This is a genomic window from Micromonospora palomenae, assembly GCF_007829925.1.
GTDB lineage: Bacteria > Actinomycetota > Actinomycetes > Mycobacteriales > Micromonosporaceae > Micromonospora > Micromonospora purpureochromogenes.
This window is the reverse complement of record NZ_VIXA01000002.1, coordinates 230,687-287,435: the sequence shown is the minus strand read 5'-3', so window position 1 is coordinate 287,435 and position 56,749 is coordinate 230,687. Positions and strand designations below refer to the sequence as shown.

Genomic DNA, 56,749 nt, shown 5'->3' with positions numbered 1-56,749 from the left:
CCCGGGCGCACGACCTGGTCCGTACCTCGGACGAGTTCCTCCAGGCCAGTTGGGCCGCGGCCGCCGTCGGCGGCCAGGCCCCGGTCGACCTCGGCGCCGCCGCCTTCCGGACCCTGGCCGAGGTACGCGCGGCGGCCCGCACGCTGCGCCAGCCCTGGTGGACCCTCGCCCCGTTCGGCCTGGTCGAGGCGGACGCCGCCGCACCGGTCCGGCAGCCCTGGGAGGACGAGCCCACCGAGGTCGACGTCACGCCCGACGACGCGATCGCGGTGAGCCTGGCGGCGCAGCCCGCCCCGCTCTACCACGGCGAGACCTCGCGGGTGGTCGACGACCTGAAGCGCTGGGCCGGCGAGGGCTGGTCGATCGCGCTGGTCTTCGAGGGGCACGGCCCCGCCCAGCGGGCCGTCGAGGTGCTCCGCGACGCCGGTCTGGGCGCCCGGCTGGTCGAGGAGGTGCCGGCCGCGCCCGCCCCCGGCGAGGTGCTGGTCAGCTGTGGCTGCCTGACCGCCGGCTTCGTCGACGAGGCGTCCCGGTTCGTGCTGCTCACCGGCAACGACGTCACCGGCGGCCGGGGCACCTCGACGCGCGACATGCGCAAGATGCCGAGCCGCCGCCGCAACACCATCGACCCGCTGGAGCTCAAGGCCGGCGACCACGTGGTGCACGAGCAGCACGGCATCGGCCGGTACGTCGAGCTGGTGCAGCGCACCGTCAACGGCGCCTCCCGGGAGTACCTGGTCATCGAGTACGCGCCGAGCAAGCGCGGCCAGCCCGGCGACCGGCTCTTCGTCCCCACCGACCAGCTCGACCAGCTCAGCCGCTACGTCGGCGGCGAGCAGCCCACCCTGCACAAGATGGGCGGCTCGGACTGGCAGAAGTCCAAGGCCCGCGCCCGCAAGGCGGTCAAGGAGATCGCCGCGCAGCTGATCCAGCTCTACGCCGCGCGCAAGGCGTCCAAGGGGCACTCGTTCGCACCCGACACCCCGTGGCAGCGGGAGCTGGAGGACGCCTTCCCCTGGCAGGAGACGCCGGACCAGCTCGCCGCGATCGAAGAGGTCAAGCGGGACATGGAGCAGACCGTCCCGATGGACCGGCTGATCTGCGGCGACGTCGGCTACGGCAAGACCGAGATCGCCGTCCGGGCCGCCTTCAAGGCGGTGCAGGACGGCAAGCAGGTGGCCGTGCTGGTGCCCACCACGCTGCTGGTGCAGCAGCACTACAACACCTTCGCCGAGCGGATGAGCCAGTTCCCGGTGACCATCCGGCAGCTGTCCCGCTTCCAGACGCCGAAGGAGTCCGAGCGGACGTTGGAGATGATCGCCGACGGCACCGTCGACATCGTCATCGGCACCCACCGGCTGCTCCAGACGGCGACCCGGTTCAAGCAGCTCGGCATGGTGGTCATCGACGAGGAGCAGCGGTTCGGCGTCGAGCACAAGGAGCACCTGAAGACGCTGCGCGCCTCGGTGGACGTGCTGAGCATGTCGGCCACCCCGATCCCGCGGACGCTGGAGATGGCGATCACCGGCATCCGGGAGATGTCCACCATCGCCACCCCGCCGGAGGAGCGGCACCCGGTGCTCACCTTCGTCGGGGCGTACGACGACCGGCAGGTGGCCGCCTCCATCCACCGCGAGCTGCTCCGCGACGGGCAGGTCTTCTACCTGCACAACCGGGTCGAGTCGATCGACAAGGCGGCGCGCCGCATCCGCGAGCTGGTGCCCGAGGCGCGGGTCGCGGTGGCGCACGGCCAGATGGGCGAGGACGCGCTGGAGAAGGTGATGGTCGGCTTCTGGGAGAAGGAGTTCGACGTCCTGGTCTGCACCACGATCGTGGAGTCCGGCATCGACATCCCGAACGCCAACACCCTGATCGTGGAGCGGGCCGACCTGCTCGGCCTGGCCCAGCTGCACCAGATCCGGGGCCGGGTCGGTCGCGGCCGGGAGCGGGCGTACGCGTACTTCCTCTACCCGCCGGAGAAGCCGCTGACCGAGCACGCCCACGAGCGGCTGGCCACCATCGCCCAGCACACCGAGCTGGGCGCCGGCATGTACGTGGCGATGAAGGACCTGGAGATTCGGGGCGCCGGCAACCTGCTCGGCGGCGAGCAGTCCGGCCACATCGAGGGCGTCGGCTTCGACCTGTACGTCCGGATGGTCGGCGAGGCGGTGTCGGCGTTCAAGGGCGAGCGCCAGGAGGAGGAGGCCGACGTCAAGATCGACCTTCCGATCGACGCGCACCTGCCGCACGACTACGTCGGGGTGGAGCGGCTGCGGCTGGAGATGTACCGCAAGCTGGCCGAGGCCCGCGACGAGGAGCGGCTGCGCGAGGTGGTCGCCGAGATGACCGACCGGTACGGCGAGCCGCCCGCCCCGGTGCAGAACCTGGTCGCGGTGGCCCGGTTCCGCCTGCTGGCCCGCCGGTACGGGCTGACCGACGTGTCGATGCAGGGCAAGCACATCCGGTTCGGCCCGCTGCCGCTGCCGGACTCCAAGCAGCTGCGCCTCAAGCGCTACCACCCGGACTCGGTCTACAAGCAGGCCACCGACCAGGTCAGCGTGCCGCGGCCGAGCACCCGCCGGGTCGGCGGCGAACCGCTGCGCGACCAGGCGCTGCTGGAGTGGTGCGCGCAGCTCCTCTCCGACGTGCTGGGCGAGCCGGCGGCGCTGGCCGGGGCGTCGGCGTGAAGCGGTCCCGCCCGTGGTGGGCGGCGTCACACCGCCGTACCGGGCATGAGAGAGTGACCGGCATGCGTGCACGCCGTCTCATCGCCGCCGCCAGCGTCGCGGCTCTCGGTGTCCTCTCCCTCGCCGCCTGCGGGAAGTCCTCGCCCGACGTGGCCGCGTACGTCGGTGACCGGACCTACTCGGTCGACCGGGTGGACGCGATCTACGACGACGCCCAGGCGAAGTACGCGGAGGCGATCCGCCAGAGCGCGACGCAGGCCGGCGTCACCCCCGACGCGGAGCAGCTTCGCTCCCGGGTGACCCGGCAGGACGTGGTGAACCTGCTGGTCAGCATCGACCTGGGCAAGCGGGTCGTGGCCGAGCAGGGCCTCCAGGTGCCGGACCAGGTCACCCCGGAGCAGCTCGCGCAGCAGCTCCAGATGCCGCCGCAGGCCGAGTTCGCCAAGCTCTGGGGCGAGTGGGCCGACATCTCCATGGTGCTCAGCCAGAAGCTGCCGCCGGCCGAGCTCAGCGACGCCTCGGTGATGGCCGTCTACCACGCCATCGAGGAGACCGGCGGGATCCAGTCCGGGCTCTCGGTGGGCGAGGTGCGGCAGCTCTTCGGCGAGGGCGGCTTCGTCCGTACCGCGTCGGCGCTCAGCGCGGCGCTGGAGGAGGAGGCCGACAAGGTGGACCTGTCGGTCAACCCGCGCTTCCGGCCGCTCGGCGTCCCGTCCTGGGTCAACAAGGGCCAGGAGCTGGTCTTCTACGCCCTGCCGTACGTCGACGCCAGCGGCCCGGTGACCGACATTTCGACCCCCGAGCCGGTCACCACCCCGGCCGAGCAGACCGGGCCGGTGGCCCCCTGAGCATGTCCGCACGGATCGTCCTGCTGGTCACCTCGCCCCGGCTGCCGGCCGGCCTGCTGACCGCGGCCGCCTGGGACGTCGTACGCTCCGCGCCGGTGCTGGCCGGCGGGGAGAGCGCGCTGACCACGGCGGTGCGGGCGGCGGGCGCCGAGGTCACCGTGGTCGAGGCCGGCGCCACGCAGGCGCTGCTCGACGCGGTGGCGGCGCACGGCACGGCGGTCTGGCTGGCCGGTCCCGCCGGTGACGAGGCGCTCGCCCGGGAGCTGGGCCTGCGGCTGGCCCGCCAGCCGGGGCTGGCCGAGCTGGAGCTGATGTACGGCTCGTGGGACCCGCCCGGCGCGCGGCTGCTCGACGCGGTCGAGGTGATGGACCGGCTCGCCTCGCCCGGCGGTGACCCGTGGAAGCGCTCGCAGACCCACCGCAGCCTCGCCGGCTTCCTGCTGGAGGAGTGCTACGAGGCGTACGACGCGATCAGCGCCGACGACACCGACGCGCTCCGCGAGGAGCTGGGCGACGTGCTGCTCCAGGTGCTGCTGCACGCCCGGCTGGCCGAGGAACTGCCCGAGGGCGAGCGGTGGAGCGTCGACGACGTGGCCGGCGGCCTGGTGGACAAGATGGTCCGCCGCAACCCGCACGTCTTCGCCGGCGCGGAGACGGGCACGTTGGAGGAGATCGAGGCGAGCTGGGAGCGGATCAAGCAGGCCGAGAAGGCCCGCGCCTCGGTGCTGGACGGCATCGCGCTGAGCCAGCCCGCGCTCGCCCTGGCCGCCAAGATCCTGGACCGCGCCGGCCGGATCGGCCTCGCTGTTCCGCCCCCGCTGGCCGACACCCAGGTCGACCCGGAGGCGCGACTCGGTGCCAGCCTGCTGGCCACCGTCGCCGCCGCCCGGCAGGCCGGCATCGACCCCGAGGCCGCCCTGCGCCGCACCACCCTCGCCTACGCCGACGCGGTCCGCACCGCCGAACAACCCCCCACCCCCTGACCCGACTCCGGCATTCCGCCCCCGGCAACCTCATGATCGACGCAAGTCGGTGGGCGGGTGCCGGGACGGTGCGGTCGGTAGGGTCGGGGAATGGAAGAGTTCGTGCCGCTGGCGGAACGCATCGTCGAAGCGTTGCTGGAGAGCCGCCCCGGGCTGGCCACCTCCGCCGGTGACCACCGGTACGACGATCGGCTGCCCGATCTCTCCCCGGAGGCCGTGAAGGCCGACCAGGCGATGCTGCGGGAGGCCGCCGACGCGCTCTCCGAACTCGACCCCGACGCGCTCGACGTGGCGGAGCAGGTCGACCACGCGCTGCTCAGCGCCTTGGTCGACCGGGAGCTGTTCGAGCTGGGCGAGATCCGCGGGTACGAGTGGGACCCGCTGCGGCACAACCCCGGCCCGCTGCTGCACGCGGTGCTCGCCCGCCCGTACGCCCCGGTCGAGGAGCGCCTCACCCACCTGGTCGGGCGGCTGTCGGCCGTACCCGATGCCCTGGCGACCGCGCGCGCGACGCTGCGCGACATGCCCCGGATCCACGCCGAGACGGCGGTGGGGCAGTTCACCGGCACGGCGGCGCTGATCCGCGACGAGGTGCCGCTGCTGCTGGCGCAGGCGCCCGCCATGTTCGACCGGGTGGAACCGGCCGCCACCGGGGCGATCGCGGCGCTGGAGGAGTTCGTGGCGTGGCTGCGCATCGGTCTCGCGGCCGACGCCGGCCCGGGGCGCGACCCCCGGCTGGGGCGGCGGCGCTGGGAGGCGCGGCTGTGGCACACCCTCGACACCGAGCTGGGCGCCGCCGAGGTGCAGCGCCGCGCCTGGGCAAACCTGGACCGGGTCACCGAGGAGATCCGCGCCGCGGCCGTCGAGCTGGTCGGCGGCCCGGCCGACGACGAGACGGTACGCCGGGCGCTGGACCTGCTCGCCGCCGAGCACCCCGACAATCACTCCATCGTGGACCTCGCCTCGACCACCCTGGACGAGGCGGTCGACTTCGTCCGGGGCCGTGACCTGGTCACCCTGGTCGACGATCCGTGCGTGATCCAGGAGATGCCCGAGTTCGCCAGGGGCGTGGCCGTCGCCTACTGCGACTCGCCCGGCCCGCTGGAGACGGCGGCGCTGCCCACCTTCTACTGCATCTCGCCCACCCCGGCGGACTGGCCCGCGCACCGGGTGGAGTCGTTCTACCGCGAGTACAACGATCACATGATCCGCAACCTGACCGTGCACGAGGCGATGCCCGGCCACTTCCTCCAGCTCGCCCACGCCCGCCGGTACGCCGGCCCGACCCGGGTCCGCCCGCTGACCGAGTCCGGGGTGTTCATCGAGGGCTGGGCGGTCTACACCGAGGAGCTGATGGCCGGCCTCGGCTTCGGTGGCCTGCCGGTGCGGTTGCAGCAGCTCAAGATGCAGCTGCGGATGACCATCAACGCACTGCTGGACCAGCTGGTGCACTGCGAGGACATGCCCGAGGCGGAGGCGATGGCGCTGATGACCGGGCGTGGCTTCCAGGAGGAGGGCGAGGCGGCCGGCAAATGGCGGCGGGCGCTGCTCACCTCCACCCAGCTTTCCACGTACTTCGTGGGCTACAGCGAGATGGCCGACATCGCCGCGGCGCGCCCCGACGGGGTGTCGGTGCGCGAGTGGCACGACGCGATGCTGGCGCACGACTGCCCGCCGCCGCGCCACCTTCGCACCCTGCTGGGCGTCTGACCCGGCTCAGCGCCGCCTGGCGGTCACCGCCGCGTCGATCAGCCAGCGCGAGATGGAGTACGCCGGCGGCAGCTCCGCCGGCAGCGCGTCCAGCGGGAACCAGCGCGCCTCGGTCAGCTCCCGCTCGTCCACCACCGGTTCGGCGGACGGGTCGGCGGCGGTGGCGGTGAAGCCGGTCAGCAGCGTCCCCGGACCGGACATCGCCCAAGGCTGGCTGCCGAAGTACGCCACCCGGTCGACGGCGAGCCCGACCTCCTCGCGGACCTCCCGGCGTACCGCCGCCTCCAGCGTCTCGCCGGCCTCCACGAACCCGGCGACCAGCGCCCACAGCTCCGTCGGCCCGTAGGCGTGCCGGACCAGCAGCAGCTCGTCGGGGCCGCCGGCCGGGGCGGGGCGGGTGATCGCGGTGAGTACGGCGGCGGAGAGCCGCATCGGCACGTACAGGTCGCAGCCGGGGCACCGCCGGGCGGTCTCGCCGGGCACGTCGGCCAGTTCGGCCCGGCACGCCCCGCACCACCGGTGGGTACGCCGCCAGGTGACCACGGCCAGCGCCCGCCCGGCCGCCGTGGCGTACGGCTCCGGCAGCTCGGCGGCGAGCGACCGCCAGCTGCGCCAGCGCCCCCACGACTCCGCGGCCTCGACGACGTCGGCCGCCCAGGCGGGCACGTCGTCCAGCGTGCCGACCGGTACCCAGGCGGTGTCGGCGGGCAGCTCGCCGACGCGGGCGAACCGCCCGTCGGCGCGGGTGAGCACCCGGCGACCGGAGACCGGCAGGGCCAGGTCGTCCGGCGCCGGCGCGGCGGTGCGGTCCGCCCCGGGGAGGAACCCGGGCGTCGCCGGTCCGGACGCCACCGCCGCTGCGGCGGGTGGGGTCGGCGGCTGCTCGGCGGCGGGCGGCCGGTGGCCGGCGGGAAGGTCCGGGGAGGGGGCGGTCACGAGGTGGCCGGTCGGCGGTCCACCACGCCCGCGCCCGGTGGCACCTCGAAGGTGGCCGGGTCGACCGTCTCGGTGTAGCGGGTCAGCGCCATCTCGGTCGGCGTGCCGTCGAGGGTGCCGGTGAAGCTGCCGAGCAGCCCCTCGGTGGTGACGCAGGTGGTGAAGTCGCCGGCCGAGCGCCGCACGTCGACGCAGGTGGCGTGGTGGCCGGCGACGGTGGTGTCGCTCTGGGTGACCTGGGCGCCCGGGTCGAGGGCGGCCTCGGTGAGCAGCGCCATCACGGCCGGCGGGGTGACCAGTCCCCGCTTGTCCGCCTCGGTGTAGACGACCACCGACGGCTTGCCGGCGGTCAGCTCCGGCGGCAGCACGGTGCAGGCGGTCCGGCCGCCGGCGTTCTCGCACCGGGTGACCGCCTCCTGGGTCACCGTGATCTTGCCGTCCGGCCAGGTGTAGGCGGAGCGCAGCGGCTCCTGCGTCTGCGCGATCGAGGCCGTCCGCCCGCCGGCGAACCGGTAGTCCGCGGCCCAGGTGCCGGTCAGCGCGCCGTCCATCCGGGCGGCCAGGTCGTTGACCAGGTCGGCCCGGCCCAGCGCCCGGCCGGCGTCGTCCAGGGTCTGGCATCCGGTCACCGTGAGCGACGCGGCGACCGACACGGCCAGCACGCGGAGGGTGGTCGATACGGCGGGCATGGCGACCAGCGTGGTCGATCGGGTCCACCCGACGCAAACCCGTTGCCGGTTGAGGCCCGAGAATCCGGGAATGTCCGTCTCACCCCGCGCGCCGGTGGGGATCCGGGGCGCGGTACGAACGGCGGGCGACGACGTGCGGCCGGCCGTCGCCCGATACGCTGCGTTCAACACCTGCCCCAGCCGCACCGTCGCGGCCCATACCGGATTCGCACACACGAACGAGGAGCGACTCAGTGGCAACCATCGAGGGAATCGTCGCCCGGGAGATTCTCGACTCGCGGGGCAACCCGACGGTCGAGGTCGAGGTCGGGCTCGACGACGGCACGATCGCCCGCGCCGCGGTGCCCTCCGGCGCCTCCACCGGCGCCTTCGAGGCGATCGAGCTGCGCGACGGTGACTCCGACCGCTACCAGGGCAAGGGCGTCGAGAACGCGGTCGCCAACATCGAGGACAAGATCGTCGACCAGCTCATCGGCTACGAGGCGAGCGAGCAGCGGCTGATCGACCAGAAGATGCTCGACCTCGACGGCACGGACAACAAGGCCGAGCTGGGCGCCAACGCCATCCTGGGCGTCTCCCTGGCGGTGGCGAAGGCCGCCGCCGGCAGCGCCGAGCTGAGCCTCTTCCGCTACCTGGGCGGCCCGAACGCGCACCTGCTGCCGGTGCCGATGATGAACATCCTCAACGGTGGGGCGCACGCCGACTCCAACGTCGACATCCAGGAGTTCATGATCGCGCCGATCGGCGCGCCCAGCTTCCGCGAGGCGCTGCGCTCCGGCGCCGAGGTCTACCACGCGCTGAAGTCGGTGCTGAAGAAGAAGGACCTCTCCACCGGCCTCGGCGACGAGGGTGGCTTCGCCCCGAACCTGCCGACCAACGCCGCCGCGCTGGACCTGATCGCCGAGGCGGTGGAGAAGGCCGGCTACCGGCTGGGCACCGACATCGTCTTCGCGCTCGACGTGGCCGCCACCGAGTTCTTCGACAACGGCACCTACACCTTCGAGGGCAGCGCGAAGTCCGCCGAGGAGATGAGCAACTACTACACCAAGCTCATCGGCGACTACCCGATCGTCTCCATCGAGGACCCGCTGTCCGAGGACGACTGGAGCGGCTGGGCGACCCTGACCGCGGCGGTCGGCGACCGGATCCAGATCGTCGGCGACGACCTCTTCGTGACCAACCCGCAGCGCATCGCCCGGGGCATTGCCGAGAACGCCGCCAACGCGGTGCTGGTCAAGGTCAACCAGATCGGTTCGCTGACCGAGACCCTGGACGCGGTGGACCTGGCGCACCGGGCCGGCTTCAAGTGCATGATGAGCCACCGCTCCGGCGAGACCGAGGACACCACCATCGCCGACCTGGCCGTCGCCACCGGCTGCGGCCAGATCAAGACCGGCGCCCCGGCCCGCTCGGACCGGGTGGCCAAGTACAACCAGCTCCTGCGGATCGAGGAGGAGCTGGCCGACGCGGCGCGGTACGCCGGCGCGGGCGCGTTCCCGCGTTACCGTTCGGCCTGACGCGCTAAGCCTCGGGGGAGGGGTGTGACGATGCAGCAGCGCCGCACACCGGGCGGTCAGCGCCCCGCCCGTCGACCGACCGGTCGGCCGGGCGGGGCCCGTGGCGCCCGGCCGACCGTGCGCGACAGCGGGGTCCGCGCCGAGCCGCGGGCGGCCGCCGGCCGGACGCGGGGCGCCGAGGGCGTCCGCTCCGCGAGCCGCCCCGCCGCCGCCCGTCGTACGGCGGCCGGCGGCACCATCAAGCGGCTCACCGCACCCCACCCCCGACGCTTCACCGGCCGGGCCACCGTGCTCTTCGCGGTGCTGATCGCGCTGGCCCTGGCGTACACCTATCCGGTCCGGGTCTATCTCGACCAGCAGGTGGACATCGAGCGGATGGAGGCGTCGCAGGCCGCGCAGCGGCAGCGCATCTCCGACCTGTCCGCCGAGGCGGCGAAGTGGCAGGACAAGGAGTACATCAAGATCCAGGCCCGGGAGCGGTTCTACATGGTCCCGCCGGGGGAGGTCCCGGTGATCGTGCTGAACGACCCGGAGGGCGCGGCCCGGGACGCCAACGCCGGCAGGCCGCCGGTCCCGCCGAAGACCCCCGACCCCTGGTACGACACGCTCTGGTCGAGTGTGCGGGCGGCGAACGGCGAGCGCCCCGAGAAGTGAGCACCACCCCAGCACCGAACGAGAGATGGGCACCGTGACTGTCGTACCACCGCAGGAGCCGGCGGCGGACTCCGTACCCCTGCCGCAGCGGGAAGCGGCCACCGAGGCCGACCTGGCCGCGGTGGCCGCGCAGCTCGGACGCCCGCCGCGCGGCACCCGGGCGGTGGCCCACCGGTGCCCGTGCGGGCTGCCCGACGTGGTGGAGACGACGCCGCGGCTGGCCGACGGCACGCCCTTCCCGACGCTGTTCTACCTGACCTGCCCCCGCGCGACGGCGGCGTGCAGCCGGCTGGAGTCGGCCGGGCTGATGAAGGAGATGGCCGACCGGCTCGCCGAGGACCCGGAGCTGGCCGCCCGCTACCGCGCGGCGCACGAGGACTACCTCGCCCGGCGGGAGGCGATCGGCCAGGTGCCGGAGATCGCCGGCATCTCCGCCGGCGGGATGCCGGGCCGGGTGAAGTGCCTGCACGTGCACCTGGGGCACGCGCTCGGCGCCGGGCCGGGGGTCAACCCGTTCGGCGACGAGACGCTGGCGCTGGTGGAGAAGTGGTGGGCGGCCGGGCCGTGCGTGGACGTGCCGGCGGCGGAGTGACGTGAGCGCCGCCGACGAGATCGTCGTACGCCGGGCGCGCACCGGTGACGTGCGCGGCATCCGGCGGCTGGTCGACACGTACACCGACGACCGGCGGCTGTTGAGCAAGGCCACCGTCACCCTCTACGAGGACGTGCAGGAGTTCCGGGTCGCGGTGACCGGCGACGGCACCGTGGTCGGCTGCGGCGCGCTGCATGTGATGTGGGAGGACCTGGCCGAGATCCGGACGGTGGCGGTGGACCCGGTGTGCCGGGGCCGCAAGATCGGCCACCGGATCGTCGGCGAGCTGATCGACGCCGCAAGGGAGTTGGGCGTCGCGCGGATCTTCGTGCTCACCTTCGAGACCCGGTTCTTCGGCGCGTTCGGCTTCACCGAGATCGACGGGGCACCGGTGCCGCAGCCGGTCTACGAGCAGCTGCTGCGCTCGTACGACGAGGGCGTCGCGGAGTTCCTGGACCTGGAGCGGGTCAAGCCGAACACGCTCGGCAACACCCGGATGCTGCTGCGCCTGTAGTCCCTGGATCGCCCTCCTCACCGGCCTCGGCGCCCGCCGGGCATCTCGACACCACGGCGCCGCCCCGGCGTGTCGCGCCGCCCGAGGCATGACCCTTCTCAGCGGTATGCCTGAGAGTCACAAATATGCCTGACAGGCATACCGCTCAATCAGGTCCATGCCCCTGTCGCCGTCCGTCCGCTCGCCGCTCGGCCGCCGCGGAGGTGGCGGCGCGACCCCGGGGCCGGGGCCGGCAGGCTGCCGTAGGGTTGCTGCCGTGACGACGCGTGTGGCCGCCATCGACTGTGGGACCAACTCCATCCGCCTGCTGGTCGCCGACCTGCCCGACCCGTCCGCCGGCGCGCAGGCGCCGCTGGTTGACCTGAGCCGCCGGATGGAGATCGTCCGGCTCGGCCAGGGCGTCGACCGGACGGGGCGGCTCGCCGCGGAGGCGATCGAGCGGACCCGGGTGGCGCTGGCCGACTACGCCGCCGAGATCGAGAAGCTGGGCGCCGAGCGGGTGCGGATGTGCGCCACCTCCGCCTCCCGGGACGCCGCCAACGCCGGGGACTTCCGGGCCATGGTCGAGCAGACCCTCGGTGTCGCGCCCGAGGTGGTCACCGGCGACGAGGAGGCCCGGCTCTCCTTCACCGGCGCGGTCCGGGGACTGCCCGCCGACGCGGAGCCGCCGTACCTGGTGGTCGACATCGGCGGCGGCTCGACGGAGTTCGTCGTCGGCACCCGGGAGGGCGGGGTGCAGGCGGCGATCTCGATGGACATCGGCTGCGTCCGGATGACCGAGCGGCACCTGCACGGCGACCCGCCCACGCTGGACGAGATCGCCGCCGCGCAGGCCGACATCGCGGTCGCGGTGGACCGCGCGCTCGAGGCCGTCCCCGGCCGCCAGGCCGCCACGCTGGTCGGCCTCGCCGGTTCGGTCACCACCGTCGTCGCCATCGCCCAGGGCCTCACCGAGTACGACCCGGAGCGCATCCACCACGCCCGGGTGTCGTACGACCGGGTGGCCGACGTGACCGCCGACCTGCTGGCGAAGACCCGTGACGAGCGGCTGGCCATCCCGGTCATGCACCCCGGCCGGGCCGACGTGATCGGGGCGGGCGCGCTGGTGCTCCGCGTGATCATGGAGCGGGCCGGCATGCCGTCGGTGGTCGCCTCCGAACACGACATCCTCGACGGCATCGCCTGGAGCCTCGCCCCGCAGGGCCAGCGTCAGTAGTTCACTGCGACGGCTGGCGCGTCCAGTCCGACCAGTGCCCGCGCCCGTCCCGGGAGCCGCCCGACAGCGAGTCGGCCCGGTCCGAACGATCGGGCCAGTTTGCACCGCTGGTCCGAACCAGCTCCGGCTCCGGCGTCGGGTGTGGCGTGTTCAGGCCGAGACCGTCCACGCCCAGTGGGCGGTCCCGTCCCGCTGCGGGCGGGATGATCTCGTCCGGTACCAGCGCGGCGGGTGCGTCGGCGGCGGGCTGCGGCCAGCGCTGCCAGCGGCGGATGCTCACGACCCCGACGAGTAGCAGCGAGCCCACCAGCAGGGTCGTCCCGGTCCGTACGGGGGCCGCCAGGTCGATCTGGTGACCGCTCACGGTCAGTTTGTGGTCGAGCAGTCTCATCACCGCGGCCGGGCGGATCAGTAGGCCCAGGTAACTGGCCGAGTAGACCAGCCCGGTCAGCGCCGCGCCCAGCGGGGAGATCCGGAGCGTGGCGATGAGCCCGAGCAGGATCCCGGCAGCCGCCAGCACCAGGGCGGGTTGAACGAAATCACTGCTGTCCAGCGCGCCGCCATCCTGTGCGTTGGCGAACGCCTGTGCTGACCGGTCCTGGCCGAGGGCGAACAGGATCCAGGCCAGCGGACCCACGACGGCTGCGGTGATCACGGTTCGGATGTGTCGCATCCGGGCAAGGTACCGATCTTGATCGTGGATCAGCAGGCCCGCTAAGCGAAACTTAATTCGCAGGCCGGGCCTGGGACAGGGCCCGGGCGAGGCGGAGTGTTCTTGACGGTACTACGCAATCCGCACTACTCTCGAATCCGTGGATACCACACAGCTCCTGAAGGGTGTGCTCGATCTCGCCGTGCTCGCCGTGCTCAAGGACGAGGACGGCTACGGTTACGACATCCTGCGCCGGCTCCGCGAGGCCGGTCTCGACGAGGTCGGTGACGCCTCGGTCTACGGCACGCTGCGCCGGCTCTTCGGCGCCGGCCTGCTCACCACGTACGTGGTGCCCAGCGAGTCCGGGCCGCACCGCAAGTACTACGCGTTGAACGCCGCCGGCCGGGATCAGCTCACCCGCTCCGGCAAGACCTGGCGCTCGTTCGCCACCACCATGGACAGACTGCTCGACGATCGGGGGATGGCGGCATGACCGTCACTGGGCAGGAGATCACGGACTACGTGGAGCGGGTGCGGGCCGCGCTGGCCGACCTGCCGCCGGCGGTCCGCGAGGAACTGACCGAGGACCTGCCGGAGCATCTCGCCGAGGTCGCCGCCGAGTCCGGCGGCTCGTTGGTCGAGCGGCTGGGCGAGCCGGAGGCGTACGCGGCCGAGTTGCGCGCCGCGGCCGGCGCGGGCGAGCGGTCCGCCGGCCGGCTCGGCCTGGAACAGCGATTCGGCGCCGTCGCGGGCCGGGTCCGCGTCCGGCTGTCCGGCCTGGACACCCGGCTGGGCCCCCTGCTCGGGTACGCCTCGGCGAGCGAGTTCCTCCGCCTGCTCCGCCCGGCGTGGTGGGTGCTGCGTGGTTACCTGGCGGCGTCGCTGCTGGGCGCGATGACCGGCGCGCCGCTGGCCGTGGTGCCCCGGGTGGGCAGCAGCGCGATGGCCGGCCTGGTGCTGCTGGTCGGCTGCGTGCTGGCCTCGATCTGGCTGGGCCGCCGGGCCGGCGAGCTGCGCCGTTGGCCGCGCTTCCTGCTGCGCGCCGGCACCCTGGTGCTCGTCGTCTTCGCCCTGGCCGCGCTGGTGCAGGTGGACGAGCGGGCCCGCTGGCACGGCGACTACGGCTACGACCCGATCTCGGTGCGCAACCCGTACGACGAGGTGCAGGACGTCTTCGTCTACGACAGCGAGGGGCGGCTGGTGGAGAACGCCCGGCTCTTCGACCAGAACGGCACCCCGATCCGGTTGGGCTGGCCCTCCTGCACGGACCCGGCCCTGCCCGACGTCAACCCGGTGCAGCGCGGCTACCCGTACTGCCCGGAGCAGGCGCCGTTCCGGCCTCGCCCGCCGGCCCAGGTGCCGGTCCCGCCGGGCACCGCCCCGACGACCGCCGCACCCTCGGCCACCGCGACGCCGACCGGTGCCGCGCCGACGCCGACGGTGAGCGCACCGGCGCCGACCGGGGGCGCACCGGGCCCGACGGTGACCGCGCCGGCCGGGCCGACCGCTCCGGCGCCCGTCCCGACGAGCTGAGGATCGATCCTGGGAAATAGCTGAACGGATGAGGGGAACGGGACAGCGCATCTCGATCTTGGTGGCTACGGTGTCGTCTGCTCGTCCACCCCTCGGAAGGATCCTCAGTGTCAGAGCAGGTAGCACCGCCCTCCGCGCCGCAGGCCGCGCAGCCCGAGCAGCTCGCGCAGCCCGACCCGGCCCCGCAGGCCGACGCGGCTCCGCAGGCCGATGCGGCCGCGCCAGCGGCGAAGGGATCCGGCGGCCGCAAGGCGCTGGCCATCATCGGCGCGGTGGTCGTGTTCCTGGTCGTCGCCGGCCTCAAGTTCGGCCTCGGCACAGCCATCGGGAGCTTCCTGAACTCCGACGAGACCGCCGAGGCCAAGGCCGGTGACTGCATCGCCGAACTGCCCGCGGTCACCGGCACCGAGGGGCGCTCGGTCAGCAGCGCCGAGGTCGTGAAGTGCACCTCGACCGAGGCCGTCTACACCGTGGTCGGCCGGGTGGAGGACCAGACCGAGGCGCAGGCCAAGAGCGGTCAGGCCTGCGAGCAGTACATCAAGGCCGGCGAGGACGGCTACGTCTTCTACAACATCGCCCCGGGCGGCAAGGGCTACCTGCTCTGCCTCACCAGGAAGGCCTGACCGGCCGGGACCACGAGGGCCGGATCGGCCTCGGCACGACCGTCGGACGGCGGCGCGGGAAGCCCCCGCGCCGCCGTCGTCGTACGCCGGTTCACCATGCGGTGAACGGGAGGTATATGCCACTGTTCTCGCGTCTTCCCGGCGCGCTCACGGCGTGGCAGGCTACCGGCACGTAGGACCACTGGGCGACCAGCCAACGATGACTGACCGCTAGGAGGACGGCCGATGGGCGAGATGGTGAGCTACGCCAGCAACGGTGGGACGAGCGAGGGGTATCTCGCGATACCCTCCGGCGGTGCGGCCAGCCCCGCGGTCATCGTCATCCAGGACTGGTGGGGTCTGGTGCCCCACATCCGGTCGGTCGCGGACCGCTTCGCCGAGGCGGGCTTCGTCGCCCTCGCCCCGGACTTCCGGCACGGTCAGCCGGCCAGCAAGCCGAGTGAGCCCCGGCAGATGCTGAACAGCGCGCAGATGGACGAGGCGGCGGCGGACATCGCCGTCGCCGCGGACTACCTGGCCGGTCGTCCCGAGGTCACCGGCAAGGTCGGCTGCGCGGGGTTCTGCGCCGGAGCCAGCCTGGCCCTCTGGGCGGCCACCCGCTCCGAGCGGATCGTCGCCACCGCCGCCTTCTACCCGCGGCTGCCGTGGGAGGCGATGCGCTCCGAGTGGAGCGACTACGCCGGCAAGGCGGCGGTCATCCACTGCTCCGAAGCGGACGGTCTCTCCGCCGCGGACGGCGTACAGACCGTCCGCCGGGCCATCGAGACGGCCGGCGGCACCTGCCAGACCCACGACTACCCGGGCACCGCGCACGCGTTCTTCAACGAGGACCGGCCGGAGAACTTCGACCAGCGGGCCGCCGCCACCGCCTGGGCCCGCACCCTGGAACTCTTCCGGGCCAAGCTTGGCTGAGCCCCGTACCCCCGCAGAGGTGGTCGCCCGCGCCGCGCGGGCGACCGACCTGGCCGACCTCGACGGCGCGGTCAGCAACTGCTTCGCCTGCCCGCGCCTGGTCTCCTGGCGGGAGGAGGTCGCCCGGACGAAGCGGGCGGCCTTCCGCGAGCAGCACTACTGGGGTCGCCCGGTGCCCGGCTTCGGCCCGTCGGACGCCCGGATCGGCATCCTCGGGCTGGCCCCGGCCGCGCACGGCGGCAACCGCACCGGTCGGATCTTCACCGGCGACCGGTCGGGCGACGTGCTCTTCGCCGCCCTGCACCGCGCCGGCCTGGCCAACCAGCCGACCAGCGTGGCCGCCGACGACGGGCTCACGCTGCGGGACACCCGGATCTTCGCCGCCGTGCGGTGCGCGCCGCCGGACAACAAGCCCACCCCGGTCGAGCGGGACACCTGCGCGCCGTGGCTGCACCGCGAGGTCGGGCTGATCCGGCCCACCCTGCGCGTCGTGGTCGCGCTGGGCGCCTTCGCCTGGGCCGCGTGGTGGCCGGTGCTGCGCGACGTGTACGGCGTCCGCCCGCCCAGCCCGCGACCGGTCTTCGGGCATGGGGCACACTGGTCCGGGACGGCCGCCCCCGAGCTGCTCGGTTGCTACCACGTCAGCCAGCAGAACACCTTCACGGGACGGCTGACACCATTGATGCTGGACGACGTGTTCGCCCGGGCGAAGCAACTCGCCGGGGTGGACTGAGGCTGCGTGGGGCGGTGGCGATGGACCTCGGCGTGCTGCGCAGGTGGTGGCCCGTCCTCGCGGTGACCCTCCTGCTGGCCGCCGCGGCGCTGGCCGCCGGGCACTCCTCGATCGGCGCGAGCCGTATCCCGCCCGCCGCCAAGCAACTCCCGTACGTCCCGGACTATCCCTCCGCCGCGCCGGCCCCCTCCATTCCGATCGAGCCGCGCGCCGGTGCCGAGCGGACTCAGGCTGACATCCCGCAGTGGATCGCGACCGCGGCGATCGTCCTGCTGGGCCTGGCCATCCTGCTCGCCCTCGGCTACCTGGCCTGGACGCTGATCCGGGGCGCCCTGCGCCGCACCACCCGGGCCGTCCCGGCCGCCCGGGCCCGGCGCACCGCCGAGGGCACCGCCCGCGAGGTGGTCGCCGCCCTCGACGCCGGCCTGGTCGAGCTGGACGACGCCGACACCGACCCGCGCACCGCCGTGATCGCCTGCTGGGTACGCCTGGAGGAGGCCGCCACCGAGGCCGGCGTGCCACGGCGTACCGGGGACACCCCGACCGACCTGGTCACCCGGCTGCTGCGGGGCGACCCGGCCGCCGGGGTGCCCGCCATCGCCAGCGCCGACGTGCTGGACGGGTTCGCCCACGTCTACCGCGAGGCCCGGTACGCCACCCACACCGTGGACGCCCGGATGCGCGACCAGGCCCGGGCGGCGCTGCGCCGGCTGCGCGGCGAACTGACCGCCCTCGCCACCGCCGTCGAGGAGGTGCCGGCGTGAACGCGCGACCCGTCGAGCCCCGGGCGGTGCGGTCGTGACCGAGCGCACCGGCCTCGACGACCTGCTCACCTTCGAGGAGGAGCCGCCGCCGCGCGCCGGCCGGCAGCGCGGCGGGCGGGGCCGGGCGGTGCTGCGTACCCTCGCGGTCGCCGCCGCCGTCACCGCGGTGGTCCTCGCCGTCCTGCGCGCGGTCGGCCTTCAGGTCTCGATCTGGATCGTGGTGGCCGGCGTGCTGGCGGTGCTCGCCGTCCGCCGGGTCACCGCCGGCCTCGCCCCGCCGCCCCCGCCCCGCGCCGGCGGGCGCGTCCTTGGCGGTGAGGAGCCCGACGCCTGGAACTGGGGCGCCCGGGACGCCCTGCGGACCGCCATCAACGGGTGGGAACGGCCGCTGGACTGGTCCTCGGGCAACCGGGAGCGGTTCACCGAGCGGATCCTGCCGCGGCTGGGCGAACTGGCCGACGAGCGGCTGCGCCAGCGCCACGGCCTGACCCGCGAGTCCGACCCGGCCCGCGCCCGCACTCTGCTCGGGGAGTCGCTGTGGACGTTCCTCAGCACCCCCTCCCGCCGCCCCCCGTCGCCGCGCGACCTCGCGGCGATCGTCGCCGAACTGGAGAAGATCTGATGAACGACGTGGACCGCATCATCCCCGCCTCGGAGGTAGGCCACCTGGCCCGGGCGGTGCTGGACGCGGTCGGTCAGGTCGTGGTCGGCAAGCGGGAGTCCCTGGAGCTGGTCCTCGCCGGCATCCTGGCCGGTGGGCACGTGCTGCTGGAGGACCTGCCCGGCCTGGGCAAGACGCTGACCGCGCGGTCCTTCGCGCAGGCCCTCGGCCTGGACTTCCGCCGCCTCCAGTTCACCCCGGACCTGCTGCCCGCCGACGTCACCGGCTCCTTCCTCTACGACCAGCGCAGCGGTGACTTCTCCTTCCGCGCCGGCCCGCTCTTCACCAACCTGCTGCTCGCCGACGAGATCAACCGGACGCCGCCGAAGACCCAGTCGGCGCTGCTGGAGGCGATGCAGGAGAAGCAGGTCTCCGTCGAGGGCGTGACCTACCGGCTGGACGAGCCGTTCCACGTGCTCGCCACCGCCAACCCGATCGAGTACGAGGGGACGTACCCGCTGCCCGAGGCGCAGCTCGACCGGTTCCTGCTGCGGGTGTCGTTCGGCTACCCGCAGCGCGAGGAGGAGTGGGACGTGCTGCGCCGGCGGATGGCCCGCCGCCGCGAGGAGTCCGAGATCAAGCCGGTGGTGGACGCCGCCACGCTGCGCGCCATGCAGGCCGCGCTGGAGGACGTGGTGGTGGAGGACTCCGTCGGCCGGTACATCGTCGACCTGACCGCGGCCACCCGCGAGCACCCGTCGGTGCTGGTCGGCGCCTCCCCGCGCGGCTCGCTGGCGCTGCTGCTGCTGGCCCGCGTCCGGGCGGTCTTCGCCGGCCGCGACTACGTGGTGCCGGAGGACGTCAAGGAGGTGGCCGCCCCGGCGCTCGCGCACCGGATCACCCTGCGGCCGGAGATGTGGCTGCGCCGGGTCGATCCGTCCTTCGTGGTCGGTGAGGTGCTGGAGCAGACGCCCGCCCCGGCCAGCGGCGCGCTGCCCAGCTACGCGGCCGGCCGGCCGGGGCGCTGACGACCGTGCCCACCGACGAAGCGGCGGAGCCGACGGCGGGCTGGGCGCCCACCTGGGCGCTGGGCCGGGCGGTACTGCTCACCGGGGTGCTGCTGATCGCCGCCGTGCTGCTCGGCCGGGTCGACCTGGTCGTGCTCGCCGCGCCGTTCGCGCTCGGCACCGCGTACGCGCTGCGCCGCCGGCCCACCGGCGCGCCGCAGCTGGAGATCCTCGCCGACGACGCGCACCTGGTCGAGGGCGGCGCGATGGCCGGCACGGTCAGCGTCGGCAACCCGGACACCGTGGCGTACGACGTGGCGGTGGTACGGGCCCGCGTCTCGCCGTGGCTGCGGGTCGAGCGGGTCGGCTTCGGCGGGGCCGGCGTGGACGTGCGCCGCTCCGGCGGCGCGGACCGCCCCTTCGTCACCTCGATCCCCAGCGGCCGGGCCGTCGACCTGGAGCTGTCCGGCACCGCGCGGCGCTGGGGGCGGCACCCGATCGGCCCGGCCGGCGCGCGGGTCGCCGCCGCCGACGGGCTGCTCGTCTCCCGCGCGGTGATCACCGACCCGGTGCGGATGCGGGTCTATCCGGAAACCGAGCAGTTCGAGGCGGTGGAGGCGATGCCCCGGGCCGCCGGGCTGGTCGGCGCGCACCACTCGCGCCGCCCCGGCGAGGGCGGCGAGCTGGCCGGCGTCCGGGTCTTCGGGCCCGGCGACCGGCTGCGCCGCATCGACTGGCGGGTCTCCCTGCGGGCCCGTCAGCTGCACGTGGCGGCCACCCTGTCCGACCGGGACGCCGAGGTGGTGGTCCTGCTCGACGTGCTCGCCGAGGCGGGCCGCTCCGGCGGGGTGAAGGGCACCGCGTCCGTGTTGGACACCACCGTCCGGGCCGCCGCCGCGATCGCCGAGCACTACCTGCACCGGGGTGACCGGGTGGCGATGCTGGAGTACGGGCCGGCGGCCCGCCGGCTGCGCCCGGCCACCGGCCGCCGGCAGTACCTGACGGTGCTGGAATGGCTGCTCGACGTGCGGGCCGAGGCCTCCCCGCACGAGCCGTACGACCAGGTCTTCGGGCCGCAGGTGCTCTCCGCCGACGCGCTGGTGGTGGTGCTCACCCCGCTGCTGGACGAGCGGTCCGCACAGATGCTGGCCCGGCTGGCGCGGGGCGGCCGGTTCGTGGTCGCGGTGGACACGCTGCCCACCGACCTCGCCCCGCCCGGCGAGCGGGGCTGGGCGCCGGTGGCGTTCCGGCTGTGGCGGCTGGACCGGGACACGATGATCGCCCAGCTGCGCGAGCACGGCGTGCCGGTGGTGCGCTGGGCCGGCGCGGGCAGCCTGGACCAGGTGCTGCGCGACGTGGCCCGGCTGGCCACCGCCCCGCGGGTGGGTGCCCGATGAAGGCGGTCACGGAACGGGTGCGGGCGTTGCGGGCGGCGGCGAACCGGGTGAGCCTGGCGCCGCTGCTGGTGCGCGCCGGCATCTTCCTCACCGTGCTGGTCGGCCTGCTGCTGGCGTACCCGGTCGAGATGTTCTCCGCGCGGGCGTTGCTCGTCCTCACGGTGGTCGCGGCGCTGCCGGGGGTCGCCCCGCGCCGAGGGTGGCCGACCTTCGCCGCCCTGGTCACCGTGGGCGGCTGGGTGATCGCCTCCGCCGGGTACGACCGGCCGATCGCGCTCTGGCGGCTGCTCGCCGTGGCCGCCGCCCTCTACCTGGCGCACACCCTCTGCGCGCTCGCCGCAGTGCTGCCCTACGACGCCGTGGTCGACCCGGATCTGGTGCTGCGCTGGCTGAGCCGGGCCGGCGTGGTGATCCTCGCCACGGCCGTGGTCGGGGTGATCCTGGCCTGGCTGGGCGAGATCGGCGGGGGTGCCGGGTTTCAGGCGGCGACGGTGGCCGGACTGCTGGTGGCGGTGGGGTTGAGCGGGCTGCTGGGCTGGCTGCTGCGTCGCGGATAGCGGGACGGCTCCGGGACGTTGCGCAGGTCACAGGGGTTGTGCTCCGTCACAGAAGGGGGTCTCGGACGGGATTACCCGAGCCGCCCGGGGAAAGATAGATGACGTGAATCCGAAGCGGATCCTTGTCGTGGGTGCCGGGCACGTCGGCCTGTACGCCGCTCTGCGCCTTTCCAAGAAGCTGAGCTCCCGTGAGGCCGAGGTCGTCGTCGTCGACCCGCAGCCGCACATGACCTACCAGCCGTTCCTCCCCGAGGCGGCGGCCGGCAACATCTCGCCCCGGCACTCCGTGGTGCCGCTGCGGCGGGAGTTGCGCCGGTGCAAGGTCGTGGCGGGCGCGGTGACGCGGATCGACCACGACCGCAAGACCGCGGTGGTGCAGCCGATCAGCGGCCCCACCCGGGAGATCCCGTACGACCACATCGTGGTGGCCCCCGGTTCGGTCTCCCGGACGCTGCCGATCCCGGGCCTGCACGAGCACGGCATCGGGTTCAAAACCATCGGTGAGGCCATCTACCTGCGCAACCACGTGCTGGACCGGCTCGACGTGGCGGCCGCCACGCCGGACCCGGCGGTCCGTCGCTCGGCGCTGACCTTCACCTTCGTCGGTGGTGGTTACGCCGGCATCGAGGCGCTCGCCGAGATGGAGGACATGGCCCGGGACGCGCTGCGGTACTACCCGGAGCTCAAGCCCGAGGACATGCGCTGGGTGCTGGTCGAGGCGACCCAGCGGGTGCTGCCCGAGGTCGACCGGGACATGGGCGCCTACACCGTTCAGCAGCTGCTCAAGCGCAACATGGACATCCGCCTGGACACCCGGCTGGAGTCCTGCGTCGACGGCGTGGTCAAGCTCTCCGACGGCGACACCTTCCGCTCCGACACCATCGTGTGGACGGCCGGCGTGAAGCCGTCGCCGATGCTCGACGCGACCGACTTCCCGCGTGACGAGCGCCGGCGGGTCACCTGCCTGCCGACGCTGCAGATCGTCGACGGCGACCGGGTCGTCGAGGGCGCCTGGAGCGCCGGCGACTGCGCCGCCGTGCCGGACCTGACCAAGGAGCCGGGCAACTACTGCTCGCCGAGCGCCCAGCACGCGGTGCGGCAGGCGGCCCGGATGGCCGACAACATCGCGAACGTGATCCGCGGTCGCGAGCCGGTCAACTACAAGCACAAGCACGCGGGCAGCGTGGCCAGCCTCGGCCTGCACAAGGGCGTCGCCCAGGTGTACGGCGTGAAGATGACCGGCTGGCCGGCCTGGTTCATGCACCGGACGTACCACATGAGCCGGATCCCGTCGTTCAACCGCAAGGTCCGGGTCGTGGTCGACTGGTCGCTGGCGTTCTTCCTCAAGCGTGAGGTGGTGGCCCTCGGCCAGCTGCACGACCCGCGCGAGGAGTTCGCCGAGGCGTCCCAGCCGGTCGGCGCCGGCCGCCCGGTCTGATCCCGTTCACGACGAAGGCCCCCTCCCGGCACGGGAGGGGGCCTTCGTCGTATCGGGGGCCGGTCAGACCCGCCAGGTCCAGGCGTCGGCGATCCGGGTGCCCGGGCCGTAGAGCTGCACCAGGGTGCGGCGCAGGCTCTCCGCGTGCGGGGCGTCGTCGGTGACCGCCACGCAGGAGGCGCCCCAGAAGTCGGCGTCCGCCCGGGCCTGCCGGCGCTGCTCGTCACCGATCACCGGCTCGTCACCCCGCCGGGCCACGTCGGCCAGCAGCGCCGAGGTGGGCTGCTTGTAGGTGCCCATCGCGGCGGTCCCGTCCCGGCCGTACGGGCCGATGAAGAAGCCCTCCGGGATGCCGAACGCCCCGTCGGCCGCCGCCGCCCAGCGCATCGGCCAGGGCTCCTTGGGGGTGGCGGCCGGCACCGGCACCAGCACCCCGCCGGGGCGTACGCACTCGCGCCAGTGGCCGCCGGTGATGAACTCGGGCAGCGCCGGGCGGTCGGTCGTCGGCAGGGGAGCGGGAAAGACGGTGAGCAGGGCCGCCCCCACCGCGGCGGGGACCAGCCGCCGGCCCCGACCGGGCTTCCGCAGCGCGCGGTCCACCGCGAGCACCAGCAGCGTCGCGGCCAGCGGCAGCAGGGTCAGGCCGAACCGCATCGGCAGCGCGCCGTCGATCACCGGCAGGCCGGCGAGCAGCGCGTACGGCCCGGGCACCGCGGTGCGGGTGCCGTCGAGCACCACCTCGGGGCCGAGCGACAGCGCGCCCATCGCCAGCGCGCCGGCGACGCACGCCACCACCACCGGCCGGCGCCCCAGCCAGAGCGCGCAACCGGCGGTGACCAGCAGCAGCGGCAGGCCGAGGAAGGTGTTGTACTCGGCCGGGCCGGTGGTCAGCCGGGCCGACGAGTCGCTGCCGACCACCGACAGCGGGGAGATGGTCCACCAGCTGCGCAGGTCGGCCGAGAAGTAGTGCGGGCTGAACATGCCGTCGGCCACGCCCTGCGGCCCGGCGAACTGGAACCACAGCGGGTAGCCGAGGACGAGCAGGGACAGCCCGGCGGCGAGCATCAGGCCGCCGGCGAAGCCGGGCAGCGCCCGGCGCAGCAGCTCGCGGTCCGTCAGCGCGTACGCCACCGTCATCACCAGCAGGGTGACCGCGGTGAGGAAGAGCACTTCCTCGCCGATGAAGACCTGCGCGGTGACCGCGGCGGCCAGGCCCAGCGCCGAGGTGACCAGCCGCCGCCGGTCCGGCCCGTCCAGCGAAGCCCGGCCGGGGTCGGCCGCGCGGAGCATTCGCACGACCAGCCAGACGATCACCGGCACCAGCCACTGGGCGGTCATGTGCAAATGGCTGTTGGACTGGGACACCATGCCCGGGCCGAAGCCGCACAGACCGGCGCCGAGCGCCGCGGCGAGCCGGTGGGCGCGCAGCGTACGGGTGTAGAGCAGGTACCAGGCGACGGCGGTGCCGGCCAGGTTCACCCCGGCCAGCAGGGCGAAGGTGACCGGCGCGCCGAAGAGCAGGGTGACCGGGGCGAGGAGCACGCCGAGCGCGATGACCGTGGTGTTGGTCATCAGGTTCACCCCGTCCGGGCTGTTGAGCCGGTCGGTGAGCAGGCCGAAGTCGCCGAGCACGGCCCGCGAGTCGACCGCCAGGAACCACTCGTAGAGGGTCTGGTCCGCCGGGTTGAGCGCCAGCACCCGGCCGCTCGGGTCCGGCCAGAGGCCCTGGGTGAGCCAGCCGGCGAGCAGCGCGAACGCGAGGCCGACGAGCAGGCCGGTGCGGTGCCGGGCGACGGACGCCCGCCAGCGGGTGGCGCGGGATCCGGGGGTGGCCGGCTCGGCGAGGCCGACAGCCAGGTCGGGGTCGGCGTCGGACGCCGTACGGGCTGCGCTGGTCACGGGCTCGACCCTAGTGCGGCACCCGTGACGGGGTACGCCGGGTCGCCGGTGAACGGTTACGGTGACACTGCACCGCGCGTGTCGGCGCGCCGGTGCCGCCCGCCCGGGTGGTGGAACGGCAGACACGGCCGCCTTAAAAGCGGCTGCCGAAAGGCGTGCGGGTTCGACCCCCGCCCCGGGCACACTCAGCTTTCCCTCAGCCCGCGCACGGGCGCGCAGGTCGCTGGATGCGTTTACTCTTGTAGGGCACGTCGTGCGTGCGATGACCCCCTGAGGGAGGCCTGAGAAGTGAAGACCTCGAACCCGGTGCTGGCCCGGCTCGGCCAGGCGGCCGAGCGGGAGCGTTCCGCCGGGTACGCCCCGCCCGGGCAGTACGGCTACGGCCAGCCCGGCATTCCCCAGCAGCACCCGGGCCAGCCCGGCTACCCGGTGGCCCCGGCTGCCGGCACCATGACCATCGACGACGTGGTCGTCAAGACCGTCGCGCTCCTGGGCATCCTCGGCGTCTCCGCCGCGGCCGCCTGGGTGCTGGTGCCGGACAGCCTGATCTACACGGCCTGGATCGGCGCCGCGATCGTCGGCGTGGTCCTCGGCCTGATCATCTCCTTCTCCCGGATCGCGAACCCGGCGCTGGTCGTCGCGTACGCGGTGGTCGAGGGTGCCTTCGTCGGTCTGGTCAGCAAGGCGTACGAGACCGCCTACGAGGGCATCGTGCTCCAGGCCGTGGTGGCCACCTTCGGTGTCTTCTTCGTGATGGCCATGCTCTACAAGGCGAAGGTCATCCGGGCGACCCCGAAGTTCGTCAAGGGCATGATCGCGGTGATGGCCGGCCTCTTCGCCGTCATGCTGATCAACTTCGTGCTGGCGGTCTTCTTCGACATCAACACCGGCCTGCGCGACGGCAGCCCGCTGGCCATCGGCTTCAGCCTGGTCTGCATCGTGGTCGCGTCGCTGAGCTTCGTGCTCAGCTTCAAGGAGGTCGAGGACGGCGTCCGGATGGGGCTGCCCCAGCGCTACTCCTGGACGGCCGCGTTCGGCATCGTGGTCAGCCTGGTCTGGCTCTACCTGGAGCTGCTCCGCCTGATCAGCTACTTCCAGGGCGACGACTGACCGTCGGAGCCCTTGGCGCCCGCCACCGCGATTCGCGGCGGCGGGCGCCGTCGTCTGCGCAGCCGGTCGCGGCCGTATCCCGGCCCGGCCGTTTCCCCGCCGCCGGCGGGCCGTCCGGGGGAGAGTGACACCAGGGGGTACGGCTGGCGAGGAGGTGGCGGGTGCGCAGCGCCAACCCGGTCCTGGACCGGCTGGACGACAGCAGCCGGGAGCACCGGCTGCCCGGTGCGGGTGGCGCGGAGGCGGTGACCGTCGACGACGTGGTGGTCCGTACCGTCGGGCTGCTGCTGCTCACCGGCGCCACCGCGGCGGTGGCCTGGGTGGTCGTGCCGCAGGCGGTGTGGGTCCCGGCGGCGCTGGCCGGCACCGCCCTGGCCGGCATCGCGCTGCTCCTGGTGATCTCGCTGCGCGGCATCACCCACCCGGTCCCGATCATCGGGTACGCCCTGCTCCAGGGGGTGCTGCTCGGGGTGGCCAGCCGGGCGTTCGAGGCGGTCTACCCGGGCATCGTCGCGCAGGCGGTGGTGGGCACCTTCGGGGTGTTCCTCGGGATGGCGGTGCTCTACCGGGCCCGGCTGGTCCGGGCCACACCCCGGCTGGCCCGCCTGGTGATCGGCACGCTGATCGGGCTGCTCGCCGTCAGCCTGGTCAACCTGGTCTTCCGGCTGTTCACCGGCCGGCAGGGGGTGGAGATCTACAGCATCTCCGGCCAGGTCGGCTGGCTGCCGTACGTCTTCTCGGCGGTGGCGATCATCGCCGGGGCACTCAGCTTCATCCTCGACTTCGACCAGGTGGAGCGGTCGGTCCGCACCGGCCTGCCCCGCCGGTACGCCTGGCTCTGCGCGTTCGGGCTGCTGGCGGGGCTGATCTTCCTCTACTGGCAGATCCTGCGGCTGCTGAGCTACCTGCGCCGCTGAGCGGGCGCGGGGCGGGGCCGGCCGTAGACTCGGCGGCGATGAGCGCAGCGGAGTTGGACCGGGCGGTGGAGCTGCTGGTCCGTCAGGTGGGGCACTGGCAGCAGCCGCGGTGGGCGGCGATCGCCGAGGGGGGCAACGTGTCCCGTGCCGACCTGGTGCACCGGCTGGTGCAGGAGCTGGCCAACCTCGGCGCGGACGCCGAGGGAGAGCCGCGTCGGGGCGTACCCCGGTTGGACAACGACCTGGCGCTGGTCGACCAGCTCCGGGTGGTGGCGGCCGACCTGGTCGCGGCCGGGGCGCCGGACGCGACGCTGGCCCGGGCCGCCGCCGAGGTGGCGGCGACCCGCTCGGCGCTCTGACGCCTCACTTCTTCAGCCAGCGTCGTACCTTCCGCCGGCGGGCCCGGTCCCGGGCGGCGGGGAGCGCCCGCAGGTCCCGATCGGCCGCCGTGGCCTGCCGGGCGTGCAGCAGCCCGTAGGTGAAGGTGTTCTCCCCGTCGGCGTACGCGCGCAGCGCCTGGCGTCGCAGCACCTCCCGGGTGACCACCGAGTCGTGGTGCGTGCCGAGCAGGTCCTGGAGGTCCTTGAGCCGTTCCGCCAGGGCGGCGGCGGGCTGCCCCGCGTCCGGCTCGCGCACCTCGACGGCGTACCGGGCGGCCTTGTACGCCTTGCGCGCCTCGTGCAGCGCGACGTCCGTCTCCTGCGTCCGTTGCCCGTCGAGGGCCCGGTCCAGCCGGTCGTCGGCGCGGGTGACCGCCCGGCGGACCCGGCGGGCGATCCAGCGCGCGTCGACGGCACGGGCGGGCGGTGCCTCCAGCAGCCGGTCCAGTCCGGCCAGCAGCTCGGTGTAGCGGTCGGAGTCCAGCGTCCGGACCAGCTCGTCGAGGGCGGTGGCGAGGTCGGCGGCGAACCGCTCCGAGATGCGCGCCGCGACCGGGCCGAGGACCAGGTCGGCGGGTTCGGCACGGACGGCGTCGGTGAGCCGGGCGGCCATCACCTGCGCGTCGCGGACCGGCCCGAGCTGGCCGCCCAGCCAGCGGAGCTCGGCGCGCAGCGCCTCGCTGCGCGGACGGTCCCAGCGGCCGCGGAAGGTGCGCAGCGTGGCCCGCAGCCGCCGGACGGCGACCCGCATGTCGTGCACCGCGTCCTCGTCACCGTGCCGGGCCCCGGGATGGTTCGCGATCAGCACGTCGCGCTGGGTGAGGGCGTAGCGGGCGATCGGGTCTGTCGGAGCCGCGTCGGTGGCGGCGGCGAGCCGGCCGGCGAGCGCCCGGTGGGACTTGGAGACGGGAACCGGGCGGGCGCCCGCCTCGCGCAGCCGTGACTGCACCGCGTCGAGCAGCCGGTCGTCGCCGTCGACCAGCTCGACCTCGATCTCCCGCCACCCCTGCCGCTCGCCCGTGACCAGGTCCCGCCCGTCGACGGTGTCCTCGGCGACCTCGGCCAGCACCCGGCCCGCTGCGTCCAGCAGCCGTCGTTCCACCCGGTGGGTGGTGATCCGGGCCGCCGGTTCGACCGCCTGCCCGCGGGAGGCGGCCCGGAACAGCCCGACCAGTTCCGCCGGCGGGTCGAGCTCGTCCGCGCCGGCCGGGAACTGGTATTCGGTCCGGGCGCCCCCGGCCGCGCCGACCTTCAGGTGCCAGCCGGCGTCGTGGCCGCCGGTCCGCCGGCGCAACGCGAAGCCGCTGCGCGCCAGCCGCAGGTCCGGGGTGTCCACGTAGACCGCGTCCAGGTCGAAGGCGGTGGCGTCCGACATCGTCGCGACGCCACCGCACCCCGTCAGGTCCGGCAGCCGGAAGCCCTCGTCGGCGGAGTACTTGCGTTCCCGCTCCACCACCGTCGCCATGCGGATCCGATACCCGCGCGGACGACCGGCGAACCGGGGTTCAGCTGAGCCGCTCCAGCACCATCGCCATGCCCTGGCCGCCACCGACGCACATGGTCTCCAGGCCGATGGTCTTGTCGTGCCACTCCAGGGAGTTGAGCAGCGTGCCGGTGATCCGGGCGCCGGTCATGCCGAACGGGTGGCCGACGGCGATCGCGCCGCCCATCACGTTGACCTTCTCCTCCGGGATGCCGAGCTGCCGGTAGGAGGGGATCACCTGCGCGGCGAACGCCTCGTTGATCTCGACCAGGTCGACGTCGTCGACGGTCATGCCGGCCCGCTTGAGGGCCTGCCGGGACGCCTCGACCGGGCCGAGGCCCATGATCTCCGGCGACAGGGCGGTCACGCCGGTGGAGACGATCCGGGCCAGCGGGGTGAGCCCGAGGTCCTTGGCGCGCTGGGCGCTCATCACGATGACCGCGGCGGCCCCGTCGTTGAGCGGGCAGCAGTTGCCGGCGGTGATCCGGCCGTCGGGGCGGAAGACCGGCTTCAGGCCGGCGACGGCCTCCAGGGTGACCCCGGCGCGCGGGCCGTCGTCGGTGCTGACCACGGTGCCGTCCGGCGTGGTGACCGGGGTGATCTCGCGGGCCCAGAAGCCGTCGGCGATCGCCTTCTCGGCGAGGTTCTGGCTGCGCACGCCGAAGGCGTCCATGTCCTCGCGGGTCACGTCGTACACCTGGGCGAGGTTCTCGGCGGTCTGCCCCATCGTCAGGTAGATGTCGGGGAGCTGGCCGGCCTCGCGCGGGTCGGTCCACACCTGCGCGCCACCGGCCGCGCGGGCCTTGGAGCGCTCCTGCGCCTCGGCGAAGCGCGGGTTCTCCCAGCCGCCACCGACCAACGCCTGCGCCTCCGGCGGGAGGGCGTCGGAGTTGCCCCGGGCGTACCGGGAGACCGTCTCCACGCCGGCGGAGATGAAGACGTCCCCCTCACCGGCGCGGATCGCGTGCATCGCCATCCGGGTGGTCTGCAGCGACGAGGCGCAGTAGCGGGTGAGGGTGGCGCCGGGCAGGCCGTCGAGGCCCATCAGCGTGGCGACCACGCGGGCCATGTTGAAGCCCTGCTCGCCGCCGGGCAGGCCGCACCCGAGGTAGAGGTCCTCGACCTCGGTCGGGTCGAGCCCGGGGACCTTGTCCAGCGCGGCCTGGACGATGGTCGCGGCGAGGTCGTCGGGGCGGACCTCGCGCAACGAGCCCTTGAACGCGCGACCGATGGGGGAGCGGGCGGTGGCGACGATGACGGCGTCGCGGGACGACTCAATCGGCATGAGCCAACGTTAACTCGCCGGTAACTTGGCGCGGAAGCTGCCGGGGCGGCGGGAAATGTCACCCTGCCGCGGGCTCCCGCCCGCCCGTCCGCCGCCCGCTCAGTGGCGGGAGGCGCTGGTGGCCGCGGCGGCCACCGCCGGCAGCAGGGCGTGCGCCCAGACCCGGTAGCCGTCGGCGGAGGGGTGGAAGCCGTCGGGGCAGAAGGTCCCGGCGTCGGCGCGGAACACCGGCCCGGTCTCCGTGCCCAGGTCGACCACGCTGCCGCCGGCGTCGAGCACGGCCGCGGTCTGCGCCCGGGCGATCCGCCGGCCGGACCAGCCGAGCACCTGCCGCAGCGGCTGCGCGACGGCGCGGACCGCGCCCAGGTCCGGACAGGTGCCGACCACGACCTCGACCCGCGCGTCGCGCAGCCGGCGCACCGCCGCGCCGAGGTACGCCGCGGCCTCGCCCGGCCGGCGCATCGCGGTGGCGTCGTTGGCGCCGATCAGGATCACCGCCACGTCGGGGCGCTCGCCGAGCAGCGCCCGGGCCACCTGGGTGGCCAGGTCGGTGGCGCGGGAGCCGGAGACCCCCACGCTGGACAGGTGCACCTGCCGCCCGGTCGGTCCCTCGGCCAGCAGGTGGGCCAGTTGCCCGCCCACGGTCTCGTCGAAGCGTTCGACCCCCACGCCGAGCGCCGAGGAGTCGCCCAGCAGCACCAGCCGCAGCGGCGGGGCACCGGCCCGGCCGACCGTGGCGCGCAGCGCCAGGCCCAACTCCGGCTGGGCGTAGCTGCGGTTGCGGGCGGCGACGGCCTGCCCGGCGAGCACCGCCGCGCCGCCGATGGTGCCGGCGACCAGGGAGAAGGCCGCCGCCTTGCCGAGCCGGAGCGCCAGCTCCGCACCGATGCCGCGTTCGGTCATGACGGCACCTCCCCGTGCGGGACGTCGCGCCGGCAGGCGCGCTCCTGGCGGCGGTCGGCACGGGGCTCCGCCGCGCGGGGCCCGGTGGTTCGCTCGCTCATGCCGATCCCTCCAGTGTGGGTGAGTCGGTGGCGGGACCGGGTTGCGGCACCGCGCCGACGCCGAAGAAGGCCCGCCGGCGCAGGTGGGCCCAACGGCCGGCCGGCCCGCGGTCGCGACCCCGGACCTGGGTGCCGCTGACCTCCGTCCCGGCGTGCCGGGCCGCCTCCTGGGCGGCCTCCGGCAGCGACCGTACCCCCTCGCCGCGGACCGGCACCGGCCTGCGTTCCGCGCCGACGCCCAGCGCCGAGATCACGGTGGGCAGCAGCGCGGCGGCGGCCACCGCGTACCCCTCCGCGGACGGGTGGAACCGGTCCCAGGCGAACATCCGGGTGGGTTCGGCGACGAACCGGGGACCGAGCATGTCGCCGAGGGAGACCGTCCAGCCGCCCGCCTCGACCACCGCCACCGTCTGGGCGGCGGCCAGCTGCCGGCTCCACCGCCGGGCCAGCCAGCGCAGCGGCGGCTGGATCGGCTGGATCGCGCCGAGGTCGGGGCAGGTGCCGACGACCACCTCGCAACCGGCGGCCCGCAGCGCGCGGACCGCCTCGACCAGATAGCGCACCGCCAGCCCGGGCGGGGTGCGGTTGGTGACGTCGTTGCCGCCGATCAGGATCACCGCGACGTCCGGGTCGCACTCCAGCGCCGACTCGACCTGCGGCCTGAGCCCGGCGGAGAGCGATCCCACCACGGCGAAGCGGTGCACCCGGACCGGCCGGTGCAGCCGTCGGGACAGCCCGGTGGCGAGCAGCGCCCCCAGGGTCTCCCGGCGCCGGTGCACGCCGTAGCTGGCCGCCGACGAGTCGCCGAGCACCACCATGGTCAGCGGCCGGCCGGGGCACTTCGCGCCGTAGACGCCGTCGCAGCGGGGCGGGGGCGCCTCGGCCATCGGGATGGTGCGCCGGGCCTGGCGGGCCTGACCGAGCAGCACGCCGCCGGTCGCGACGAACGCCGCCGCGGTGGCGCCCGTGCCGATCGCCGCCATCCGGGCGATCTGGCGGGCGCGGTGCCAGCGCGGACCCGGTACGACGGAACCAGCCACCCCCATACCGCCACGTTATCGCGCCGGCCCGACACGCCGCTCTCCTCGGGCTGGCCGGTTCGTGCCTGGGAAGCGCCGCTTCTGGGTACCTGTCCGGTGACGGCGACGGCGACGGGCGCCGGAGGAGCAGGTCGCGGCGGGCTTGCGCACCCGCGTCACGCTGGTCGGGCGGAAAGGGGTCGGACAAGATGAGCAGGACGTTGAAGCGGAGCGCGGCGTTCACCGCGCTGTTCCGGGCACTGGCGGCGGGCGCCCGGGGCGGGCCCTCGCTGGGCGCCCGGCTGGCGGCGCTGCCCCGGATGATCAGGGCGACCGCCCGGGGCGAGTACGACGGCGGCCTCCGGCTGGCCATGATGACGGCGGCGACGGCGTACGTGCTGTCGCCGGTCGACGTGGTGCCGGAGCTGTTCCTGACCATCTTCGGCCTGGTGGACGACGCGGTCATGGTCACCTGGCTGGCCGGCAGCGTGCTGGCGGAGACCGAGCGCTTCCTGGAGTGGGAGGCGGGTCGCAGCTCCGTCATCCCCGGGCAGATGATCCCCTGACGGCACGTACCCTGGGCGACGAACGAAACGTCTGCCCGGCCGCCGGCGCCGGCGCCGCAACGAAGGGCACAACGAGGTGCAGTACTACGACAACGTCGTCGAGTTGATCGGCAACACCCCGCTGGTACGGCTGCGCAACGTCACCGAGGGCATCCAGGCCACCGTGCTGGCGAAGGTGGAGTACCTCAACCCGGGCGGTTCGGTGAAGGACCGGATCGCGCTGCGGATGGTGGAGGACGCCGAGGCCGCGGGCATCCTCAAGCCGGGCGGCACCATCGTCGAGCCGACCAGTGGCAACACCGGCGTCGGGCTGGCCCTGGTGGCGCAGCTCAAGGGCTACAAATGCGTCTTCGTCTGCCCGGACAAGGTCAGCCAGGACAAGCAGGACGTGCTGCGCGCGTACGGCGCCGAGGTGGTGGTCTGCCCGACCGCCGTCGCGCCGGAGGACCCGCGCTCCTACTACAACGTCTCCGACCGGCTGGCCCGGGAGATCCCCGGCGCCTGGAAGCCCAACCAGTACAGCAACCCGGCCAACCCGCGCTCGCACTACGAGACGACCGGTCCGGAGCTGTGGAAGCAGACCGAGGGCGGGCTCACCCACTTCGTGGCCGGCGTCGGCACCGGCGGCACCATCTCCGGCATCGGGCGCTACCTGAAGGAGGCCTCCGAGGGCCGGGTCAAGGTCATCGGGGCGGACCCGGAGGGGTCGGTCTACTCCGGCGGCACCGGCCGGCCGTACCTGGTCGAGGGCGTCGGTGAGGACTTCTGGCCGGAGACGTACGACCGGGGCGTCGCCGACGAGATCATCGAGGTCTCGGACAAGGCCTCGTTCGAGATGACCCGGCGGCTGGCCCGCGAGGAGGGCATGCTGGTCGGCGGCTCCTGCGGGATGGCCGTGGTGGCGGCCCTGGAGGTGGCCCGCAAGGCCGGCCCGGACGACGTCATCGTCGTGCTGCTGCCGGACAGCGGCAAGGGCTACCTGTCGAAGATCTTCAACGACAACTGGATGGCCCGGTACGGCTTCCTGGACAACTCGGGCACCGAGCCGACCGTCGCCGACGCGCTCGCCAGCAAGCCGGGCGGCCTGCCCGAGCTGGTGCACGTGCACCCCACCGAGACGGTCCGCGACGCGATCGACTACATGCGCGAGTACGGCGTCTCGCAGCTGCCGGTGCTCAAGGCCGAGCCGCCGGTGGTGACCGGCGAGGTGGCCGGCTCGATCGCCGAGAGGGACCTGCTCGACGCGCTCTTCACCGGGCAGGCGCACCTGCACGACACCATCGAGCGGCACATGGCCGAGCCGCTGCCGATGATCGGCGGCGGGCAGCCGGTGAGCGAGGCGGTCGGCCTGCTGGAGAAGTCCGACGCGGCGCTGGTGCTGGTCGACGGCAAGCCCAAGGGCGTGCTCACCCGACAGGACCTGCTCGCCCACCTCGGCGCGCGCTGACCCGACGACGTACCGCGGGGCCTCCTCCTGTCGGGGGGAGGCCCCGCGTCGTCGTACCGGCCGCCGGCCAGGACGGGACGGGATCGCTCAGCGGCTCAGCTCGGTCGGCACCGCGACCACGTCGACGAGGGCGCCCCGGCGCAGCACCGTCACCGGCAGCCGGGTGCCGATCGCCGGGCCGAGCATGAGCCGTTGCAGGCCCTGGCCGTCCCGCACCGGCCGGCCGCCGGCGGAGAGGATCACGTCACCGAGGTAGATCCCGGCCTGTCCGGCCGGGCTGCCCGGCACCACCTCGACCACCCGCAGGCCACGGCGCTGGCCGGTGCGCTCGGCGACCTCCGGCGGCAGCGGCACCGGGACGCCGGCCACCCCCAGCCAGGCCCGGCGCACCCGGCCGCCGGCGATGAGGTCGTCGATGATCTGCCGGGTGGTGGCGTTGATCGGGACGGCCAGCCCGAGGCCGTAGCCGGCGACGGCGGTGTTCACCCCGATCACCCGGCCGGCCGAGTCGGCCAGCGCGCCGCCGGAGTTGCCGGGGTTGAGCGCGGCGTCGGTCTGGATGACGTCCTCGATGAGTCGGGTGACCCGGCCGTCCCGGGCCGGCAGCGACCGGCCCAGCCCGGACACCACCCCGGCGGTGACCGAGCCGGCCAGCCCCATCGGGTTGCCGACCGCGACCACCAGCTGGCCGATCCGCAGGGTGTCCGCGTCGCCCAGCTCCACCGGCGGCACGGTCGCCTCGTCCACCCGCAGCACCGCCAGGTCGGAGAGCGGATCCGCCCCGACCACCCGGAACCGCGCCTCGGTGCCGTCGCCGAAGGCGGCCGAGCCGTCCCGGGCGCCCTGCACCACGTGGGCGCTGGTCAGCAGCAGGCCGTCGGTGCCCACGGTGATCGCGGAGCCGGCGCCGGCCCCGCGCGCGGTCCGCACCGACAGGGCGGCCACGCTGGGCAGCACCCGGGCCGCCACGCCGGTGACCACCCGGGAGTACGCGTCGAGCGCGGCGTCCTCCGCCCGCTCGGTGTGATCGGTGTCCATGAACCCGGCAACGCCCTCGCATCGACGGGCATGCCCCGATCAGCTCAGAGCGAACGGGGCGGGTCAGAGCGGTCGGGCGTACCGGACCTGCGGGACGACGATCGGGCCGAAGTGCTCGTCGCGCCGGGTGCCCTCCGGCGTCCAGCCGCCGCGCTCGTAGAAGCGACGCGCGTCGAGGTTCTGCGCCAGCACCCAGAGCACCGCCCGGGACCAGCCGCGCGACCGCATGGCGTCCAGCGCGTCGACCATCAGTTCGCGGCCGGTGCCCCGGCCCCGCTCGTCGGGGTCGAGGTGGATGGCGTTGAGCAGGCCGGTGGCCGGGTCGCCCTCGTCGTCCGGGCCCAGGTAGCTGAAGCCGACCAGCCGGCCGTCCCGCTCGGCCAGGGTCATCCGGTGGTCGTCCCGCTCCCAGCCGAACCGCTCGACCCAGTACCGGCCCATCGCCTCGGCCGACGGGTCGGCCAGCGCCTCCGCCGGCAGGAACGAGGAGTACGCGGCCACCCGCGACCGCCGGTGCAGGGCCCCGACCGCCATCAGGTCGTCGACGGTGGCGGGGCGCAGCGTGAGGGTCATCCGGCCGAGGCTACCCGGCGGGGTGGGACCGGCACGGTGGTCAGGTCCTCGGCGATGACCAGGTCGCCGGCGAAGTGCCGGCGGGCCTCGTCGGCGAAGCGGCGCAGGTCGCTGTACCGCTGGGAGAAGTGGGTGAGCACCAGCTTGCGTACCCCCGACTCGGTCGCCACCCGCGCGGCCTGAGCCGCGGTCAGGTGGCCGGCCTCGGCGGCCAGGGCGGTCTCCGACTCCAGGAAGGTCGACTCGATGACCAGCAGGTCGGCGTCCTCGGCGAGGGCGTACACCGCGTCGCAGAGCGCGGTGTCCATCACGAAGGCGAACCGCTGGCCCGGTCGGGTCACGCTCACCTCGTCCCGGGTGACGCGCCGCCCGGCCAGGTCGAGGTGGCCGACGCGGAGCAGCTCCCCGACCGCCGGCCCGGCGATCCCGTACGCGGACAGCCGCTCCGGCAGCATCCGGCAGCCGTCCGGCTCCACCAGCCGGTAGCCGTACGTCTCGATGGAGTGCCGCAGCCGGCGGGCCTCCAGCGTGCCCCCGCGTACGGTGATCCGCTGCCCGTCCGCCTCGATCGGCTCGACGACCAGCTCGGCGGTCTCGTGGAAGGAGGTGGCGTGCCGCAGCCGGGCGAAGTACTCGGCGCCGCCGGCCGGGAAGTGCACCGCCACCGGGTGCGGCACCCGGTCCAGGGAGAGCCGCTGGATGGTGCCGGGCAGGCCGAGGCAGTGGTCGCCGTGGAAGTGGGTGACGCAGATCCGGGTCAGGTCGGTGGCGGTGACCCCGGTGTGCAGCAGCTGCCGCTGGGTGCCCTCGCCCGGGTCGAAGAGGATCACCTCGTCGTCCCAGCGCAGCACGTACCCGTTGTGGTTGCGCTGCCGAGTGGGGGCCTGGCTGGCCGTCCCGAGCACCACCAGCTCGCGCATGGACAAGGCGGCCTCCCCGCTGAGCTGACCGGTCCGGCCGGGCCGGACATGAAGCGACCCCCGGGGCTTCCGCGCTCGCGCGCGGGCCGGCTGGACTGGGCCGGCACCCCGGGGGTCGGGTGGCTGTCGTGGTTTCGCCGCACCGCTGCCACACGGTCTCGACGATGGTGCAGATGCCCGCCTCGCGGCGGACGGGTGTCACTGTCGAGGACAGCGGCTAGCGGACAGCCACCTCACGAGTCCGATTGCTATACAAGTCTGGACCACCTCCTTTCCCGTGTACGGCCACGCTATCCAGTCCCGCGGGGCACCGGCAACGGATTTCGATCACAGCCCGGACGGAAATGCGTCGGGCCCGCCCCGCCCGCCGACGGGCACCGGTCGGGGCGGGATCAGGAGGCGTCGGCGATGCCGATCGGGCCCTCCCGCGGCCCCTCCTCGCTGGCCGGCTGCACCGCCAGCGACGGGAAGTCGGCCAGGTCGCCCTCGGGCTCGGCGTCCCACTCCGGGAAGACCAGGTCGCTCTGCAGGTAGAGGCAGAGCAGCTGGGTGAGGTGGCGCAGCCCGTCCAGGTGGGTGCGCTCGTGGCCGTGGGTGGCGTCCACGCCGAAGCCGAGCAGGGCCACCCGGGCGTGCGCGCCGGCCTCGACCGCCGCCGCCACGTCCGAGCGGTAGTAGTCGAAGACGTCCCGGACCAGGTCGACGCCGTGCTCGCGGGCGATCGAGGCGAGGTTGCGGGTCAGGTGGTAGTCGAACGGGCCCACCCCGTCGCCCATCGCCAGGGTGGCCGCGTCCTCCCGGGACTGCTGGCCGGGGGCGACCACCGCCGCGTCCACCGAGACGATCTCGGCGACGTCCGGGTCGAGGCCGTGGCTGGCGCCGTGGCCGATCTCCTCGGTGACGGTGACCAGCAGGTGCGCGGTGACCGCCGGGGTGATCCCGGCGTCGACCATCGCCTTGAACGCGGTGAGTACGGCGGCCACGCCGGCCTTGTCGTCCAGGTGCCGCGACTTGACGTACCCGCTGGGGGTGATCGTCGGGTTGGGCAGGAACGCCACGAAGTCGCCCGCGTCGATGCCGAGCGCGCGCAGGCCGGCGATGTCGTCGACCGGCTCGTCGAGCCGTACCTCGACGTGCTCCCAGCCGACGCCCTGCACGTCGACGTCGTCGTTGTAGCGGTGCCCGCTGGCCTTCAGCGGCAGCACCTGGCCGGTGATCACCCGGTCCAGGTCGTCGGTGAAGACCCGGACGTGCGCGCCCTCGGCGAACCGGGCGCTGTGCGTGCCGATGGTCTTCAGCTCCAGCCGGCCGTTCTCCTTGAGCCGCTTCACCATGCCGCCGATGGTGTCGGTGTGCACCACGATCGCCCGGTCGGCACCGGTCTGGCGGGGGCCGGGCAGGCAGGCGCTCAGCGCCCCGCGCCGGGTCAGCGTGGAGGAGATGCCCAGCGCGGAGAGCCGCTCGCCGACGTACTGCTGCACGTGGTCGGTACGCCCCGACGGGCTGGGGATCTCCAACAGCTCCAGCAGCACCTGGCGCAGGTAGTCCAGGTCGATCTCCAGTGGCTTCGGGCTCACGCGGCGGCTCCCGGGCCGGCCGGGCTCCAGAGCCGCTGCGGGGCCCGGGTGCCGGGGAAGAGCAGGTCGACGAAGCGCTCGGCGGTCGGCTGCGGCTCGTGGTTGGCCAGCCCCGGCCGCTCGTTGGCCTCGATGAAGACGTGCTCCGGCCGGTCCGGCGCCGGCACCAGCAGGTCCAGCCCGGTCACCGGGATGTCCAGCGCCCGGCTCGCCGCCACGCAGGCCTCGGCGATCGCCGGGTGCAGCTCGGCGGTCACGTCGTGGATGGTGCCGCCGGTGTGCAGGTTGGCGGTCCGGCGTACGGCCAGCACCTCGCCCTCGGGCAGCACGTCGTCCATCCGGTACCCGGCCGCCGCGACCACCTCGCGGGTCATCTCGTCGACCGGGATGCGGGACTCGCCCCCGGTGGCGGCGGCCCGGCGGCGGCTCTGCCGGTCGATCAGCGCGGCGATGTCGTGCACCCCGTCGCCGGTCACCTGCGCCGGCCGGCGGACGGCGGCGGCCACCACCTCGTGGTCGATCACGATCACCCGCAGGTCCTCGCCGTCGCGCAGCTCCTCGATCAGCACGTCCGGGCAGAACCGCCGGGCCAGCTCGACCGCCGTGGTCAGCGCCTCGGCGGTGCGCACCCCGACGGTGATGCCGTTGCCCTGCTCGCCCCGCGCCGGCTTGACCACCACCGGCCCGACGTCGGCGAGGAAGGCGAGGTCGTCCGGGCCGCCGGTGGCGGTCCGGCCGCGCGGCACCGACAGCCCCGCCTCGCTGAGGATCCGGCGGGTGACCCGCTTGTCGTCGCAGCGGCTCATCGCCACCGCCGAGGTCAGCTCGGACAGCGACTCGCGGGTGTGGATGGTCCGGCCGCCGCTGGTCAGCCGCAGTTCCCCCCAGCGCGGGTCGGTGACCTCCACCCGGATGCCGCGCCGCATCGCCTCGTCGGCGACGATCTTCGCGTACGGGTTGAGGTCGTCGTACCCGGCCGGGGTGGCGGGCAGGAAGAGCCGCTCGTTGATCGGGTTCTTCCGCTTCACGCAGAGCGTGGCGGTGCGATGGAAGCCGAGCCGCTCGTAGAGCCGGATGGCGCCGGAGTTCTCGGCGAGCACGGAGAGGTCGACGAAGGCCCGGCCCCGCTCGTCCAGCCGGTCGGCCAGCCCGGTCAGCAGCGCCTGGCCGGTGCCGGGCGGCGCGGTGTTGAAGTCGACGGTCAGGCACCAGAGGCTGGCGCCGTTCTCCGGGTCGGCGAAGAGCGCCACGTGGTCCACGCCGGTGATGGTGCCGACGATCTCGCCGGTGGCGTCCTCGGCGACCAGGTGCAGGAAGCGGTCGGTGCCGGCGTTGTCGACCAGCACGTCGACCGGCGCGGTGACCATGCCGTTGCGGGCGTAGATCCGGTTGACCGCGTCCGCGTCGTCGGCGTCGCGCAGCGGCCGGATCACCAGGGAGGGGACCTCGCCGTCGCCGTCGGTGGCGGCCGGACGCCGCTCGCCCAGCGGCAGCCGGTAGGTCAGCGACGGGTCGATGAACAGCTCGTCCGGGAGGCGGGACACCAGCACGTGCGGGTCGCGCAGGTAGATGCAGATGTCCCGGGCGCCGGCCGCCTCGGAGCGCAGCACGTCCGCCACCGCCGCCTGGTCGGTGAAGGTCTGGCCGAAGACCAGCCGCCCCCAGCCGCAGTCCAGCACCACGCCGGCCTCGTCGGTGCTGCGCGGGCGCGGTGCCGGCGTGCCGGGCGCGATCGGATCGCCACCGGGGCCGATCCGCTCCCGGTGTCGGCCCGGCAGCCGTTCCCGGTCGGTGGTCGTCACCGTGTCGGTCATGGTCAGTCGATCCCGTGGCTCTGGAGCCACATTTCCAGGAGTCCCAGCTGCCACAGCTTGTTTCCGTTCAACGGGGTCAGTTCGGCGTTCGGGTCGGTGAGCAGCGCGTCGACGTAGTCGGCGCGGAACAGGTCGCGGCGGCGGGCGGCCGGCGCGGAGAGCGCGTCGCGTACCCGGTCGAGCAGCTTGCCCTCCAGGTGGGTGAGGCCCGGCACCGGGAAGTAGCCCTTGGGCCGGTCGATCACCTCGTGCGGCAGGACCCGGCGGCCGATCTCCTTGAGTACGCCCTTGCCGCCCTGGGCCAGCTTCAGCTCGGGCGGGCAGCTCGCGGCCAGCTCCACGAACTCGTGGTCGAGGAACGGCACCCGGGCCTCCAGCCCGTGCGCCATGGTCATGTTGTCCACCCGCTTCACCGGGTCGTCGGTGAGCATGATCTGGGTGTCGATCCGCAGGCCGGCGTCGACCGCGGTCTCCGCCCCCGGCCGGGCCAGGTGCGCCGCCACGAACTCCCGCGCCGGGTCGCCGTCGGCCAGCCGGTCCGGGTTGAGCACCCGCGCCAGGCCGGCCGCGTCCCGGTCGAAGAACGCCTTCGCGTACGTCTGGAGCGCCTGCTCCCGGTCGATGCCGGCCAGCGGCGGGTACCAGTGGTAGCCGCCCAGGATCTCGTCGGCGCCCTGCCCGGACTGGACCACCTTGACGTGCCGCGACACCTCCTGGCTGAGCAGGTAGAAGGCGACGCAGTCGTGGCTGACCATCGGCTCGCTCATCGCCGCGACGGCCGCCTCCAGCGGCGGCACCAGGTCGCCGGCGGCCACCTTGAGCTGGTGGTGGTCGGTGTCGAAGGTCTTCGCGATCAGATCGGAGTAGACGAACTCGTCGCCCTCCCGGCCGCCGACGGAGTCGAAGCCGATGGAGAAGGTGGACAGCCCGGACTGCCCCTCGCCGGCCAGCAGCGCGACCACCAGGCTGGAGTCCAGGCCGCCGGAGAGCAGCACGCCGACCGGCACGTCGGCGACCATCCGGCGGCGCACGGCGGTGGTCAGCGACTCCAGCAGGGCGTCCTGCCAGTCCTGCTCGGACCAGTCGGCCCGTTCGGAGGCCCGGGTGAAGGACGGGTCCCAGTAGACCCGCTCGTGGGTACGGCCGTCGGGCTCGTAGACCCGGACGGTGGCCGGGGGCAGCTTGGTGACGCCGCGCAGGATGGTCCGCGGCGGCGGCACGATGCTGTGGAAGCTCAGGTAGTGGGCGAGCGCCACGTGGTCGATGGCGGTGTCCACGCCGCCGCCGGCCAGCAGCGCCGGCAGGGTGCTGGCGAAGCGCACCACGCCCGGCGTCTCGGCCAGGTAGAGCGGCTTGATGCCGAGCCGGTCCCGGGCCAGCACCAACCGGCCGGTGTCCCGCTCGGTGATCGCGACGGCGAACATGCCGATCAGGTGGTCGACGAAGTCGAGCCCCCACTCGGCGTACGCCTTGACGACGACCTCGCTGTCGCCGGAGGAGAAGAAGCGGTGCCCCTTGGCCTGCAACTCCTCGCGCAGCTCGCGGTAGTTGTAGACGCATCCGTTGAAGACGCCGGTGAGCCCCGAGTCGGGATCGACCAGCGGCTGCCCGCTCGCCGCCGACAAGTCGATGATCTTGAGGCGTCGGTGCCCGAGCGCGACCGGCCCCTGCGACCAGACCCCGCTGTCGTCCGGGCCCCGGTCGCTCATCGTCGCCGCCATGCGCTCCACCGCCGCGACGTCGGCCCGTGAGCCGTCACGGCGGAACTCCCCAGCCAGTCCGCACATGCCAGGGAATGCTGCCAGAGGTTGTTGCAGCTCGCCTGTTGAGCCGATGTCGATGGCGTTACGTGTTTGCTAAGATGCCCGCCGCTTGTGTGCGGACCCGAGGTCATCGCCGACTTTCCTGCCGGCGGCCGGGTGCGTGCCCGAATCGGACCGGGCCTGCGGTGTGACAAACACCGCAGGCCCGGAACCGGACATCAGGTCGATCAGCCCCCGGTGCGGGCCACGCCGACCGGGCAGCTCAGCCCGTTGGGGCCGTGGTTGCAGTACCCGTTCGGGTTCTTGGTCGGGGCGAGGTACTGCTGGTGGTAGTCCTCGGCGAAGTAGTAGTTACCCAGTGGCGCGATCTCCGTGGTGATCTCGCCCTTGCCGGCCCGCGCCACGATCGGCGCGAACGCGTCCCGGGACGCCTCCGCGGTCGCCCGCTGCTCGTCGGTGGTGGTGTAGATCGCCGAGCGGTACTGGGTGCCCACGTCGTTGCCCTGGCGCATGCCCTGGGTGGGGTCGTGGTTCTCCCAGAAGACCTTGAGCAGGTCCTCGTAGCTGATCTTCGCGGGGTCGTAGACCACCTGGACCGCCTCGGCGTGCCCGGTCATCCCTGAGCAGACCTCCTCGTACGTCGGGTTCGGCGTGGTGCCGCCCGCGTAGCCGGCGGAGGTGGTGATCACCCCGGGCAGGGTCCAGAACAGCCGCTCGGCACCCCAGAAACAGCCCATGCCGAAGACGGCGACCTGGGAACCCTCCGGGAACGGACCCTTCAGCGTCGACGGCAGCACCTCGTGCCGGTCACCGATCGGCATCGCGATCGGGCGACCCGGCAGGGCCTGGTCGGGGGTGGGCAGTTCGGCCTTCAGACGGCGAAGGAACACGGTGGGTCTCCTCTCGTACCTCTCCCCGCCTGCAACACCGCCGGGCCCCGGTTCCTTACCCGGGCCTGGCGGAATCAGGCAGCGGCGGGCGCGAGGGCGGCGGCGACCCGGTCGGCGTACCCCTGCGCCTCGGCGTCGTCGGCGTAGCGGGTGCGCGGCCAGAAGAAGCCGCGCAGGCCGTCGCCCTTCGTCCGGGGCACCACGTGGGTGTGCAGATGTGGGACGGACTGGGACACCTTGTTGTTCATCGCCACGAACGTCCCACCGGCCCCCAGACCGGACTCCACCGCCACCGCGAGCCGCTGGACCAGGCCGAAGTAGCCCGGCAGCGCCGTGGCCGGCACGTCGGTCAGGGTGATCAGGTGGGTGCGGGGCACCACCAGCACGTGGCCCTTGAAGACCGGCCGGGTGTCCAGGAAGGCGACGCCGTCCGGCTCGTCGGCCACCCGGAACGCCGGCACCTCGCCCGCGACGATCCCGCAGAACACGCACCCGCTCATCGGGCCAGGCTAGTACCGGCGGCCGCTGCCCGCTCGCACGGTGATCACAGCTCGTCGAGGTAGCTGTCCCACTCGTCGTCCCGCGGGCCCTGTGGCCCTGTCTCCCCGTTCGCCAGCCGCCGTCGGATGTCGGCCTCCCACCGCCCGGCCCAGCTCCGCAGCTCATCGATGTCCGCTTGGCTCAGCCCGTAGGACAGGAAGGCGCGTGGATCGCGTTCGTCAATGGCGCCGAGCCGGTCGGCCAGCTCCTCCAGCGAGAACCCCGCCGTGTGTCGTGCGCCGAAAGCCTCCAGGTCCTTCCAGCCGAGTTGGGCGTTCGCCGCATGGATGTCGATGAAGTCGCGATGCGCCGCCCGGTCATGCAGCGCCCGCATCTTGAGCCCGACGGCGTCGTCGAAGGCGAGAACGGGACCGATGCTCAACCGGGCCGGCGGTGCGAGCGCCTCCTTGAGCAGATCCACCTCGCACGCCGCCGTGCCGGACGAGATGACGAGTCGGGCCATCCGTGGCGTGGCCTCGATGACGCGTACGGAGAACCCGGCGTCCGTGTAGGCCGCCGCGAGCCGGTCGACCACCGTCGGAAGCGGCAGCGCGGTGGCCGTGGCGAAATCGATGTCCTGCGACGGCCGGCTCACCAGCCCGTGCGCGCACATGGCGTAGCCGCCGGCCAGCACCAGGCCAAGGTCGTCGCCGGCATTGAAGCCGACCTCGACGAGCTGGCGGTGCAAGGCGTCCATCAGGCGGTGGAGAGATCGGGCAGCCGGCGCTCCCAGAGCGCGACCAGCCGCCGGGCGGTCAGCCGACGGATCCGAGGCCAGTCGCGACGCAGCAGCTCGGCGTTGACGTACCGGACGATGTCGTCGCGCTGCCCGCAGTCGAGCAGAAGGCAGTAGAGCGTCAGCCGTTCCCGGGGATCGCTGACGTCGAACTCGACCGGCCCCGACCAGGCGAGCCGTACCGGCAGAGCGACCCGGCCGTGCTCGGGCCCGTCGAGCAGCGTGAGAGAGGCCGGGATGCGGTCGGCCGCGCCGATCAGGCGCGAAGGCAGCATCACGGTCGGGGTCACCGAGCAAGTATGGCGGACCTGTCCGACAGGCCGCCGCCGTGACCCGCGGGCGGGTTCCGCCCGCACCGGCGGACCGGCGGACTAACGTCTCGGGAATGAGTCACGGCTTCGAGACGCTCGCCATCCACGCCGGCCAGGACCCCGAGGCCCGCACCGGCGCGGTGATCCCACCGATCTACCAGACCAGCACCTACGCCCAGGACGCCGTCGGCGCGCCTCGGCACGGCTACGAGTACAGCCGCTCCGGCAACCCCACCCGGGACGCGCTCCAGGAGTGCCTCGCCGCCCTGGAGGGCGGGCCGGTGGCGCTCGCCTTCGCCAGCGGCCTGGCCGCCGAGGACACCCTGCTGCGCACCGTCTGCAAGCCGGGCGACCACGTGGTCATCCCGGACGACGCGTACGGCGGCACCTACCGGCTCTTCGCCCGGGTCGCCGAGCGCTGGGGGCTGGACTACACCCCGGCCAAGGTCTCCGACACCGACGCCGTGCGGGCCGCCATGCGCGCCACCACGAAGATCGTCTGGGTGGAGACGCCGACCAACCCGCTGCTCGGCATCGCCGACATCGCCACCCTGGCCGCCGTCGCGCACGACGCCGGGGCGCTGCTGGCGGTCGACAACACCTTCGCCTCGCCGTACCTGCAGCAGCCGATCGCGCACGGCGCGGACGTGGTGGTCCACTCGACCACCAAGTACATCGGCGGACACTCCGACGTGGTGGGTGGCGCGCTGATCGCCGCCGACGCCGGCCTCGGCGACGAGCTGCGCTACCACCAGAACGCGATGGGCGCGATCAACGGGCCCTTCGACGCCTGGCTGACCCTGCGCGGCATCAAGACCCTCGGGGTACGGATGGACCGGCACTGCGACAACGCCGAGCGGATCGCCGCGTACCTGGACGGGCACGCCAAGGTCGCTGAGGTGATCTACCCGGGCCTGCCCTCGCACGCCGGTCACGAGGTGGCCGCGAAGCAGATGCGCCGGTTCGGCGGCATGATCTCCTTCCGCGCCGCCGGTGGCGAGGAGCACGCCGTGGAGATCTGCAACCGGGCCAAGCTCTTCGTGCTCGCCGAGTCGCTCGGTGGTGTGGAGTCCCTGATCGAGCACCCGGGCCGGATGACACACGCAAGTGCTGCCGGCTCGCCGCTTGAAGTTCCCGGCGATCTCGTGCGACTGTCTGTCGGCATCGAGACGGTCGACGACCTGCTCGCCGATCTGGAGCAGGCGCTGGGCTGACCGCTGGCTGGGGAGGGTGGCCGTGCAGGACATCATGCCGACCTGGGTCGGAGCGACCGCCAAGCAGATCGCCCGGGGCGTACGCCGGGGCGACGTCTCGGCCACCCAGGTCGTCGCCGACCACCTGGACCATATCGCCCGGGTCGACGCCGACCTCGCCGCGTTCCGCACGGTACGCGGCGGGGAGGCGATCACCGAGGCGGAGAAGGTCGACGAGCAGGAGGACCTGGCCAACCTCCCGCTGGCCGGGGTGCCGGTGGCGGTCAAGGAGAACACCGCCGTCGCCGGCGTACCCACCTGGAACGGTTCGGCCGCCGTGCGTACCGGCGTCGCGGAGGCCGACCACGAGGTGGTCCGGCGGCTGCGCGGCGCCGGCGCGGTGATCCTCGGATTGACCCGGATGCCGGAGCTGGGCCTCTGGGCCCTCACCGACGACGAGTCCGGGATCACCCGCAACCCGTGGGACATCCGCCGCACCCCCGGCGGCTCCTCCGGCGGCGCCGCCGCCGCGGTGGCCGCCGGGCTGGTGCCGATCGCGCACGGCAACGACGGGCTCGGCTCGATCCGGATCCCGGCGGCCTGCTGCGGCCTGGTCGGCCTGAAGCCGGGCCGGGGCGTGATCCCCACCCAGCTCGGCGCGGAGGACTGGTTCGGCCTCACCGAGCACGGCATGCTCAGCACCACGGTGGCGGACGCCGCGGTCGGCTTCCAGGTGCTCGCCGGGCGCCGGGCCGACAAGCTGGTCCCGCCGCCGCGGCTGCGGGTCGGCGTCTCGCTGCGCTCCCCGGTGCGCGGCGTCTCGCCGGACGCCCCCAACCGGGACGCGGTGGCCGCCGCCGGCCGGCTGCTCGCCGCCGCCGGCCACGACACCGTCCCCGCCGACCCGGTCTACCCGACCGCGCTCGGCCTCCAGGGCATCGCGACCTGGTTCGCCGCGGCCGCCGCCGACGTACGCGCCGCCGGGATCGCCCGGCGTGACCTCCAGCGGCGCAGCCGCCGGCACGTCGCGCTCGGCGAGTGGGCGCAGCGACGCGGGTACGTCCGGGAGGCCGACCGGGCCGCCTGGCGCGAACGCTCGATCAACTTCTTCACCGACCACTCGGTGGACCTGCTGCTCACCCCGGCGCTGGCCGGCCCGCCGCCCGAGGCGGCCGCCTGGTCCAGCCGGTCCTGGGCGGCCAACATGAAGGCCAACATCCGGTACGCCCCGTACGCGGCGCCGTGGAACATCGCCGGCCTGCCGGCCATCGTGGTGCCGGTCGGCCGACGCCCGGACGGCCTGCCCGTCGCCGCGCAGCTGGTCGGCCCGCCCGGCTCGGAGCTGCTGCTGCTCTCCGTCGCCGGGCAGTTCGAGATGCAGGCGCCGTGGACCCGGCACGCCCCCGGCTATCCGCGGGTCGGAACGGGGTCACCGGCCGCCGCATGATCGTCTAGCGTGTGCGCGCACCCCCTCGCCGCACCCCCTGGACGGTCCCCATGCTCTGCCAGACCTGCGGGGACGCCACGTCCCCGAGCTTCAACGAGTGCCAGAACTGCTACACCCCCCTCGGCCAGCCGGCCGTCACGCCGGGGCTGGAGACCCACGCCGTGCGCGGCATCGGCCTGGCCGCCTCGATCGCGGTCGGCGTGACCGCCGCGTTCTACCTGCTGTCCGCGCTCGCCCCGGTGGCCGGGATCGTGCTGGCGAGGCAGGCCGAGCGCGACGGCGACAGCGAGGTGCTCTTCGGGGCCCTGCTGTTCGAGGTCGCGGTGAGCCTGCCGTTCGTGGTGGCCTACCTGACCGCCGCCGTCCTGGTCATCATCTGGACCTGGCGGGCGCGCAAGAACATCGACGCCTTCCCCGGCGCGCTGCCCGTCCTCGGTCAGGGTTGGGCGATCGCCGGCTGGCTGGTGCCGTTCGCGAACTTCGTGGTGCCCGTCCGGGTGGTGGCCAACATCGCCCGGGACAGCCTCTGGCGCCGGAGCACCCCGTGGCTGGTCGTCGTCTGGTGGGCGGCGTGGCTGGTCTTCAGCGTCGGCGAGCGGCTGTTCAGCCGCAAGAACGACCTCGAGTACGCCCAGCTCCCCGAGACTGCCGTCGACCCCGCGGACTATCAGGCGTACGTGGACTACTACCAGAGCGCCCTCGGCCGCAACGCGATCCCGGCGATCGCCTGCGTGGTGGCCGCCGCGTCGTTCATCGTGCTGATCCGGAAGATCTCCGCCGCCCAGCAGGACCGGATCGCCCGCGCCACCCCGGCCTGGCCGTACGCCCCGGTGACCCCGGTGCCCGGCGGGTTCGCCCCGGGGACCAACGTGCCGGCCGGCGCGTCCGGCACGTTCGCCCCGCCGCAGCCGCAGCCGCAGCCGCAGCCGCAGCCGGTGGCCGCGCCCGCGCCGCAGGCCTCGGCCGACACGCCCCCGGCGTCGCCGCAGGTTCCCCCGGTGGCGGGTGGCACGATCGGGGCATGACGGAACTGGTCGGTCTCGCCGACGTACGGGCCGCGCGGGAACTGCTCGCCGGCGTCACCCGCACCACCCCGCTGGAGCCCTCCCGGCCGCTGAGCGCCAAGCTGGGCGGTCCGGCGTGGCTGAAGTGCGAGAACGTGCAGCGCGCCGGGTCGTACAAGGTGCGCGGCGCGTACGTGCGGATCTCCCGGCTGAGCGAGGAGGAGCGCGCCCGGGGGGTGGTCGCGGCCAGCGCCGGCAACCACGCCCAGGGCGTCGCCCTCGCCGCCGGCCTGGTGGGCGCCCACGCCACCGTGTTCATGCCGGTGAACGCGCCGCTGCCGAAGGTGGCCGCCACCAAGGGGTACGGCGCGCAGATCGAACTGGTCGGCAGCACCGTCGACGAGTCCCTGGTGGCGGCGCAGACCTACGCCGAGCGGACCGGCGCGGTGCTGATCCACCCGTTCGACCACCCCGACGTGATCGCCGGTCAGGGCACCGTGGCGCTGGAGATCCTCGAACAGTGCCCCGACGTGAAGACGATCATCACCGGGGTCGGCGGCGGTGGCCTGATCTCGGGCATGGCGGTGGCGGCCAAGGCGCTGCGCCCCGACGTACGGGTGGTCGGGGTGCAGGCGGCCAGCGCGGCGGCCTTCCCGCCCTCGCTGATCGCCGGCGAGCCGGTACGCCTGCCGTCCTTCGCCACCATCGCCGACGGGATCGCGGTCGGCCGGCCGGGCGAGATCACCTTCACCCACGTCCGCAAGCTGGTCGACGAGATCGTCACGGTCTCCGAGGAGGACATCTCCCGGGCGCTGCTGATGCTGCTGGAGCGCGGCAAGCAGGTGGTCGAGCCGGCCGGCGCGGTGGGCGTGGCCGCGCTGCTGGCCGGGGTCGTCGAGGTGGAGGCGCCGGTGGTCGCGGTGCTCTCCGGCGGCAACATCGACCCGCTGCTGATGCTGCGGGTGATCGAGCACGGCCTGGCCGCGGCCGGGCGCTACCTGCGGGTCACGGTGCGCTGCTCGGACCGCCCCGGTCAGCTCGCCTCGCTGCTCACCGAGATCGCCGAGCACCGGGCGAACGTGGTCGACGTGGAGCACCAGCGGGCCAACCCGCACCTGCGCCTCGGCGAGGTCGAGGTGGCGCTGTCGGTGGAGACCCGGGGCGTCGAGCACTCCGACACGCTGATCAGCGCCCTGCGGGCCAGCGGCTACCAGGTGGTCTTCGCGGCCGAGGCGTGACACCGGCGACGGTGCCACGCCTCGGGGCGTACGCGATGGGGAACCGCCGGGTCGCGCGGACCCGGCGGGGCCGGACTCAGCCGGAGAACGGCTCGAAGCTGACCACGGTCACCTTGATGTCGGCGCCGCTCGGCGCCGTGTAGGTGCAGGTCTGGCCGGGGCGACCGCCCAGGATCGCCTTGCCGAGCGCCGACTCCGGGCTGTAGACCGTCAGGTCGGTGGTGGAGGCGATCTCCCGCGAGCCGAGCAGGAACGTCTCGGTGTCGTCCTGGTCGTCGTCGAAGTAGATCGTCACGACCATGCCGGGCGACACCGAGTCGGCGGTCGGCGCCTCGCCGACCTTGGCGGTGCGCAGCAGCTCCTTGAGGTAGAGGATGCGCCCCTCGGCCTTGCCCTGCTCCTCGCGGGCGGCGTGGTAGCCACCGTTCTCCCGCAGGTCGCCCTCCTCGCGCCGGGCGTTGATCTCGGCGGCGATGACCGGCCGGTTGGCGATGTGCTGGTCGAGCTCGGCCTTCAGGCGGTCGTACGCGTCCTGGGACAGCCAGGTGGCGGGCGCCTCGTTGTCATTGGTGGACACAGGCGTACTCCTCGATCGTGCGGAACTGGCTGACAGGTGAGTTACCAAGTTACCAGTGCAGCACACCCGCGGGTGTCGTCGATCACCCTCGGCGCCGGTACCCGACTGGTGGTCCCCGGCCGGCAGGTCAGCCGGCGGGTCGGCAGCGGACGACCTCGCCGATGAAGGGCCGCGCGGTGGTGGTGATCCGGTGCTGGGCGGTGGCCTGCCGCGCGCCGGGGCGCGCGCTCACCGCGACCTCGTCCCGACCCACCTCGGCGCCGTCGTGGGAGCGGGCCCGCAGCACGCACACCGCGGAGCCGCCCTCGGGCAGGGTGACCCGGAAGTCGACCCGCACCCCGGTGTCGGTGACGTCGGTGTAGGTGATCACCTCGGCGTCGTACGCCGGGTCGCCGTACCGGGCGTAGAGCTGCGTCGCGACCAGGGCCAGCCCGGCGACCAGGGCGGCCGCCAGCACCCAGACCAGCAGCGGCCGGCGGCGGCCCGGCTCGCGGCGGCGGCCGTACCGCCCGGGCGGGAACGCGGGCGCGCCCGGGGTGATTGTGGCGTGCGTCTCGGTCACCGGCGGGTATCTCCTGGCGTTGTTGTCGGAACCATCGGCAAGAATGGGAGAGTTCCACGCTCCCAAGCCCGTCCTGCCGTCAAGGATGACAGGTCGGCGCCGGCAGGGTCCGGCACGGGGGAGGATTCCGGCAGGTCAGCCGGGCGGCCCGGGGTGGGCCGTCGGCCGGCACAGACGAGGAGCGCCCACAGTGGCAGAGCAACTGCGTCTCATGGCGGTGCACGCGCACCCCGACGACGAGTCGAGCAAGGGCGCCGCGACCATGGCGAAGTACGTCGCGGAGGGTGTCGACGTCCTGGTCGTGACGTGCACCGGCGGCGAGCGCGGCAGCGTGCTCAACCCGAAGATGGACCGGCCCGACGTCTGGGCCAACATCGGCGAGATCCGCCGCGCCGAGATGGACGCCGCCCGGGCGATCCTCGGCGTCGAGCAGGCCTGGCTCGGCTTCGTCGACTCGGGGCTGCCCGAGGGCGACCCGCTGCCGCCGCTGCCCGAGGGCTGCTTCGCCCTGGAGGACGTCGAGGTCGCCGCGGGTCCGCTGGTGCGGCTGATGCGCGAGTTCCGTCCGCACGTCGTCACCACGTACGACGAGGAGGGCGGCTACCCGCACCCCGACCACATCATGACCCACAAGGTGAGCGTGGCCGCCTTCGAGGCGGCCGGCGACCCGGAGCGCTACCCGGAGCTCGGCGAGCCCTGGCAGCCGCTGAAGCTCTACTACGACATCGGCTTCTCCAAGGGCAAGATCATGGCGCTGCACGAGGGCATGCTCGCCGCCGGCCTGGCCTCCCCCTACGAGGAGTGGCTCAAGCGCTGGGACGACCGTCCCGACAAGGGCCCGCGGATCACCACCCGGGTGGAGTGCGCCGACTACTTCCCGGTCCGCGACGACGCGCTGCGCGCCCACGCCACCCAGATCGACCCGGACGGCTTCTGGTTCCACGTGCCGATGGAGCTGCAGCGGCACGCCTGGCCCACGGAGGACTTCCAGCTGGTCCGCTCGCTGGTCGACAGCCCGCTGCCCGAGTCGGACCTCTTCGCCGGGGTGCGCGAGACGGCCCATGCCCGCTGACCGGGTGGGGAGCTACGCTGAAACCCCACCGCACATCGGAGAAACACCATGCTGACCGCCGCTGCCCAGGTGCTCGCGGAGAACAACTTCGGTGACACCCGCACGGGTGGTCTGGCCGGGCCGATGGGCCTCTTCCTCATCCTGCTCCTGGCCGCCGCCACCATTCTGCTGATCCGCAACATGAACGCTCGGCTGCGCCGGCTGCCCGACCGGTTCCCCACCCAGGGGCAGGCCGACACGTCGGCCACCGATCCGGCGGGCGGGACCTCGACGCAGGAATCACGCACCGACACCCCCAATGGCCCCCAGCAGGACCGAAACGGCTAGTCGGAGCGTGATTCACGCCGATCCGGGTCGTCAGCCCCTGTTGCGACCACCCGGATTGGCTTAGCCTTCCGCCGGGGGGACCGAAAAGTCCCTGAGCCGTGCGCGGGAGGGGGCGCCATGACCGTCGCAGCAGCGTCCGTCCCGGGCATCCCCCGTGTGCCGGCGGACGGAGCGGGCCGGTGACGTCCGGCCGGGCCGGCGACCACGTCGACCGGCCCGATCCGGGCGGCACGCCGCCACGGGTGCTCCTGCTGATCACCGCCGTCACGCTGACCGCCTTCACGGCGGTTCTGATCGGCCTGACCGTTCCCGTCACGCTGCCGCCGGACGATGCTCTTCCCGCCGCCGCGCGGTTCGGCATCGCCCTCGCCGCGTTCGCGGTCGCCCAACTGGCCCGGCTGCGGTTCCGCACCGCCACCGGCATGGTCAGCATCACCTGGGGCGAGGCCGCGCTGATCGTCTGCCTCTATCTCGTACCGGCCGGGTGGCTGCCGGCCGCGGCGCTGCTCGGCACCGGCCTGGCCTGGACGGGGATGTCCCTGGCCGTCGACCGGCGGCCCCCACTCGAGGTGCTGCGGATCGCCGCCTCATTGACCGCCGCCACCGCGCTCGCCGTCGCGGTCGCCACCGCGCTCGGCGCGCCGCTGCTGGCCGCGCCCACCCCCGGGCTCGCCCTCGCCCTGATCGCCGGCTCGGTGACCTACCTGCTCACCACCGCCTGCCTCGGCGGCGCCACCCTGGCGCTGCGGCACGGCGTCGCCATCGGCCCGCCGGTGCTCGCCGCGCTCCGGGGCAAGCTGCTGATGTTCGTCGGCAACGTCGCGGTCGGCCTGGTCGTGGTCGCCCTGGTGGAGATCGACGCCCGCTGGCTGTTGCTGCTCCCGCCCCTGCTCTGGCTGCTCCAGCAGACCTACCGGCACCGGCTCCGCGCCGATCAGGAACGGCGGGACTGGCGGGCCTTCGCGGAGGCGACCGCCGCGCTCAACCAGCTCGACGAGCGCGGGGTGGCCACCGCCGCGGTGACCGGCGCGCTGACCCTCTTCGGCGCGGAGCTGGTCGACGTCGACGTGGCCCGGGGCGACGGCCGCTGGCGCCGGTACCGGGGGGACGCCTCCGGCCAGGTGCGCGACCGCGAGGTCGGGCCGCCCGCCCGGCCGACCACCGCGGAGCACGAGCTGGCCCGCTCGCTGACCGTCGGTGACGTCGAGGTCGGCGAGCTGCGGGTCCGCTTCCCCGCCACCGCGCCCCCGAGCGCCCGGGAGCGGGACGCCGTGGCCGCCTTCTCCGACGCCCTCGCCGCCGCGCTGCACGACGCGGCCACCCACCGCGAACTGCGGCTGGTCAGCGCGCGGTCGTCGTACGAGGCGGTGCACGACGCGCTGACCGGGCTGGTGAACCGGGCGGCCATGCTCAGCAAGGGCGACCAGGCGCTGCGGCAGCTCGCCCACGACCACCCGGTGGCGCTGCTGCTGCTGGACATCAACCAGTTCAAAGAGGTCAACGACACCCTCGGGCACGCGGCCGGCGACCAGCTGCTGCGGCTCACCGCCAACCGGCTCGGCACCCTCGCCCGCCCGGGCGACCTGCTGGGGCGTCTCGGCGGGGACGAGTTCGCCCTGCTGCTGACGTCGGTCCCGGTGATCGGCGACCGGTCCGCCCCGATGGCGTACGCGCTGCGCCAGGCCCGGGAGATCGCCGAGCGGCTGGCCGCGCCGACCGAGGTGGCCGGGGTGCGGATGTCCGTCGAGGTGTCGGTGGGGGTGGTGGTGGCCGGGGCGGGCACCGCCGACCTGACCGAGCTGCTGCGCCGGGCCGACATCGCCATGTACCAGGCCAAGGAGGGCGGCGGCAGCGTCGCCGCGTACGACAGCGCCCGGGACGCCGCGAGCACCGACCAGCTGGCGCTGTTGGCGGAGCTGCGGGAGGCGTTGCAGGTTGACGACCAGTTGGTGCTGGCCCTGCAACCGGCGGTCGACCTGGCCACCGGCGCCCCGACCGGGGTGGAGGCGCTGATCCGCTGGCGGCACCCGCGCCGCGGCTGGCTCGGCCCGGTCGACTTCATCCGCCCGGTGGAGAACAGCGAGCAGCTCGGCGCCTTCACCCGGTACGTGCTGGACAAGGCGCTCGCGGTGGCGGCCGACTGGGCCCGGGAGGGCCTGGACGTGCCGATCTCGGTGAACCTCTCGGCCCGTAGCCTGCTCGACCCCCGGCTGCCGGCCGAGATCGCCGACGCGCTGCGCCGACACCAGGTGCCGCCGCACCGGTTGGTCCTGGAGATCACCGAGACCGTGGTGATGAGCGAGCTGGAGGTGATCGACGAGGTGCTGGCCACGGTCCGCGCGATGGGCGTGCAGCTCGCCGTCGACGACTTCGGCACCGGTTTCTCGTCGCTGACCTTCCTGACCCGGATCGCGGTCGACGAGCTCAAGGTGGACCGCTCGTTCGTGATCCGGATGGCCGAGTCGCCGGAGGCCGCGGCGATCGTCCGGACCACCGTCGGGCTCGCCCACGAGCTGGGGCTGCGGGTGGTCGCGGAGGGGGTGGAGACCGCCGAGCAGCGGCTCGCCCTGGCCGAGCTGGGCTGCACCTCCGCCCAGGGCTACCACTTCTTCAAGCCGATGCCGGCCGACAAGATCGGCGCGGTGCTCGGCACGCTGCGCGAGTCGGCCGAGTCGAACGTCTTCCCGCTGCGCGCCGACGGCGCCTCCTGACGCCAGCCCCTCTTCACCCGCCCCCGCGGTGCCCTCCTCCGCCCGGTCCCGCGGCGCCCGCGCGCGCCCCCGCTCGCGAGATGCGGCGTGTCGGGGTGTCCGGGCGGCGGGACACCCCGACACGCCGCAAACGGTGCGCGGGTCAGGCGCGGGGGAGGACCTCGCCGACGACGGTCGGCAGCGCCGCCCAGTCGGCGGAGACGATGCTGGCGTGCGCCGCCGCCAGTTGGGCGACCCGGGCCCGGGCGGCGTCCGGGTCGGTGTTCCCCACCTTCGGCGGCACGTTCTGCGCGTCGGTCATCACCAGCAGGTAGTGGTTGGTGGCGTACCAGGAGGTGTCGATGCCGCCGCCGACGTACGCGCTCGCGTCGCCGTCGAAGACGACGAACCACGGCCGCAGGCCCACCTCGGTGTAGCGGGTGCGCGGGTCGCCGGCCTGGGCGTTGTGCACGGCGGGGAACGCCTGGGCCCGGGCGAGGGTGCCGGCCGACGCCAGGCCGGCGAGGTGACGGGCGTACTCGACATCGGTGCGGAGCGTGTCGGTGGGATTGCCCTCCTCCACGGTGCCCGGGATCAGCTCCACCAGCACCTTGCCGGCGAGCTGCTGGCGGGTCGGCCAGGCGTCGGCCCGGGCGGCGGCGTCCAGTGAGGCGTACCCGCCGCGCAGGTCGACCGGGCGGAAGACCCGGTCGCCGAGCCGGGCGGCGAGCAGCGCGTCGAGCTGGACCGGCCCCTGCCCGGTACGGGCGCTGAAGCCGGTCTTCAGCTCCAGCTTGAGCTGTACCGGCCCGGCGTCGGGGTGGGCGCCCAGCCAGAGCCGGATGTCGTCCAGGCAGTGTTCGAGGTTCTTGTTGCGAGTGCCGGTGTAGAGCTGCGCGGCGCTGGTGGCGGCGACGCAGTTGTTGTCGTTGCCGAGCGGGTTGGAGTGGCTGACCCGCCACTGGCGCGTGATCACGTCCGGCCAGACGTCCAGCTCGATCATCCCGGGCCGGGCGTCGAGCGCCTGCGCCAGGTAGGTGTAGGTGCCGCGCTCGTACGCGTTGTGGGTGCCGACGGCCGTGGTGCCGGAGATCCGGGTGGCAGGGTCCACGGCGGCGGCCGCGGGTTGTCCGGTGAGGACGACCGCGAGCACCGCGACCGAGGTGAGTACGGACAGACGTCGGGATCCGCGCATGCGTGCCTCCTCGCGAGGCCGGCGACGATCGCCGGCATGCACAGATATAAATAGATGAAAGTGAACTACGGAAGGCCCCGTGATTGCCGCCGGTCCGACCGGCGTGGGCCCGCCGGGCTGGATATGGTCGTCGGGTGAACCGACTCGCCGACGCGACCTCGCCGTACCTGCTCCAGCACGCCGACAACCCGGTCGACTGGTGGCCCTGGAGCGCCGAGGCGTTCGCGGAGGCGAAGCGGCGGGATGTGCCGGTGCTGATCTCGGTGGGCTACGCGGCCTGCCACTGGTGTCACGTGATGGCCCACGAGTCGTTCGAGAACGAGCAGGTCGGCGCGCTGGTCAACGACGACTTCGTGGCGATCAAGGTGGACCGGGAGGAGCGGCCGGACGTCGACGCGGTCTACATGACCGCCACCCAGGCGATGACTGGGCAGGGCGGTTGGCCGATGACGGTCTTCGCCACCCCCGACGGCACCCCGTTCTTCTGCGGTACGTACTTCCCCCGGGCGAACTTCGTCCGGCTGCTCGAGTCGGTCGCCACCGCGTGGCGCGACCAGCGTGAGGCGGTGCTGCGCCAGGGTGCCGCCGTGGTCGAGGCGATCGGCGGCGCCCAGGCCGTCGGCGGCCCGACCGCCCCGCTCACCGCCGAGCTGCTGGACTCCGCCGCCGACCAGCTCTCCCGTGAGTACGACGCGACGAACGGCGGCTTCGGCGGGGCGCCGAAGTTCCCGCCGCACATGAACCTGCTCTTCCTGCTCCGGCACCACCAGCGCACCGGCTCGCCGCGCAGCCTGGAGATCGCCCGGCACACCGCCGAGGCGATGGCCCGGGGCGGCATCCACGACCAGCTCGCCGGCGGCTTCGCCCGCTATTCCGTGGACGCGCACTGGACCGTGCCGCACTTCGAGAAGATGCTCTACGACAACGCCCTGCTGTTGCGGTTCTACGCCGAGCTCTGGCGGCTCACCGGCGACCGGATGGCCCGGCGGGTGGCCCGGGACACCGCCCGGTTCCTCGCCGACGAGCTGCACCGGGCGGGGGAGGGCTTCGCCTCCGCGCTGGACGCCGACACCGAGGGCGTCGAGGGGCTCACCTATGCCTGGACCCCGGCCCAGCTCGTCGAGGCGCTCGGCGAGGCGGACGGCCGCTGGGCCGCCGACCTCTTCGAGGTCACCGCCGAGGGCACCTTCGAGCACGGCACGAGCGTGCTGCGGTTGGCCCGGGACGTCGACGACGCCGACCCGGAGATCCGGGCCCGCTGGCGGGACGTCGTCGGTCGGCTGCTCGTCGCCCGGGACACCCGCCCACAGCCGGCCCGCGACGACAAGGTGGTGGCCGCCTGGAACGGCCTGGCGATCACCGCCATCGCCGAGTTCCTCCGGGTCGCCGCCCTCTACGCCTCGCCGGACGACGAGGACGCCAACCTGATGGAGGGCGTCACCATCGTCGTCGACGGCGCGATGCGCGACGCCGCCGAGCACCTGGCCGCCGTGCACATCGTGGACGGGCGGCTGCGCCGGGCGTCCCGGGACAAGGTGGTCGGCGAGCCGGCCGGCGTGCTGGAGGACTACGGCTGCGTGGCCGAGGCGTTCTGCGCGATGCATCAGCT

54 protein-coding genes and 1 tRNA gene (2 of these 55 cut by a window edge) are annotated in these 56,749 nt (G+C 73.9%); 34 read left to right on the top strand and 21 right to left on the bottom strand.

The window, feature by feature from the left end; all coding sequences use genetic code 11:
- From mfd to FHX75_RS12235, 4 genes are all read left to right on the top strand, one after another.
- A protein-coding gene (gene mfd / locus FHX75_RS12250) for a transcription-repair coupling factor (RefSeq protein ID WP_154939502.1) crosses the window boundary here: on the top strand, positions 1-2,687 show its 3' portion. Its footprint begins 958 nt before the window's first position; 2,687 of the gene's 3,645 nt are visible here — the last part of the coding sequence; its start codon lies off the left edge, out of view; the stop codon is at positions 2,685-2,687.
- Positions 2,688-2,749: 62 nt separating this feature from the next.
- Positions 2,750-3,535: a DUF4179 domain-containing protein gene (locus FHX75_RS12245; RefSeq protein WP_154939500.1), complete on the top strand. Its 786-nt coding sequence runs from the start codon at positions 2,750-2,752 to the stop codon at positions 3,533-3,535.
- A 2-nt stretch (positions 3,536-3,537) separates the two neighbouring features.
- Positions 3,538-4,518, top strand: a complete 981-nt coding sequence (locus tag FHX75_RS12240; RefSeq protein ID WP_154939498.1) for a nucleoside triphosphate pyrophosphohydrolase — start codon at positions 3,538-3,540, stop codon at positions 4,516-4,518.
- Positions 4,519-4,608: 90 nt separating this feature from the next.
- Positions 4,609-6,228, top strand: a complete 1,620-nt coding sequence (locus FHX75_RS12235) for a DUF885 domain-containing protein (protein ID WP_154939495.1) — start codon at positions 4,609-4,611, stop codon at positions 6,226-6,228.
- A gap of 6 nt (positions 6,229-6,234) precedes the next feature.
- Here the strand turns inward: FHX75_RS12235 and nudC are convergent, their stop codons facing one another.
- Both nudC and FHX75_RS12225 read right to left on the bottom strand, forming a co-directional pair.
- Entirely contained in the window at positions 6,235-7,164 is a 930-nt protein-coding gene (gene nudC, locus FHX75_RS12230; RefSeq protein WP_246157980.1) for an NAD(+) diphosphatase, read from the bottom strand.
- Positions 7,161-7,853 (bottom strand): hypothetical protein, encoded by a 693-nt coding sequence (locus FHX75_RS12225; protein WP_154939493.1) that lies wholly within the window; start codon positions 7,851-7,853, stop codon positions 7,161-7,163. Before FHX75_RS12225 ends, nudC begins: the two co-directional genes overlap by 4 nt.
- Before the next feature lie 233 nt (positions 7,854-8,086).
- Between FHX75_RS12225 and eno the strand changes: the two genes are divergently transcribed.
- The 5 genes from eno (at position 8,087) to FHX75_RS12200 (ending at position 12,346) form a co-directional block, all read left to right on the top strand.
- Positions 8,087-9,370, top strand: a complete 1,284-nt coding sequence (gene eno / locus FHX75_RS12220; RefSeq protein WP_088963944.1) for a phosphopyruvate hydratase — start codon at positions 8,087-8,089, stop codon at positions 9,368-9,370.
- A gap of 30 nt (positions 9,371-9,400) precedes the next feature.
- Complete coding sequence (locus FHX75_RS12215; protein WP_154941939.1) at positions 9,401-10,024, top strand: FtsB family cell division protein; 624 nt, start codon at positions 9,401-9,403, stop codon at positions 10,022-10,024.
- 34 nt (positions 10,025-10,058) lie between these two features.
- On the top strand, positions 10,059-10,616 hold the full coding sequence (locus FHX75_RS12210) for a DUF501 domain-containing protein (protein WP_154939491.1): 558 nt from the start codon (positions 10,059-10,061) through the stop codon (positions 10,614-10,616).
- A gap of 1 nt (position 10,617) precedes the next feature.
- Complete coding sequence (locus tag FHX75_RS12205; protein WP_154939489.1) at positions 10,618-11,130, top strand: amino-acid N-acetyltransferase; 513 nt, start codon at positions 10,618-10,620, stop codon at positions 11,128-11,130.
- Positions 11,131-11,398: 268 nt separating this feature from the next.
- Positions 11,399-12,346 (top strand): Ppx/GppA phosphatase family protein, encoded by a 948-nt coding sequence (locus FHX75_RS12200; protein WP_154941938.1) that lies wholly within the window; start codon positions 11,399-11,401, stop codon positions 12,344-12,346.
- A gap of 1 nt (position 12,347) precedes the next feature.
- Here the strand turns inward: FHX75_RS12200 and FHX75_RS12195 are convergent, their stop codons facing one another.
- On the bottom strand, positions 12,348-13,019 hold the full coding sequence (locus FHX75_RS12195) for a hypothetical protein (RefSeq protein WP_154939487.1): 672 nt from the start codon (positions 13,017-13,019) through the stop codon (positions 12,348-12,350).
- A 139-nt stretch (positions 13,020-13,158) separates the two neighbouring features.
- Between FHX75_RS12195 and FHX75_RS12190 the strand changes: the two genes are divergently transcribed.
- The 11 genes from FHX75_RS12190 (at position 13,159) to FHX75_RS12140 (ending at position 22,563) form a co-directional block, all read left to right on the top strand.
- Entirely contained in the window at positions 13,159-13,491 is a 333-nt protein-coding gene (locus tag FHX75_RS12190; protein ID WP_154939485.1) for a PadR family transcriptional regulator, read from the top strand.
- Positions 13,488-14,531, top strand: a complete 1,044-nt coding sequence (locus tag FHX75_RS12185; protein ID WP_154939483.1) for an HAAS signaling domain-containing protein — start codon at positions 13,488-13,490, stop codon at positions 14,529-14,531. Before FHX75_RS12190 ends, FHX75_RS12185 begins: the two co-directional genes overlap by 4 nt.
- 107 nt (positions 14,532-14,638) lie before the next feature.
- Positions 14,639-15,154: an LppU/SCO3897 family protein gene (locus FHX75_RS12180; RefSeq protein WP_154939481.1), complete on the top strand. Its 516-nt coding sequence runs from the start codon at positions 14,639-14,641 to the stop codon at positions 15,152-15,154.
- A gap of 225 nt (positions 15,155-15,379) precedes the next feature.
- On the top strand, positions 15,380-16,066 hold the full coding sequence (locus tag FHX75_RS12175) for a dienelactone hydrolase family protein (protein WP_154939479.1): 687 nt from the start codon (positions 15,380-15,382) through the stop codon (positions 16,064-16,066).
- The gene (locus FHX75_RS12170; RefSeq protein ID WP_342798581.1) at positions 16,059-16,799 is read left to right on the top strand and encodes a uracil-DNA glycosylase; all 741 of its coding nucleotides are present in this window, start codon (positions 16,059-16,061) and stop codon (positions 16,797-16,799) included. Before FHX75_RS12175 ends, FHX75_RS12170 begins: the two co-directional genes overlap by 8 nt.
- A 20-nt stretch (positions 16,800-16,819) precedes the next feature.
- Complete coding sequence (locus FHX75_RS12165; RefSeq protein WP_154941936.1) at positions 16,820-17,563, top strand: DUF4129 domain-containing protein; 744 nt, start codon at positions 16,820-16,822, stop codon at positions 17,561-17,563.
- 34 nt (positions 17,564-17,597) lie between these two features.
- Positions 17,598-18,185 (top strand): hypothetical protein, encoded by a 588-nt coding sequence (locus tag FHX75_RS12160; RefSeq protein WP_154939477.1) that lies wholly within the window; start codon positions 17,598-17,600, stop codon positions 18,183-18,185.
- Positions 18,185-19,192: an AAA family ATPase gene (locus tag FHX75_RS12155; RefSeq protein ID WP_154939475.1), complete on the top strand. Its 1,008-nt coding sequence runs from the start codon at positions 18,185-18,187 to the stop codon at positions 19,190-19,192. The genes FHX75_RS12160 and FHX75_RS12155 overlap by 1 nt, the downstream gene beginning before the upstream one ends.
- A complete protein-coding gene (locus tag FHX75_RS12150; protein ID WP_154939473.1) occupies positions 19,189-20,568 on the top strand; it encodes a DUF58 domain-containing protein in 1,380 nt (459 codons plus the stop codon). The genes FHX75_RS12155 and FHX75_RS12150 overlap by 4 nt, the downstream gene beginning before the upstream one ends.
- Entirely contained in the window at positions 20,565-21,125 is a 561-nt protein-coding gene (locus FHX75_RS12145) for a hypothetical protein (protein WP_154939471.1), read from the top strand. Before FHX75_RS12150 ends, FHX75_RS12145 begins: the two co-directional genes overlap by 4 nt.
- Before the next feature lie 103 nt (positions 21,126-21,228).
- Positions 21,229-22,563 (top strand): NAD(P)/FAD-dependent oxidoreductase, encoded by a 1,335-nt coding sequence (locus FHX75_RS12140; protein ID WP_154939469.1) that lies wholly within the window; start codon positions 21,229-21,231, stop codon positions 22,561-22,563.
- Positions 22,564-22,626: 63 nt separating this feature from the next.
- On the opposite strand, the gene FHX75_RS12135 is transcribed toward FHX75_RS12140, so the two are convergent.
- Positions 22,627-24,462, bottom strand: a complete 1,836-nt coding sequence (locus FHX75_RS12135; protein WP_154939467.1) for a hypothetical protein — start codon at positions 24,460-24,462, stop codon at positions 22,627-22,629.
- 101 nt (positions 24,463-24,563) lie between these two features.
- On the opposite strand from FHX75_RS12135, the gene FHX75_RS12130 reads away from it, so the two are divergent.
- The 4 genes from FHX75_RS12130 to FHX75_RS12115 all read left to right on the top strand — a co-directional run bounded on the left by FHX75_RS12130 (position 24,564) and on the right by FHX75_RS12115 (position 26,848).
- Positions 24,564-24,644: transfer RNA gene (locus FHX75_RS12130), tRNA-Leu, on the top strand.
- 106 nt (positions 24,645-24,750) lie between these two features.
- Complete coding sequence (locus FHX75_RS12125; protein WP_154939465.1) at positions 24,751-25,572, top strand: Bax inhibitor-1/YccA family protein; 822 nt, start codon at positions 24,751-24,753, stop codon at positions 25,570-25,572.
- A gap of 161 nt (positions 25,573-25,733) precedes the next feature.
- Positions 25,734-26,489 carry a Bax inhibitor-1/YccA family protein gene (locus tag FHX75_RS12120; RefSeq protein WP_154939463.1) on the top strand — a complete coding sequence of 252 codons (756 nt, stop codon included), beginning with the start codon at positions 25,734-25,736 and terminating at the stop codon, positions 26,487-26,489.
- Positions 26,490-26,527: 38 nt separating this feature from the next.
- Positions 26,528-26,848 carry a hypothetical protein gene (locus FHX75_RS12115; RefSeq protein WP_154939461.1) on the top strand — a complete coding sequence of 107 codons (321 nt, stop codon included), beginning with the start codon at positions 26,528-26,530 and terminating at the stop codon, positions 26,846-26,848.
- Positions 26,849-26,852: 4 nt separating this feature from the next.
- Here FHX75_RS12115 and FHX75_RS12110 read toward each other — a convergent pair whose 3' ends face one another.
- From FHX75_RS12110 to FHX75_RS12095, 4 genes are all read right to left on the bottom strand, one after another.
- The gene (locus tag FHX75_RS12110; RefSeq protein ID WP_154939460.1) at positions 26,853-28,334 is read right to left on the bottom strand and encodes a CYTH and CHAD domain-containing protein; all 1,482 of its coding nucleotides are present in this window, start codon (positions 28,332-28,334) and stop codon (positions 26,853-26,855) included.
- Positions 28,335-28,374: 40 nt separating this feature from the next.
- Positions 28,375-29,637 carry an acetyl-CoA C-acetyltransferase gene (locus FHX75_RS12105; protein WP_154939458.1) on the bottom strand — a complete coding sequence of 421 codons (1,263 nt, stop codon included), beginning with the start codon at positions 29,635-29,637 and terminating at the stop codon, positions 28,375-28,377.
- A gap of 99 nt (positions 29,638-29,736) precedes the next feature.
- Positions 29,737-30,540 (bottom strand): SGNH/GDSL hydrolase family protein, encoded by an 804-nt coding sequence (locus tag FHX75_RS12100; RefSeq protein ID WP_154939456.1) that lies wholly within the window; start codon positions 30,538-30,540, stop codon positions 29,737-29,739.
- A 97-nt stretch (positions 30,541-30,637) separates the two neighbouring features.
- Positions 30,638-31,687, bottom strand: a complete 1,050-nt coding sequence (locus tag FHX75_RS12095) for an SGNH/GDSL hydrolase family protein (RefSeq protein ID WP_154939454.1) — start codon at positions 31,685-31,687, stop codon at positions 30,638-30,640.
- A gap of 182 nt (positions 31,688-31,869) precedes the next feature.
- Here FHX75_RS12095 and FHX75_RS12090 point away from each other — a divergent pair, with 182 nt between their 5' ends.
- Both FHX75_RS12090 and FHX75_RS12085 read left to right on the top strand, forming a co-directional pair.
- Complete coding sequence (locus tag FHX75_RS12090) at positions 31,870-32,226, top strand: YkvA family protein (RefSeq protein ID WP_154939452.1); 357 nt, start codon at positions 31,870-31,872, stop codon at positions 32,224-32,226.
- Positions 32,227-32,302: 76 nt separating this feature from the next.
- Positions 32,303-33,673, top strand: a complete 1,371-nt coding sequence (locus tag FHX75_RS12085) for a cystathionine beta-synthase (protein WP_154939450.1) — start codon at positions 32,303-32,305, stop codon at positions 33,671-33,673.
- A gap of 87 nt (positions 33,674-33,760) precedes the next feature.
- On the opposite strand, the gene FHX75_RS12080 is transcribed toward FHX75_RS12085, so the two are convergent.
- The 10 genes from FHX75_RS12080 to FHX75_RS12035 all read right to left on the bottom strand — a co-directional run bounded on the left by FHX75_RS12080 (position 33,761) and on the right by FHX75_RS12035 (position 43,814).
- Positions 33,761-34,711, bottom strand: coding sequence for a S1C family serine protease (locus FHX75_RS12080; RefSeq protein ID WP_154939448.1), 951 nt, complete (start codon positions 34,709-34,711; stop codon positions 33,761-33,763).
- A 63-nt stretch (positions 34,712-34,774) separates the two neighbouring features.
- Positions 34,775-35,284, bottom strand: coding sequence for a GNAT family N-acetyltransferase (locus FHX75_RS12075; protein ID WP_154939446.1), 510 nt, complete (start codon positions 35,282-35,284; stop codon positions 34,775-34,777).
- Entirely contained in the window at positions 35,281-36,210 is a 930-nt protein-coding gene (locus FHX75_RS12070) for a ribonuclease Z (protein WP_154939444.1), read from the bottom strand. Before FHX75_RS12070 ends, FHX75_RS12075 begins: the two co-directional genes overlap by 4 nt.
- A gap of 386 nt (positions 36,211-36,596) precedes the next feature.
- Positions 36,597-37,781, bottom strand: coding sequence for an osmoprotectant NAGGN system M42 family peptidase (locus tag FHX75_RS12065; RefSeq protein ID WP_154939442.1), 1,185 nt, complete (start codon positions 37,779-37,781; stop codon positions 36,597-36,599).
- Positions 37,778-39,595 (bottom strand): N-acetylglutaminylglutamine synthetase, encoded by a 1,818-nt coding sequence (ngg, locus tag FHX75_RS12060; protein ID WP_154939440.1) that lies wholly within the window; start codon positions 39,593-39,595, stop codon positions 37,778-37,780. The genes FHX75_RS12065 and ngg overlap by 4 nt, the downstream gene beginning before the upstream one ends.
- A gap of 2 nt (positions 39,596-39,597) precedes the next feature.
- Complete coding sequence (locus tag FHX75_RS12055; protein ID WP_154939437.1) at positions 39,598-41,382, bottom strand: N-acetylglutaminylglutamine amidotransferase; 1,785 nt, start codon at positions 41,380-41,382, stop codon at positions 39,598-39,600.
- 203 nt (positions 41,383-41,585) lie between these two features.
- Positions 41,586-42,248, bottom strand: a complete 663-nt coding sequence (gene msrA, locus FHX75_RS12050; RefSeq protein WP_154939435.1) for a peptide-methionine (S)-S-oxide reductase MsrA — start codon at positions 42,246-42,248, stop codon at positions 41,586-41,588.
- Between the two features lie 74 nt (positions 42,249-42,322).
- A complete protein-coding gene (locus FHX75_RS12045; protein ID WP_154939433.1) occupies positions 42,323-42,748 on the bottom strand; it encodes an HIT family protein in 426 nt (141 codons plus the stop codon).
- A 44-nt stretch (positions 42,749-42,792) separates the two neighbouring features.
- Positions 42,793-43,485: a nucleotidyl transferase AbiEii/AbiGii toxin family protein gene (locus FHX75_RS12040; protein WP_154939431.1), complete on the bottom strand. Its 693-nt coding sequence runs from the start codon at positions 43,483-43,485 to the stop codon at positions 42,793-42,795.
- Positions 43,485-43,814 (bottom strand): hypothetical protein, encoded by a 330-nt coding sequence (locus FHX75_RS12035; RefSeq protein WP_154939429.1) that lies wholly within the window; start codon positions 43,812-43,814, stop codon positions 43,485-43,487. The genes FHX75_RS12040 and FHX75_RS12035 overlap by 1 nt, the downstream gene beginning before the upstream one ends.
- A gap of 95 nt (positions 43,815-43,909) precedes the next feature.
- Between FHX75_RS12035 and FHX75_RS12030 the strand changes: the two genes are divergently transcribed.
- From FHX75_RS12030 to ilvA, 4 genes are read left to right on the top strand one after another with little or no spacing between them, the layout of a single operon-like run.
- A complete protein-coding gene (locus tag FHX75_RS12030; protein ID WP_154939427.1) occupies positions 43,910-45,049 on the top strand; it encodes a cystathionine gamma-synthase in 1,140 nt (379 codons plus the stop codon).
- A 16-nt stretch (positions 45,050-45,065) separates the two neighbouring features.
- The gene (locus tag FHX75_RS12025) at positions 45,066-46,475 is read left to right on the top strand and encodes an amidase (protein ID WP_154939425.1); all 1,410 of its coding nucleotides are present in this window, start codon (positions 45,066-45,068) and stop codon (positions 46,473-46,475) included.
- 11 nt (positions 46,476-46,486) lie between these two features.
- The gene (locus tag FHX75_RS12020) at positions 46,487-47,500 is read left to right on the top strand and encodes a DUF4328 domain-containing protein (RefSeq protein ID WP_246157977.1); all 1,014 of its coding nucleotides are present in this window, start codon (positions 46,487-46,489) and stop codon (positions 47,498-47,500) included.
- Positions 47,497-48,717: a threonine ammonia-lyase gene (ilvA, locus tag FHX75_RS12015; RefSeq protein ID WP_154939423.1), complete on the top strand. Its 1,221-nt coding sequence runs from the start codon at positions 47,497-47,499 to the stop codon at positions 48,715-48,717. Before FHX75_RS12020 ends, ilvA begins: the two co-directional genes overlap by 4 nt.
- 76 nt (positions 48,718-48,793) lie before the next feature.
- Here ilvA and greA read toward each other — a convergent pair whose 3' ends face one another.
- Positions 48,794-49,294 (bottom strand): transcription elongation factor GreA, encoded by a 501-nt coding sequence (gene greA / locus FHX75_RS12010; protein ID WP_154939421.1) that lies wholly within the window; start codon positions 49,292-49,294, stop codon positions 48,794-48,796.
- Between the two features lie 127 nt (positions 49,295-49,421).
- Positions 49,422-49,856 carry a DUF4307 domain-containing protein gene (locus FHX75_RS12005; RefSeq protein ID WP_154939419.1) on the bottom strand — a complete coding sequence of 145 codons (435 nt, stop codon included), beginning with the start codon at positions 49,854-49,856 and terminating at the stop codon, positions 49,422-49,424.
- Positions 49,857-50,046: 190 nt separating this feature from the next.
- Between FHX75_RS12005 and mca the strand changes: the two genes are divergently transcribed.
- The 3 genes from mca (at position 50,047) to FHX75_RS11990 (ending at position 53,966) form a co-directional block, all read left to right on the top strand.
- On the top strand, positions 50,047-50,928 hold the full coding sequence (gene mca, locus FHX75_RS12000; protein ID WP_154939417.1) for a mycothiol conjugate amidase Mca: 882 nt from the start codon (positions 50,047-50,049) through the stop codon (positions 50,926-50,928).
- A 48-nt stretch (positions 50,929-50,976) separates the two neighbouring features.
- Entirely contained in the window at positions 50,977-51,255 is a 279-nt protein-coding gene (locus tag FHX75_RS11995) for a hypothetical protein (RefSeq protein WP_154939415.1), read from the top strand.
- 248 nt (positions 51,256-51,503) lie between these two features.
- Entirely contained in the window at positions 51,504-53,966 is a 2,463-nt protein-coding gene (locus FHX75_RS11990) for a putative bifunctional diguanylate cyclase/phosphodiesterase (RefSeq protein ID WP_425463509.1), read from the top strand.
- A gap of 142 nt (positions 53,967-54,108) precedes the next feature.
- Here FHX75_RS11990 and FHX75_RS11985 read toward each other — a convergent pair whose 3' ends face one another.
- On the bottom strand, positions 54,109-55,140 hold the full coding sequence (locus FHX75_RS11985; RefSeq protein ID WP_154939411.1) for a phosphatidylinositol-specific phospholipase C domain-containing protein: 1,032 nt from the start codon (positions 55,138-55,140) through the stop codon (positions 54,109-54,111).
- A 134-nt stretch (positions 55,141-55,274) separates the two neighbouring features.
- Here FHX75_RS11985 and FHX75_RS11980 point away from each other — a divergent pair, with 134 nt between their 5' ends.
- Positions 55,275-56,749, top strand: partial view of a thioredoxin domain-containing protein gene (locus FHX75_RS11980; RefSeq protein ID WP_154939409.1) — the 5' portion only. It continues 562 nt past the right edge of the window; only the first 1,475 of its 2,037 coding nucleotides appear in the window; it begins with the start codon at positions 55,275-55,277; its stop codon lies off the right edge, out of view.

Coding starts and splice junctions, on each gene's coding strand:
- FHX75_RS12090 (WP_154939452.1), top strand. CDS start 31,870: ATGAGCAGGACGTTGAAGCGGAGCGCGGCGTTCACCGCGCTGTTCCGG.
- FHX75_RS12225 (WP_154939493.1), bottom strand. CDS start 7,853: ATGCCCGCCGTATCGACCACCCTCCGCGTGCTGGCCGTGTCGGTCGCC.
- FHX75_RS12175 (WP_154939479.1), top strand. CDS start 15,380: ATGGGCGAGATGGTGAGCTACGCCAGCAACGGTGGGACGAGCGAGGGG.
- FHX75_RS12110 (WP_154939460.1), bottom strand. CDS start 28,334: ATGGCGACGGTGGTGGAGCGGGAACGCAAGTACTCCGCCGACGAGGGC.
- FHX75_RS12165 (WP_154941936.1), top strand. CDS start 16,820: ATGGACCTCGGCGTGCTGCGCAGGTGGTGGCCCGTCCTCGCGGTGACC.
- ilvA (WP_154939423.1), top strand. CDS start 47,497: ATGACGGAACTGGTCGGTCTCGCCGACGTACGGGCCGCGCGGGAACTG.
- FHX75_RS11985 (WP_154939411.1), bottom strand. CDS start 55,140: ATGCGCGGATCCCGACGTCTGTCCGTACTCACCTCGGTCGCGGTGCTC.
- FHX75_RS12030 (WP_154939427.1), top strand. CDS start 43,910: ATGAGTCACGGCTTCGAGACGCTCGCCATCCACGCCGGCCAGGACCCC.
- FHX75_RS12240 (WP_154939498.1), top strand. CDS start 3,538: ATGTCCGCACGGATCGTCCTGCTGGTCACCTCGCCCCGGCTGCCGGCC.
- ngg (WP_154939440.1), bottom strand. CDS start 39,595: ATGACCGACACGGTGACGACCACCGACCGGGAACGGCTGCCGGGCCGA.
- FHX75_RS12075 (WP_154939446.1), bottom strand. CDS start 35,284: ATGACCCTCACGCTGCGCCCCGCCACCGTCGACGACCTGATGGCGGTC.
- FHX75_RS12115 (WP_154939461.1), top strand. CDS start 26,528: ATGAGCGCAGCGGAGTTGGACCGGGCGGTGGAGCTGCTGGTCCGTCAG.
- FHX75_RS12195 (WP_154939487.1), bottom strand. CDS start 13,019: ATGCGACACATCCGAACCGTGATCACCGCAGCCGTCGTGGGTCCGCTG.
- FHX75_RS12185 (WP_154939483.1), top strand. CDS start 13,488: ATGACCGTCACTGGGCAGGAGATCACGGACTACGTGGAGCGGGTGCGG.
- FHX75_RS12235 (WP_154939495.1), top strand. CDS start 4,609: ATGGAAGAGTTCGTGCCGCTGGCGGAACGCATCGTCGAAGCGTTGCTG.
- FHX75_RS12155 (WP_154939475.1), top strand. CDS start 18,185: ATGAACGACGTGGACCGCATCATCCCCGCCTCGGAGGTAGGCCACCTG.
- FHX75_RS12105 (WP_154939458.1), bottom strand. CDS start 29,637: ATGCCGATTGAGTCGTCCCGCGACGCCGTCATCGTCGCCACCGCCCGC.
- FHX75_RS12095 (WP_154939454.1), bottom strand. CDS start 31,687: ATGGGGGTGGCTGGTTCCGTCGTACCGGGTCCGCGCTGGCACCGCGCC.
- FHX75_RS12040 (WP_154939431.1), bottom strand. CDS start 43,485: ATGGACGCCTTGCACCGCCAGCTCGTCGAGGTCGGCTTCAATGCCGGC.
- FHX75_RS11995 (WP_154939415.1), top strand. CDS start 50,977: ATGCTGACCGCCGCTGCCCAGGTGCTCGCGGAGAACAACTTCGGTGAC.
- FHX75_RS12215 (WP_154941939.1), top strand. CDS start 9,401: ATGCAGCAGCGCCGCACACCGGGCGGTCAGCGCCCCGCCCGTCGACCG.
- FHX75_RS12145 (WP_154939471.1), top strand. CDS start 20,565: ATGAAGGCGGTCACGGAACGGGTGCGGGCGTTGCGGGCGGCGGCGAAC.
- FHX75_RS12055 (WP_154939437.1), bottom strand. CDS start 41,382: ATGTGCGGACTGGCTGGGGAGTTCCGCCGTGACGGCTCACGGGCCGAC.
- FHX75_RS12100 (WP_154939456.1), bottom strand. CDS start 30,540: ATGACCGAACGCGGCATCGGTGCGGAGCTGGCGCTCCGGCTCGGCAAG.
- FHX75_RS12045 (WP_154939433.1), bottom strand. CDS start 42,748: ATGAGCGGGTGCGTGTTCTGCGGGATCGTCGCGGGCGAGGTGCCGGCG.
- FHX75_RS12245 (WP_154939500.1), top strand. CDS start 2,750: ATGCGTGCACGCCGTCTCATCGCCGCCGCCAGCGTCGCGGCTCTCGGT.
- FHX75_RS12080 (WP_154939448.1), bottom strand. CDS start 34,711: ATGGACACCGATCACACCGAGCGGGCGGAGGACGCCGCGCTCGACGCG.